This window comes from Streptomyces sp. NPDC005775, from assembly GCF_042871565.1.
GTDB lineage: Bacteria > Actinomycetota > Actinomycetes > Streptomycetales > Streptomycetaceae > Streptomyces.
Genome location: NZ_JBIAIU010000006.1, coordinates 389,314 through 438,155, shown reverse-complemented (window position 1 = coordinate 438,155; position 48,842 = coordinate 389,314). Strand labels below are relative to the sequence as shown.

Genomic DNA, 48,842 nt, shown 5'->3' with positions numbered 1-48,842 from the left:
CCCCGGCAACCGACCCGGCGCGCCCCACGTGCTTCTTCACGCACCCCGCCACCCTGTTTCGGGCGGGCGCCGGCGCGTGATCCCCCGCGGGGGGGGGGCGGGCCCCCCCCGCCCCCGCCCCGGCACCCCCGCCCCACACGCTCACGTAAGGAGAACCGCCACCCATGGCTTCATTCGACGTCAACGCCGCCCGCGCCCAGCGCATGGAGGCGCTCGGCCGCTCCTGGTCCTTCGACCTGGACGACGACACCTTCGAACTGCCCACCGAACTGGGCCGCTCCACCGCCAAGGCGCTCCGCTCCCTCGACGACAACGACGTCGACGGCCTGCTGAAACTGCTGCTGGGCGAGGAGCAGTTCGCGCGCTTCGAGCGGCACGACATCACCATGCAGGACATCGCCGCGATCCTGGAGGCGTACGGCAAGGAGACCGGGCTCGGCCTGGGGGAAGGCTGAGCCTCGACGCGTTCGCAGAAGAACACGCCGAGGCTCTGGAGGCCGACCTGCTACGGCACTTCGGCGTGGACCTGCTCGACTGGTATCGCGGCCGGCTGACCAGCCGCCGGCTCGCGGTGCTGGTCAAGCACATGCCACGCGACAGCGCCATCGCCCAGGAACTCCACGGCGACGGTGCGGAATGGACCGTCACGGACTATCTGCTGGCGGCCGCCGTGGACCATCTCGCCGCCGCCAACTGGATGTTCGCGTCGGTCAACACGGACGAGGACTCCGACCCGCCGGAACCGCCGGTACCGGTACCGCGGCCGGGTGAAGCCGAAGAACCATCGGAACCCGCAGTCGCGGACTCTCCTGCGCCGGAGACACTCCGCCCCGCCGAACTCATGCGGTTCTTCGCCTGAGGCCGGAAAGCGGGCGTCCGCGCCGACGCCCCGACCGTCAGAAGGAACTCAGCAGCCATGCGCCCACGGCGACCAGAGGCACGCCCACCAGAGCGCCGAGCAGGAGGGCCCTCTTCGTACCGGCGCTGTCCAGGGTTCGCTCGGTTTCCAGCAATGCGAGCCGCGGCTTCCGGGAGTCATAGATCAGGGGGTGGGACGAGCCCACCGGTGCGGGCGCGTACCTGGTCTGCAGAGTCACCCGCATCTGTTCGGCCCCGACCGCGTACTCCCAGACCACTCGCATCTCCCCGTCGTCCGGGACCCCGTGAGCGACGCAGACAGCCTCGGTCCTGACACCCCGCTTCCGCAGCTTTCGGATATCGGAGGACGAGTTGAACCCGGCTATCCCAAGGATGCAGAAGAACATACCGACGAACAGCAGAAGGAATCCCAGCAGATCCATGTAAACCGTCCTCGATCCCCAGGAGAAATGAGCCCCGCAAACATGACAGACCGCACAAATGACGCAATTTACGACAAGGTAGAGAGTGTCGGCAGCGACGTGAAGTCGCTGAAAACCTACGTGACCGAGGGGCACCCCAGCAAGACAGTCACCACCACCCACTTCGACACAAAGGTGGGTGAGCTCAAGAAGGCCATCGAAGGAGGCCCGAAGACCAACCCGAAATCCTTCAAGGATTCCTTGATCGAGTTCTTCGGAGCCAAAAGCCTCGTGGACTCCTTCAAAGAGAGCGGACTGGCACAGCTCGTACTCGCCACAGGCGCCACCGTCGCCCTCCTCTCGACTCTCGGCATCAAGCTGCTCGACACGGAAAAAGCGGTCAAGGCGCTGACGAGGGGCCTCACCGGCGGGCGGGAATTCAGCACGAACGACCGTGGCCGCATCCAGCTCGCGGTTCCGCAGGATCCGGCAGGGACCGCACCGGGGACCACCCCCGTCAACAACCTTCCTCAGGTCGCGCAGCTCGACGCCGCCAAGGAGGCCACGGAGCGCCTCAACACCGCCGTGCGCAGCCTCAACGCCGGCACCCGGAATCTCATGTCCCCGCGGCTCATGAACCAGTCGTCCACCGCGGCCGACCGACTCGCCGGTTCCCTCTCGTCGCTGACGAGCCGCGTGCGGCCGAGCGACCTGGATTCGCTCAGCCAGGCCACCGGGCGTCTCACCCACTCGATGCGGGACTTCGACCCGTCCAAGCTGCCTTCACCCCAGCGCATGCGGCAGGCGGCGAGCGCCGCCGATCGGCTCGGGCACTCCATGCAGGGGCTCGGAGGCCGCATCCGGGAACTTTCACAGGCCGCCTCCGGTGCCGCGTAGGGCGGCCCGCGGATATGACCGGACTTCGATCGGCGAAGAGGACTGCCTGCTTGTTCGCAAGCTGAATTCCCCGCACACCGAAGCCGCCCTTCCGCACGGCTTCCGGATTGGATGACGCATGTCCCTCGTAAGTTCTCTCAGCAGAGCGTCAACGTCGCTCAAAAGCTTCAAACAGAACGCCGACGGTGCCGCAAAGGCGGCAGGCGGCTTCCAGAGCAAGGCCCTTGCGAGCGACCGCGAACTCAAGAAGATCAAGAGCTCCGCGCAGGGCTCCGCCCGCGAACTCGCCAAGATCCAGCAGTCCGCCGACAAGGCCGAGCGCTCGATGTCCAAGGCCGGCAAGACCGGTCAGAAGAGCGGCACCCAGGTCGGCAAGTTCAAGTCCGGGGCCGACAAGGCGTCCAAGGGCATGAAGGGGCTCAACAAGTCGATGAAGGGAAACCTCGTCGGCCAGTTGCTCTCCCTGCTCGCCCCGCTGGTCGAGAAGGTGGTCGAGATGGCCGCCCGGTCGAAGACCATGCAGAAGGTCCTCAAGGTCGCCTTCGACGCGATCAAGAAGGTCATCAGCTCGGTCATGAAGGCCGTCGGGCCGATCATGAAGAAGGCCGGGGCGCTGATCAAGACGGTCTGGGACGGCATCAAGAAGGCGATCACCGTCGTCATCAAGGCCGTCGCCAAGGTCGTCACGACCTATTTCAACGCCTGGAAGAAGATCATCACGACGGTGATGAACGCCGTCAAGAAGGTGATCTCCAGCGTCTGGAACGGCATCAAGAAGATCATCTCGCCGGTCATCAACTGGATCCGTGACGTCATCCCCCAGGCCTTCAGCAAGGTCAAGGAGAAGCTGTCCAGCATCTGGGGCGGGTTGCAGGGCATCGCGAAACGGGCCTTCGACAAGATCACGGGGGCGGTGAAGGGCCCGATCAACTCCGTGATCCGGCTCATCAACTCCGCGATCGACAAGCTCAACCGCATCAAGGTCTCGATCCCCGGCTGGGTCCCCGGTGTCGGCGGCAAGACCTTCGGCATCAGCCTGCCGAAGATCCCGCAGCTGGCGGCCGGCGGCATCGTGGCCCCCCGCAACGGCGGTGTGCACGCCATCGTCGCCGAGGCCGGTGAGGCGGAGGCCGTGCTCCCGCTGTCCAAGCTGGACCGGCTGCTCCAGCACACCGCCCGCCGGGCCAGGGCCGACTCGGTCAACGCCACGGCCGGAGCGGTGTCCGGCTTCCAGATCGAGAACTACTACGAGGCGTCCACGGCCGACCTCCAGGAGACGGCCGCCGCCCTGCTGTTCCTGTCCAAGGCGCGCGGATGAGTACCGCGGCGATCCGTGCTGGTGCCGACCCGCTCGCGGGAGTGGCCGGAGCGCTTCGCTCCTTCCGTAGCCACCTCGGCACGACCGCACGGTCCGTACAGGCCGCCGCCCAGGGGCTCGGCCGGGCCGCCTCCGCCGCCGACCGGATCAAGGGCTCCGCCGCCTCCGCCGGCACCCAGCTCCGGCAGATCAAGACCAAGGCGGACGCGGCCGGGAAATCCCTCACCAAGGCGGGCCGCACCGCCGGCCGCACGGCGACCCAGCTCCGTACCGGCGGCAACAAGGCCCGCACCACCCTCGCGCCCCTCAACTCCATCACCACCGAGGCAGGCCTGTTCAGCACGGTCGTCGGCGTCCTGGGTGCGGGCTCCGGCACGGTGTCCAAGCTCATGGGCCTCTTCGGCGGCGCGGCCACCGTCGCCTCCGGGGCGATGACCGGCGTCAACGTCGCCATGCGCGCCAACCCGCTCGGGTTCGTCCTCGGCCTGGTGAGCCCGCTGGTCGGCTACCTCATCGAGTACGCGCTCAACTCGCAGACCGGCCAGAAGATCATGAAGCAGGTCTTCGACCAGGTCCTCAAGGTCTTCCAGACCATCGGCAAGTTCCTCGGCCCCGTCCTCAAGGTGTACGCCACCGTGATCTCGGCCTACTTCAAGGCCGCCTTCGCGGTCGTCACCGCGGTCCTGGCCGTCGTCGGCGCCCTGCTCTCCAAGGACTTCGGCGGCACCCGGTCCGCCGTCACCTCGGCCACCAACGCCGTGACCGGCCTCATCCGCCGCGCCTGGAGCGGGTTCCGCACGGTCATCCAGCCCGTCCTGGACTGGATCAGGAAGAAGATCCCCGGCATGTTCACCCGGGTCAAGGACGCCATGTCCGGGACCCTCGACGGCATCGGCCGCTTCGTCAGCACCGGCATGCAGGGCGTCATGGCAGCGGTCACCGGGCCGGTCAAGGCGCTGATCTCCTTCGCCAACTGGGTCATCGACGGCCTCAACAAGCTCAGCTTCAACTTCTTCGGCAAGAAGTTCGGGGTCGACCTGCCCAAGATCCCCCAGCTCGCCGAAGGCGGCGTCGTCCAGCCCGCGAGGTCACCGGGCGGCTCCGCCGTCCTGCCGCTGTCCGCGCTCAGCCGGCTGCGCCCCGCCGAAGCCGCGCCGCACTCCGGCGGCCCCACCGGCTCCACGGACCGCTCACGGCTGCGCGCGTACACCGCGACCGAGGGCAACGGCCCACTCGCCGTCGCCACCGACCTGCTGTTCCTGCACGGGGCGGCGGCATGAGCACCCACCCGCCCCACGACTGAAGCGAGGTGACGGCCCCTCATGGCCGAGACCACAACCACATATGCCCAGGAGACCGCACCCGGCTCACTGATCACCCGCGACGGGCAGATCCAGTGGGCCGGACTGCTGATGGGGCCCGGTACGCCGTACGAGATCGACCGCACCGGCCTCACCGGCTGGGACGACCTGCCGGTGCTGGACACCGGAGACATCGTCCGCCCCGACCAGCACGGCGCCTGGCCCGGCGCCCGCTGGGCGCAGCCCCGGCTCGTCGGGGCGTCCGTCTGGCTGCTGCCGCGCACGGCCGGAGAGGCCCTCGACGTCGTCTCCGCCTTCCGTGCCGCCACCGGCGCGGACGGCGGTGAACAGTGGCTGGCCGTGCGGCTGCACGGTGAGACGCTGGCCGTCCGGGCCCGGGTCAGCCGCCGTGTCGTACCGCAGGACCGGTCCTACGTGGTGCACGGCGCGGCCAGGACCAGCCTCCAGTGGACCGCCACCGACCCGCGCCGGTTCGGGGCCGTCCTCCGCGAGACCCAGGCCTCGCTCCCCCTCACCGAACCGGGCCTGGACTGGCCGGCCGAGCCCGGGGTCTCCGGGATGGGCCTCGCATGGCCTCTGGAGTGGGGGACGGCCGGTGCCGCCGGCACCTGCACCGCCGTGAACGGCGGCGCGGCTGCGGCCCACCCGGTGATCGAGTTCCGCGGCCCGCTCCGGCGCCCGACGCTGACCCGGCTCGCCGACGGGAGGCGGCTCCGGTACGACATCGTGCTGGGCCCCCAGGACGTACTCACGGTGGACACCGAATCCGGCACGGTGCTGCTCAACGCCACCGCCTCCCGGCTCTACACCGCCTCCCCCGTCTCCGTACCCGAGCAGCTGTTCCACCTGCCGCCGGGCACCACGGAGCTCGCTTTCCGCTCCGACGACACCACGCCCGACCCCCGGGCCTCCGTCACCCTGCGCTGGCGCGACGCGCACTGGTGATCCGCGCACGGCCCACGACCGACACCCCATCACTTCCCAGGAGGACCACATGCCCGTACGCAGCGCCTGGCTGATCAACCGCACCGAGACCGAGACCGGCCAGTCCCGGGCCGACACCCGCCTCGCCCCGGTCGGCACCATGACCCCCAACGGGGCACTGACCACCGCCGGCGGCGTGCTCCCGGGCTCCGCCGGCGGCGAGTACCTGATGTCAGGTCTCTACGTCTTCGGCGAGAGCACCGGAATGAGCGCCACCGTCGCACCGGGCCGCGCGGTGATCCAGGGCCAGGGCCCGGCCGGCGCCTACCCCGTCGTCCTCACCGACTACACCGAGGTGACCTTCGGCGACGGCGACGCCTCCAACCCGCGCATCGACCTGGTGGTCCTGCGCGTGTACGACACCCAGTTCGACGGCACCGGCCGTACGGAAGCCGTGCTGGAGATCGTCGTGGGCAAGGCCGAGGCCACCCCCGAGCCGCCGCTGCTTCCGGATGCCTCGCTCCCGCTCGCCCAGGTGCGGGTGCCGGCGGGCGCCTCGGTGGGTACCGGCGGCATCGCCTGGGCCGACGCCGTGTACGACATGCGGGTCTCGACCGTGGCCGTCGGCGGCATCCTCGCCGACTCCTGGAACCGCGAAACACCCGGCGGCTACCCGGGCCAGTACCGCGACACCTCCAGCACCCTGCAGCGCTGGGACGGCGCCCGCTGGGTGAGCTACCCCCGCCAGGCCGGCGGCGTCGCCCCGCAGGGCGCCCTCGCGGCGGGCGAGTACACCGGCCAGTACCGCGACGAGGCCGGACGGCTCCAGCGCTGGGACGGCACCGTGTGGCGGCCCGCCGTCCCGTCCTCCGCCTGGACGTACAACAACGACGGCGGCTACTGCGCCACCACCGCCTGGGTGGAGGCGGTCTCCGACACCACGGGCCCCACCATCACCGCCACCTTCACCGTGCCGGTGACGGGCGCGGTCCTGGTGACCGTGGGCTTCATGGGGAACACCGGGGTCGACGGCCAGTGGTGCCGGATGGGCGTCAACATCCGCAAGGGCGGAGCCCTGGTCCTCGGGGCGGACGAGGAGCGCGCGGCGACGGTCGGTTCCAAGGCCCTGACGTCGGTGTCCACCACCTTCCGCGTCACCGGGCTCCAGCCCGGTGCCGACTACACCGCGATCTCCGCCTACTGCTCGTCGGCGACCAGCAACCGGGGCTGGTTCGACAACCGTTTCATCCGCGTCGATCCGCTCGTGTGAGGCAGCCGATGACCGCATCCGTCACCACGCCCGTCTACCGGGCGCTCTTCTGCGACCTGCGCACCGACCGCCTTCTGGACGTGCTGCCGCTCACGGAGGCCAAGTTCGACGACTACATAGGCAAGCCCGGCTCGCTCACCGCCACCGTCCCCCTGCCCGGGGGCGCGCTCGCGGCCCGGGCGCGGGCCGCGCTCCAGCCCGGCCGCACCGCGGTCTGGCTGGAGCGCGACGGCGACATCTGGTGGGGCGGAATCCTGTGGACCTGCACACCGGTCTCCGACGAACAGGGCCGGCTGACCGTCCAGTTCCAGGCCGGCACCTTCGACTCCTACCTGGACCACCGCATCCTCGCCCACGACCTCGCGGGCACGGGAACGGACCAGTTCGACATCGCCCACACCCTGATCACGCACGCGCAGGAACAGCCCGGCGGCGACATCGGCATCAGCCCGGGCCACGACCGGTCCGGGGTGGTGCGGGACTACGCGTACGCCTACTCCGCGCTCACCCGCGTCAGGGAACTGCTCGACAACCTCGGCCGGCTGAGCGACGGGTTCGAGTGGCGCATCCACTGCTACCGGGACGCCGAGGGCCGCCGGGTCAAGCGCCTTCAGCTCGGCCACCCGCAGATCCGCACGGGGCACACGGACATCGTGCTGAGCCACCCCGGCCAGGTGCTCACCTACAACCTGCCGACGGACTCCACCGTGCAGGCGAACGTCTGGGTGGCCCGGGGTGACTCCGCCAACACCGACCAGTCCCAGGAGTCCCAGCCGCTCACCGCGAGCGAGACGTCCCCCGGTGACCTGGAGGCCGGCTGGCCCCGTCTGGAGCTCACCTCCGACCACAGCGGTGTCTCGGACGCGGCGACCCTGCGTTCGCTGGCCGCCGCCGAACTGGCCCGGCAGAACCGTCCCGAGGTCATTCCGGAACTGACCGTGCTGCTCGACGGGCGGATCACTCCGGCACTCCTCGGCGCCCGCATCCGGCTGCGGATCCACGACCTGTGGCACCACGAGGGCCTGGACGCCGCCTACCGGATCGTCGGCATCGCCGTCACCCCGCCGCAGCGCACCAAGGCCGAGACCGCCGTCCTCTATCTGGAAGGAGCCTGACCCGTGGCGATCATCCCCACCGACCTGCTCGACCGCATCCGCGCACTGGAACGCCAGGTCAGGGACCTGATGGGCAGCGCCAACACCACCCCGGCGCTGAACCAGATCATGGGTGGCGAGGTCGTCATCGGCGACCGGGGACGGCTGCGCGTACGCACCTCCGGCGACGAGGACCTGCTCTACCTGGGCCGGGTCCAGCCGGACCGCGGCGAGGACGTACCGCAGCAGGGCTTCGTCGTCCGCCGCGACGACGGCTCCCTGGCCCTGGCCGTCTGGACGGCGGCCCCGGACACCCTTCCCGTCCAGCCGGTACAGGTGTTCGACCGCCGGGGCAACGTGGTCGTCGCCGACGACGCCGCCCTCGGCGGTCTGGCCCGCCCCTACATCCCGTACCCGCTGCCCGGCCCGGCCGACGCGGCGCGCTGGGAGTCCACCGGGTCGACCGCCTGGACGACGCTCTACCGGGGCCCGGGCCTCGTCCAGCACCCCCGGCTGCACTGCGTGGTCGCCGCGGAGGGCAGTACGGGCGCCGAGGTGCGGCTGCTCGTCGACGGCGTCCCGCTGGGACCGGTGGGCGTGCCGGGCGACGGCCTGACCTTCACGGAGCGGCTGCCGGCCGCCTTCGGCGCCACCGTCTCCTTCGAGATCCAGGCGAAGGTCGCGGCCACCGGCGACACGCTGCGCTGCCGCCCGCTGGCGCTGTACGGCGTCCAGTCCTGAGACGGGCCCGGCCGCACGTCACTCGCCGGATCCGGTCCTGAGACGCCATCCGCCGGACGGCCACCCCATCAACCACCGAGGAGGGCACCCGAGTGCTGCCTGAAAACATCCCCACCGTCACCGTCACCGCCCGCTACATGACCCCCGACGGCCGCCCGATGAGCGGCACCGTCGAATTCCGGCCCCCGGCGCTCCTCACCCACGCCGAGGAGGACCTCTTCCTGGGCGGTCCGACCCGGGCCACGCTCGACGCGGAGGGCAGGGTCAGCGTCGTCCTGCCCGCCACCGACGCACCCGGCTGGAACCCCGCCGCATGGACGTACACCGTCACGGAGAAGCTCGCCGGGCTCGCCCGCGGCGGGCGCGTCTACCAGATCGCTCTGGCGGCCGCCGTCCCCGCCGTGGACCTCGCCGACATCGCCCCGGCCGATCCGGGCACCCCGCAGTACGTGGCGGTACCGGGGCCGCCGGGACCCGCCGGGGAGCTCGGCCCGGAGGGGCCGGCCGGGCCGGCCGGCGCGGTGCACTCCGTCAACGGCCACACCGAGGCCGACATCGTGCTGAGCCCGTCGGACGTCTCGGCCCTCGCCGCGGCGTCGGCGGGGGCACCCGGCGGCGTGGCCACCCTCGGCACCGACGGGCTGGTCCCGGCCGCCCAGCTCCCGGCCGGCGGCGGCGCCGTCGCCTCCGTCAACGGGCAGACCGGTGACGTCCTGCTGACCGCGAACGATCTGAGCGCGCTGACCCAGGCGGCGGGCGACGCCCGCTACCTGCCACTCGGCGGCGCCCCGGTCGCCTCGGTCAACGGCCTCACCGGCGCCGTCACCCTCGCCGCGTCGGACGTGGGCGCGGTGCCGGTGGGCGAAGGGGTCCTGCTCGCGGGTGCCCAGGAGATCGCGGGCGCCAAGACGTTCGTCACCCCGCCCTCCACGACGGCCGCCCCGTCCACCGCCGACCAGCTGACCCGTCGCGGCTACGTGGACACGGTGTCGGCGGCCGGCACCTGGACCCCGTCGTCGATGGGCTTCCGCGGCTGGGCGTTCGACCCGGCGGCCAGCTCCGCGAGCACACCGCAGTACTGCATCAACGGCTGGGTCTACCTCATCGGCGTCCCGTTGCACGCGCCCACGACCGTGAAGAACGTGGTGTTCTACATCCCGGGCTATGTCGGCGGCACGCTCAGCACGTCCTCGTACGCGGGCCTCTACACCAGCTCGGGCGCCCAGGTCGGGCTGACCGCCAACCTCACCACGCTGATCAAGAAGACCGAGGGCACGACCGTGGTCTGTCCGTTGACGACCCCGTACAGCGCGGTCGCGGGGAACTACTGGATCGGCCTCGTCGTCAACGGCCCCAACCCCAGCAACAGCGGCCCCGCCTTCCTGCGGGCGGCCAGCGTGGGCGAGGCCCCCGGCGGCAGCGCCCGGATGCCCGGCGCGTTCATCCGCCACGGCCGGCTGAGCACCACCGGCGTGACCTCGCTGCCCAACTCCTTCACCACCGACAAGGTGGTGGCCGACTCCAACGCCATCTGGGCGGCGCTCTCCTGACACGCCCTCGTGAAGGGGCCCCGCACCGGTGGTGCGGGGCCCCTTCACGTACGTACCCGAACGAAGGGACCACACGATCATGGCCACTCCCCTGACCGCGGACCAGTTGCTCGCCGCGTTGCACGCCGAAGGCGTCGACGTCGTCGAGTACGAAAGCTGGCGCACCCACAACCGCAACCACAAGGGCGCCTGGGGCCCGCTGAACGGCGTGATGATCCACCACACCGTCAGCAGCGGCACCGACGCCTCCGTGGAGCTCTGCTACAACGGCCACTCCGAGCTGCCGGGCCCCCTGTGCCACGGGGTCATCGACAAGGCCGGCACCGTCCACCTGGTCGGCAACGGCCGCGCCAACCACGCGGGCGGCGGCGATCCGGCCGTGCTCCAGCGGGTGATCGCGGAGGACTACGGCGACCGCCCGCCCACCCCGCACGAACACGAGGGCAGCGCCGGTTCCGTCGACGGCAACGCCCGCTTCTACGGGTTCGAGTGCGTCAACCTCGGCGACGGCGAGGACCCGTGGCCGGCCGCCCAGCTCGAGGCGATCGAACGCGTCTCGGCCGCCATCTGCCGCGCCCACGGCTGGACCGCCCGCAGCGTCATCGGCCACCTGGAATGGTCCGACTGGAAGGTCGATCCGCGCGGCTTCACCATGCCCTCGCTACGGGACCGCGTCGCCGCCCGCCTGAGCGGCCCGGCCGACGGCCAGGCCGCGGGCAGGCCGGCCGGCGGGACCGCCGCCCCCCGGTACCAGCCGTTCCCCGGCACCTCGTTCTTCACCGCCCGCACCAGCTCCTCCGTGATCACCGCGATGGGCCGCAGGCTCGTCGCCGAGGGCTGCTCGTCGTACGCCGTCGGACCGGGCCCCCGCTGGAGCGACGCCGACCGCCGCTCGTACGCCGCGTGGCAGCGCAAGCTCGGCTTCCGGGGCGGCGACGCCGACGGGGTGCCGGGCCGCACCTCCTGGAACGCCCTCAAGGTCCCGCACACGAAATGAGGAACCCGCGACCATGTCCGATGCCGCCCGCCGCACCACCCGCACCCTGGTCCAGACCGCCCTCTCCCTTGCCGTGCTCCTGCCCGCACTGGTCGACGCGTCCGGCCTCCCGGCGGCCCTGCCCCGGGTCGCCGGGGCCCTGGCCGTCGCGGGGGCGGTGACCCGGGTGATGGCCGTACCGGGGGTGCAGGCGCTGCTCCCCGCATGGCTGCGTACGGGGCCGCCGGGGGACGAGAACACAGGAGCCGCCCATGACCGAGACTGATCCGAACAACCCGGTCGCCGTCGCCCTGGAGCTGGAACGCCTGCGCGGCACGCTGGAGGCCGGCTTCGCACGCGCCGACGGCCAACTGGCGCTGCTGGTCCAGCGCAGCGACCAGACCGACAAACAACTGGCGGACCACGAGTCCCGCCTCGACGCGCTGGAACGTACCCGCTGGCCACTGGCGAGCGTCGGCGTCCTCACCGCGACCGCGGGCCTCGCCGTCGCCCTCTGGGGAACCATGCGCTGACCCGGTCCCCCGCGCGGGCACGCAGAAGGGCGCCCACCCCGTACAAGACGGGATGGGCGCCCTCTCACTCACTGCTACTGGTTGTACGGACCGTAGTCGTAGTCCTCCAGCGGAACGGCCTGGCCGGAGCCCGTGCCGAACGGCGAGTAATCGATGTCGTCGTAGCCGACGGCCGAGTACATCGCGGCCTTGGCCTCCTCGGTCGGCTCGACCCGGATGTTGCGGTAGCGGGACAGACCCGTACCGGCCGGGATGAGCTTACCGATGATGACGTTCTCCTTGAGGCCGATCAGGGAGTCGGACTTGGCGTTGATCGCCGCGTCCGTCAGGACCCTGGTCGTCTCCTGGAAGGAAGCCGCGGACAGCCACGACTCCGTCGCCAGCGAGGCCTTGGTGATACCCATCAGCTGCGGTCGGCCGGAGGCGGGGTGACCGCTCTCCTGGACCACACGACGGTTCTCGGTCTCGAACTTCGAACGCTCGACGAGCTCGCCCGGCAGCAGTTCCGCGTCGCCGGACTCGATGATCGTCACGCGGCGGAGCATCTGCCGGATGATGATCTCGATGTGCTTGTCGTGGATCGACACGCCCTGCGAGTTGTAGACCTTCTGGACTTCGCCGACCAGGTGGACCTGGACCGCGCGCTGACCGAGGATCCGCAGCACGTCGTGCGGGTTGGTGGCACCCACGGTGAGCTTCTGGCCCACCTCGACGTGGTCGCCCTCGCCCACCAGCAGACGGGCGCGCTTGGAGATCGGGAAGGGAATCTCGTCGCTGCCGTCGTCCGGCGTGACCACGAGCTTCTTGGTCTTCTCGGTCTCCTCGATCCGGACCCGGCCCGCGGACTCCGAGATCGGGGCGACACCCTTCGGCGTACGGGCTTCGAAGAGCTCGACGACTCGGGGCAGACCCTGGGTGATGTCGTCACCGGCCACACCACCGGTGTGGAAGGTACGCATCGTCAGCTGGGTACCGGGCTCACCGATGGACTGGGCGGCGATGATGCCGACCGCCTCACCGATGTCGACCAGCTTGCCGGTGGCGAGCGAGCGTCCGTAGCAGAAGGCACAGGTGCCGACCGCGGACTCACAGGTCAGGACCGAGCGGGTCTTGACCTCCTCGACGCCGGCGCCCACCAGGGCGTCGATCAGGACGTCACCGAGGTCGACGTTGGCAGGCGCGATGACCTTGCCGTCGACGACGACGTCCTCGGCGAGCATGCGAGCGTACACCGAGGTCTCGACGTCGTCCGTCTTGCGGAGCACGCCGTCGGCACCCTTGACCGCGATCTTCAGCTTGAGGCCGCGGTCGGTGCCGCAGTCCTCCTCGCGAATGATCACGTCCTGCGAGACGTCCACCAGACGACGGGTCAGGTAACCCGAGTCGGCGGTACGCAGGGCGGTGTCCGCCAGACCCTTACGGGCACCGTGCGTGGAGATGAAGTACTCCAGAACGGTGAGGCCCTCACGGAAGGACGCCTTGATGGGACGAGGGATCGTCTCGTTCTTGGCGTTGGACACCAGACCACGCATACCGGCGATCTGACGCATCTGCATCATGTTTCCTCGGGCACCCGAGTCAACCATCATGAAGATGGGGTTCGTCTTGGGGAAGTTCGCGTTCATCGCCTCGGCAACCTCGTTGGTCGCCTTGGTCCAGATCGCGATGAGCTCCTGCGTGCGCTCGTCCTTGGTGATCAGACCGCGCTCGTACTGCTTCTGGACCTTCTCGTCCTGGTCCTCGTAGCCCTTGACGATGGCCTTCTTGGCCTCGGGCACGACGATGTCCGCGACGGACACGGTGACGCCGGAACGGGTGGCCCAGTGGAAGCCCGCCGCCTTCAGGTTGTCGAGCGTCGCCGCCACGATGACCTTGGGGTAGCGCTCGGCGAGGTCGTTGACGATCTCGGAGAGCTGCTTCTTGCCGACCGAGTAGTCGACGAACGGGTAGTCCTCGGGCAGCAGCTCGTTGAAGAGCGCGCGACCCAGGGTCGTCCGCGTCCGGAAGGTGTCACCCGGCTGGTACTCGGGCTCGCCCTCCTCGGCGACCGGCGGCACCCAGCCACGCGGCGGGATGGTGCCCACCGGGAAGCGGATGTCGACGGGCGACTGGAGCGCCAGCTCGCCGGCGTCGAACGCCATGATCGCCTCGGCCGTGGAGCCGAACGCGCGGCCCTCGCCCTTGGTGTCACGGAGCTCGCCGTCGGTGGTCAGGAAGAACAGACCCAGCACCATGTCCTGCGTAGGCATGGTGACGGGACGACCGTCGGCCGGCTTCAGGATGTTGTTCGAGGACAGCATCAGGATGCGGGCCTCGGCCTGCGCCTCCGCGGAGAGCGGCAGGTGCACGGCCATCTGGTCACCGTCGAAGTCCGCGTTGAACGCGGTGCAGACGAGCGGGTGGATCTGGATGGCCTTGCCCTCGACCAGCTGCGGCTCGAAGGCCTGGATGCCGAGGCGGTGCAGCGTCGGCGCACGGTTCAGGAGAACCGGGTGCTCGGCGATGACCTCTTCCAGGACGTCGTACACGACCGTGCGGCCGCGCTCGACCATGCGCTTCGCCGACTTGATGTTCTGCGCGTGGTTCAGGTCCACCAGGCGCTTCATCACGAACGGCTTGAAGAGCTCCAGCGCCATGGCCTTCGGCAGACCGCACTGGTGAAGCTTGAGCTGCGGGCCGACGACGATCACGGAACGCGCGGAGTAGTCCACACGCTTACCGAGAAGGTTCTGACGGAATCGACCCTGCTTGCCCTTCAGCATGTCGCTGAGGGACTTGAGCGGGCGGTTACCGGGACCGGTGACCGGGCGACCGCGGCGGCCGTTGTCGAACAGCGCGTCGACGGCCTCCTGCAGCATCCGCTTCTCGTTGTTCACGATGATCTCGGGGGCACCGAGGTCAAGGAGACGCTTGAGGCGGTTGTTGCGGTTGATCACACGGCGGTACAGGTCGTTCAGGTCGGAGGTCGCGAAGCGGCCACCGTCCAGCTGCACCATCGGACGCAGGTCCGGCGGGATGACCGGCACGCAGTCGAGCACCATGCCCTTGGGCTTGTTGCTGGTCTGCAGGAACGCGGAGACGACCTTGAGGCGCTTGAGCGCACGGGTCTTCTTCTGGCCCTTGCCGGTACGGATGATCTCGCGGAGGCGCTCGGCCTCCTCGTCGAGGTCGAACGACTCCAGGCGCTTCTGCAGGGCGGCAGCGCCCATGCAGCCGTCGAAGTACGTGCCGAAGCGGTCACGCAGCTCGCGGTAGAGCAGCTCGTCGCCCTCGAGGTCCTGGACCTTGAGGTTCTTGAAGCGGCTCCACACCTCGTCGAGGCGGTCGATCTCGCGCTGCGCACGGTCGCGCAGCTGCTTCATCTCACGCTCGGCACCTTCGCGCACCTTGCGGCGCACGTCGGCCTTGGCGCCCTCGGCCTCGAGCTCGCCGAGGTCGGTCTCGAGCTTCTTGGCGCGGTTCTCGAGGTCCGAGTCGCGACGGTTCTCGACCTGCTGGCGCTCGACGGAGACGTGGGCCTCCAGCGACGGGAGGTCGCGGGTGCGGCGCTCCTCGTCGACGAACGTGATCATGTACGCGGCGAAGTAGATGACCTTCTCGAGGTCCTTCGGCGCGAGGTCCAGCAGGTAGCCCAGGCGCGACGGGACGCCCTTGAAGTACCAGATGTGGGTGACGGGAGCGGCAAGCTCGATGTGGCCCATGCGCTCACGACGCACCTTGGCGCGAGTCACCTCGACGCCACAGCGCTCACAGATGATGCCCTTGAAGCGGACACGCTTGTACTTGCCGCAGTAGCACTCCCAGTCCCGGGTCGGACCGAAGATCTTCTCGCAGAAGAGTCCGTCCTTTTCGGGCTTGAGCGTGCGGTAGTTGATGGTCTCCGGCTTCTTCACTTCGCCGTGGGACCAGGTCCGGATGTCGTCCGCGGTGGCAAGGCCGATCCGCAGCTCGTCGAAGAAGTTGACGTCGAGCACTTGTCGTCAATCCCTCTTTCGGGGGTTCGAGCCCCCTCGCTTCACGCGAGAAATCGGGGCACTTCAGCAATGGTCTGAACGGGTCCGGGGAGAGCCGGCCGGATCACAGGGATCCGGCCGGCCAACCCGTCAGACCTCTTCGACGCTGCTCGGCTCTCGCCGGGACAGGTCGATACCGAGCTCCTCCGCCGCGCGGAAGACGTCCTCGTCCGTGTCGCGCATCTCGATGGACATGCCGTCCGAGGACAGCACCTCCACGTTGAGGCAGAGCGACTGCATTTCCTTGATGAGCACCTTGAAGGACTCGGGAATGCCGGGCTCGGGGATGTTCTCGCCCTTGACGATGGCCTCGTAGACCTTCACGCGGCCGGTCACGTCGTCGGACTTGATCGTCAGCAGCTCCTGGAGGGCGTATGCGGCGCCATAAGCTTCAAGGGCCCACACCTCCATTTCACCGAAGCGCTGTCCACCGAACTGAGCCTTACCACCCAGCGGCTGCTGGGTGATCATGGAGTACGGACCCGTCGAACGAGCGTGCAGCTTGTCGTCGACGAGGTGGTGGAGCTTGAGGATGTACATGTAGCCGACCGAGACCGGCTCGGGGAACGGCTCACCGGAGCGCCCGTCGAACAGGTTGGCCTTGCCCGAGGGCTGGACCAGCCGGTCGCCGTCGCGGTTCGGGATCGTGGCCTGGAAGAGGCCGGTGATCTCGTCCTCGCGCGCACCGTCGAAGACCGGAGTCGCGACGTTGGTGCCGGGGGCGACCTGGTCGGCGCCGATGAACTGCAGGCGCTTGGCCCACTCGTCACCGAGGCCGGAGACGTCCCAGCCGCGGCTGGCGAGCCAGCCGAGGTGGATCTCCAGGACCTGTCCCGGGTTCATTCGGGACGGGACACCCAGCGGGTTGAGGATGATGTCGACCGGGGTGCCGTCCTCCAGGAACGGCATGTCCTCGATCGGGAGGATCTTCGAGATGACGCCCTTGTTGCCGTGACGGCCGGCGAGCTTGTCACCATCGGTGATCTTGCGCTTCTGCGCGACGTAGACGCGGACCAGCTGGTTCACGCCCGGCGGCAGCTCGTCGCCCTCTTCGCGGTCGAAGACGCGGACACCGATGATCTTGCCGATCTCACCGTGCGGCACCTTCAGCGAGGTGTCGCGCACTTCGCGCGCCTTCTCACCGAAGATCGCGCGGAGCAGGCGCTCCTCGGGGGTCAGCTCGGTCTCACCCTTGGGCGTGACCTTGCCGACGAGGATGTCACCGGCCGTGACCTCGGCACCGATCCGGATGATGCCGCGCTCGTCGAGGTCCGCGAGGACCTCTTCGGAGACGTTCGGGATGTCCCGGGTGATCTCCTCCGGACCGAGCTTGGTGTCACGGGCGTCGACCTCGTGCTCCTCGATGTGAATCGAGGAGAGGACGTCGTCCTGCACGAGGCGCTGCGACAGGATGATCGCGTCCTCGTAGTTGTGACCTTCCCAGGGCATGAACGCCACGAGCAGGTTCTTGCCGAGGGCCATCTCACCGTTCTCGGTGGCCGGTCCGTCGGCGAGTACCTGGTCGGCGACGATCCGGTCGCCCTCGGAGACGACGACCTTCTGGTTGACCGAGGTGCCCTGGTTGGAGCGCATGAACTTCGCGATGCGGTACGTGGTGTACGTGCCGTCATCGTTGGTCACGGTGATGTAGTCCGCGGAGACCTCCTGGACCACACCGTCCTTCTCGGCCTTCAGCACGTCACCGGCGTCGGTGGCGCAGCGGTACTCCATGCCGGTGCCCACGAGCGGGGCCTCCGACTTGATGAGCGGAACCGCCTGGCGCATCATGTTCGCGCCCATGAGGGCACGGTTGGCGTCGTCGTGCTCCAGGAACGGGATCATCGCGGTGGCGACGGACACCATCTGGCGCGGCGAGACGTCCATGTAGTCGACTTCGGTGCCGGGCACGTAGTCGACCTCTCCGCCACGACGGCGGACCAGGACGCGGGGCTCGGTGAAGCGCAGCTCGTCGGAGAGCGTCGCGTTCGCCTGGGCGATGACGTAACGGTCTTCCTCGTCGGCCGTGACGTAGTCGACCTCGTCGGTGACCTGGCCGTCGACGACCTTGCGGTACGGCGTTTCGATGAAGCCGAACGCGTTGACGCGGCCGTACGAGGCGAGCGAACCGATCAGGCCGATGTTCGGGCCTTCAGGGGTCTCGATCGGGCACATGCGTCCGTAGTGGGACGGGTGCACGTCACGGACCTCGAAGCCGGCCCGCTCACGGGAGAGACCACCCGGGCCAAGAGCCGACAGGCGGCGCTTGTGGGTGAGACCCGACAGCGGGTTGTTCTGGTCCATGAACTGCGACAGCTGGCTGGTGCCGAAGAACTCCTTGATGGAGGCGACGACCGGCCGGATGTTGATCAGGGTCTGCGGCGTGATGGCCTCGACGTCCTGAGTCGTCATGCGCTCACGCACGACGCGCTCCATCCGGGCCAGACCCGTACGGACCTGGTTCTGGATGAGCTCGCCGACGTTACGCAGACGACGGTTGCCGAAGTGGTCGATGTCGTCGGTCTCGACGACGATCTCCCGGCCGGACTCGCCGGTCGTCTCGGTCTCCCCGGCGTGCAGCTTCACCAGGTACTTGATGGTCGCGATGATGTCGTCGCTGGTGAGGACACCGGCGTCGAGCGGCTCTTCCGCGCCGAGCTTCTTGTTCACCTTGTAGCGGCCGACCTTCGCGAGGTCGTAGCGCTTCGGGTTGAAGTAGAGGTTCTCGAGCAGCGTCTGAGCAGCCTCGCGCGTCGGCGGCTCGCCCGGGCGCAGCTTGCGGTAGATGTCGAGCAGCGCGTCGTCCTGGCCCTGGGTGTGGTCCTTCTCCAGGGTGGCGCGCATGGACTCGTACTCGCCGAACTCCTCGAGGATCTGCTCGGTGGTCCAGCCGAGAGCCTTCAGGAGGACGGTGACGGACTGCTTGCGCTTGCGGTCGATGCGGACACCGACCATGTCGCGCTTGTCGATCTCCATCTCCAGCCAGGCACCCCGGGACGGGATGATCTTGGCGGAGAAGATGTCCTTGTCGGACGTCTTGTCGATCGAGGAGTCGAAGTAGACACCCGGCGAGCGGACCAGCTGCGACACGACGACACGCTCGGTGCCGTTGATGACGAAGGTGCCCTTGTTGGTCATGAGCGGGAAATCGCCCATGAAGACCGTCTGGGACTTGATCTCGCCGGTCTCGTTGTTGGTGAACTCGGCCGTGACGAAGAGCGGGGCGGCGAACGTGAAGTCGCGCTCCTTGCACTCGTCGATCGAGTTCTTGGGGGGCTCGAAGCGGTGGTCGCGGAACGTAAGCGACATCGACCCGGAGAAGTCCTCGATCGGTGAGATCTCCTCGAAGATCTCCTCCAGGCCGGACTTGGTGGGGACGTCTTGTCCACTGTCCAGAGCAGCCTCGACGCGAGCCTTCCAGGCGGCGTTGCCGAGGAGCCAGTCAAAGCTCTCGGTCTGCAGCGCGAGGAGGTTCGGAACCTCGAGGGGCTCCTTGATCTTTGCAAAAGAGATGCGCAGCGGGGCGGTGCTGGCACCGTTGTTCGTATTCGCGGTCGAGGCGTTGCGCGAGGCGGCCAAGAGGGGGTCCTTCCGAGGGCTCGGACTCACTACGCGCGTACCGGTCCCAAATTGGACAGGTGGACAGATATCCCAGATGAGGGATGACTGGTCCACGGTGCACAGGATGGGTATGCCCCTGGTGACGGGCAGGAGGCAGCTAACAGGCAGCGCAAAGGGTCAGTGTAGCCAAGCGGCACACTGATGTCCAGTCGGGGTTCTCAGAGACCCACGTTGCTCTCAACAGCTGTTCTCAACACCTATGTCTAGCCCTGCGCGAGCTGCGCTCTTCTTTACTGCCCTCTTCGTCATCGATCCATGCCTCGGATTCGGATCGATGTGACGACGCGCATCGAGAATTGCGCGCCTCGTGCGGTTCGTCAAGGCCCCCCAGCCCGTACGGGCCCCCGAGACCCGCGTCCCGCCGCCTCCCGGCGTCACCCGTGCCCCCACGAGAGGCGCACGGCGAAGATCACCATACTCGTCACCACGGGAAGAGCAAGGCACCTGCGGCGGGTACGCCGAAAGGCGACCACCCGTACGGGTGATCGCCTTTCGCGAAGTGACGCCCACGCCTCACGGCACGGGGGTCCAGAGAGTCAGAAGACTCGCTGGGTCACTTGACCTCGACGGAGGCGCCGGCGGCCTTGAGGGACTCGGCAGCCTTCTCGGCGGCCTCCTTGGCGACCTTCTCGACGACGGGCTTCGGGGCGCCGTCGACGAGGTCCTTGGCCTCCTTCAGGCCGAGGGAGGTCAGCTCACGCACGACCTTGATGACCTGGATCTTCTTGTCACCGGCGGCGGTGAGGATGACGTCGAACTCGTCCTGCTCGGCAGCGGCCTCGACCGGGGCGCCGGCGGCGGCGGGGGCAGCAGCGACGGCCGCGGCGGCGGTGACGTCGAACTTCTCCTCGAAGGCCTTGACGAACTCGGAGAGCTCGATGAGGGTGAGCTCCTCGAACTGAGCGAGCAGGTCTTCCTGGCTGAGCTTCGCCATGATGGCGTCCTTCCACTATTCGGCAGGTGCCGGATGTATATGACGGCGGGCGTACGTGGAGCCCGCTGGACCGCTGAGCGAAATTACTCGGCGGCCTCGGCGGGAGCCGGAGTACCGGCACCGCCCTGCTCTTCCCGCTTGGCACGAAGAGCTTCCGCGGTGCGGACGAACTTCGACGGCAGCGCCTGGAAGAGCTGCGCAGTCTGCGTCTGCTTGCCCTTCATGGCGCCGGCCAGCTTGGAGAGCAGAACCTCGCGGGACTCGAGGTCCGCGAGCTTCTTGATCTCATCGGCGGACAGCGCCTTACCGTCAAGGACACCGCCCTTGATGATGAGGTTGGGGTTGTCCTTGGCGAAGTCACGAAGACCCTTCGCCGACTCCACCGGGTCACCGGTGACGAAGGCAACCGCCGTCGGACCTGCGAACAGGTCGTCCAGCGTGTCGATCCCGGCCTCGTTGGCCGCGATCTTGGTCAGCGTGTTCTTCACCACGGCGTACTGGGCGTTCTCACCGAGCGAACGGCGCAGCTGCTTGAGCTGTGCCACGGTGAGGCCCCGGTACTCGGTCAGCACGGCGGCGTTCGAGCTGCGGAACTGGTCCGCGAGCTCGGCTACCGCTGCAGCCTTGTCGGGCCTTGCCATGAGCGTGGCCTCCTTCCGGGTGATGAGGACCGCTCAAAAGGGCCCGGAAAAGACGAAACGCCCCGGCGCAGGCGCCAGGGCGAAGCTCGACCGAACGAAGTCCGGGAGCTTTTCCACAGTCACCTGCGCAGGTCGTCCGTATTCAACGGATCCTTCGGTTGCCGTCACCCTTGCAGGCTCCAGCAACGACCAGCGGTCTTTGGCTTCTGCAGAAGAGTACGCGACCGGGGTCGCGCCGAGCAAATCCGTCCCGGTTCGGGCGGTCCGGAAGGTTTGAGCGACTCGTTTACGAGGCAGTACCGGCCGCACCCTGCTGCTGCTTCAGCAGCTCCTTGAACTCGACGGTCTCCCCCGCCGGCGGCCGCTCGACGGAGACCTTGGTGCCGTAGTCGCTGTAGAAGACCGTCGTGTTGAGCTCGCCCGTCTTCATCTGCCCGCGCTCGCTCTTCTTCACCAGCAGATCGTTCTCGTCGACCCAGAGGTCGACCGTCTCCGTGGTGATCCCGGCATCGTTGAGCTGCTTCTTGAGGGCGGCCAGCTGCTCGGCGTCGAGCTTCGACGACTTGGCGGTCAGCTCGGCGACGTCGACCGTGCCGGAGTAGTGCGTGGTGGCGACACCGCGTACCTGCTCCTCGCCGACCTCCTTCACGTCGCCGGAGGCCAGCAAGGACGCCACTCCCTGGTCGGGTGTGGTGTTCTGCATCTGGTCCTTCATCGCCGCGCCGGAGGCGCCCCCGAGCTCGGCGAGGTCGTCCCAGGAGTAGCTGATCCAGCGCTTGCCACCGGTCTGCTGGGCCAGGGCCGCGCCCATGTCCGCCGCGTACCCGTCCTTGAAGTAGCGGGCCTCCATCGTGCCGGTGCCGCCGGCCTTCTTCATGGTGTCGGCCATGGCGCCGCCGGTGTACGTGATCTCCATGGAGCCGCTGACGCCGTCGCTCCAGTCCAGCGCGCCGGACTGCTTCATGGACATGGCACTGCCCATGACCATGGTGCCCTCGACCTTCGCCGAGCTCGCCGCGCCGGTCTTCTTCTGCACGTCGAGCAGCGCGGCGATCGCGTCGGTCTTCACCACGCCGCTGCCGCCGCTCCCGTCCTTGGCCTTGCTCGTGCCGCCGTCGTCCGATCCGCCGCACGCTCCGACCGTCGTGAGCGCCGCCGCCACAGCCACGGCCACGCCCACGCGCCGTACGGTACTGGTCCTCATGTCCGTCTCCACCCCTCGCTCGGCTCCCGGTGCACCCCGCACGCCAACGCACGGCACCGACAGCCACTGGTACGTACATACGAGGACGGGCCCCGCACCTCGAAAGGTTGCGGGGCCCGTCAATGTCACACGTGACACGGCGGTCGTACGAGCGCGAAGGCTCAGACGGAGGCCGGGTCCTCCTCGACGAGGAGGTTACGGGTGCGGTTGGAGTCCAGCGGGATGCCGGGGCCCATCGTGGTGGCCAGCGTGGCCTTCTTGATGTAGCGGCCCTTGGCGGCGGACGGCTTCAGACGGAGGATCTCGTCCAGCGCCGCTGCGTAGTTCTCCACCAGCTTGGTCTCGTCGAACGAGGTCTTGCCGATGATGAAGTGCAGGTTCGAGTGCTTGTCGACGCGGAACTCGATCTTGCCGCCCTTGATGTCGTTGACAGCCTTCACGACGTCGGGGGTGACGGTGCCGGTCTTCGGGTTCGGCATCAGACCACGCGGACCGAGCACGCGGCCGAGGCGGCCGACCTTGCCCATGAGGTCCGGGGTCGCGACGACGGCGTCGAAGTCCAGACGGCCCTTCGCCACCTCGTCGATGAGCTCGTCGGCGCCGACGATGTCGGCGCCCGCGGCTTCCGCGGCCGCAGCACGGTCACCGGTCGCGAAGACCAGGACCCGGGCGGTCTTGCCGGTGCCGTGCGGGAGGTTCACGGTGCCACGGACCATCTGGTCGGCCTTGCGCGGGTCAACACCCAGGGCAAACGCGACCTCGACGGTGCTGTCGAACTTCGTGGAGGCGGTGTCCTTGGCGATACGGACGGCCTCGAGCGGGGCGTAGTTACGTGCCCGGTCGATCTTGGCGTCCGCAGCGCGGAGGTTCTTGCTGCGCTTCACTTCTACTCCTGTACGAGTTGCACCATGCGGCTGGCGCCGCGTGGCAGAGTGTGGAGTCGTGGTGCGGACCAGCGCTTGGCCCTACCACTCATGACTGGGGGCTGAATCAGCCTTCGACCGTGATGCCCATGGAACGGGCGGTGCCGGCGATGATCTTCGACGCGGCGTCGAGGTCATTGGCGTTCAGGTCGGGGAGCTTCGTCGTGGCGATCTCGCGGACCTGGGCGGCCGTCAGCTTGGCAACCTTGGTCTTGTGCGGCTCGCCGGAGCCCTTGTCCACACCCGCGGCCTTGAGGATCAGCTTGGCGGCCGGCGGAGTCTTGGTGATGAAGGTGAAGGAGCGGTCTTCGTAGACCGTGATCTCCACCGGCACGACCATGCCACGCTGCGACTCGGTCGCGGCGTTGTAGGCCTTGCAGAACTCCATGATGTTGACGCCGTGCTGGCCCAGTGCGGGGCCGACCGGCGGAGCCGGGTTGGCCGCACCGGCGTTGATCTGGAGCTTGATAAGCCCCGTGACCTTCTTCTTCTTGGGAGGCATGTGCTCTCTCCGGGTCCTAGTGAGAGTTTTCGCCGTCATCCGGTCATCCGGATGCAGGCATACCGCACAACGATAACGGGTATAGCTGCGCGACCAAAAACCGAGCAGGTCAGACCTGCTGTGACAGCTGGTCTGACCTGCTCGGTAGGCATGTGTCCAGAAGCTGGCGGGAAGCGCTAGTTCTTCTGGATCTGGTCGAAGCTGAGCTCGACCGGAGTCTCGCGGCCGAAGATCTCGACGAGACCCTTGACCTTCTTCGAATCGGCGTTGATCTCGTTGATCGTCGCCTGGAGCGTCGCGAACGGGCCGTCGGTGACGGTGACGGAGTCGCCCACCTCGAAGTCCAGCACCTGGACCTCGACCTTGCGGGACGGAGCCGGCTTGCCCTCGGCCTCGGCGGCCTCACGGGCGGCCTTCTCCTCGGCCTCCGGGGCGAGCATCTTGACGATCTCGTCCAGGGTCAGCGGGTACGGGTCGTAGGCGTTGCCCACGAAGCCGGTGACGCCGGGCGTGTTGCGGACGACGCCCCAGGACTCGTTCGTCAGGTCCATGCGCACCAGGACGTAACCCGGGAGCTTGTTCTGCCGGACGTTCTTGCGCTCGCCGTTCTTGATCTGGACGATTTCCTCCTCAGGCACCTCGGCCTGATAGACGAACTCCTCCACGTTCAGCGAAACGGCGCGCTGCTCCAGGTTGGCCTTCACACGCTTCTCGTAACCGGCGTACGTGTGGATGACGTACCACTCGCCCGGAAGGGTCCGGAGCTCCTCGCGCAGGGCGGTGACGGCGTCGACGGGCTCAGCGGCCGGCTCGGCCTCTTCCTCGTCGGCCTCGTCAGCGGCTTCCTCGGCCTCGGGGCTCTCGTCCTCGTCCTCGTCGTCACCGGCTTCGGCCTCGACGGCCTCGTCGGTTTCGGCGGACTCCTCGGTGTGCACGGCGGCCTGCTCGGCGGGCTCGCCCGCGGCGGCGTCGGCAGCTTCAGCCTGGTCCGGCTCCACAGCGTCCGCCGCCTCGACGATGTCGAGCTCGTCCTCGGCGGACTCGAAGGCGCCCGCCGTCGGCTCGACGGCGTCGTTCAGGTTCGGGTCAGACACGGTGGCTGCTTCTTCCTGGATACAAATGGGTGGAACATGCGAAAGGGGCGCCCATGAGGCGCCCTCCGCGGGATCAGCCGAAGACGTACTTGATGACCCGCTGGAATCCGAAGTCAATCACGGTAACGAGACCAATCATGACGACGACGAACACGATCACCACGGTGGTGTAGGTCGTCAGCTGGTTGCGGGTCGGCCAGACGACCTTGCGCAGCTCGGCCACGATCTGGCGGTAGAACAGCGCGAGACGGCCCAGAGGGCCCTTCTTGCCGCGCTTTCCGCCCTTCCGGGTCTTCTTCTTCGACTCGGGGACTTCGTCCTCGGCATCAGGCATGTCGATGGAGCCCACGGCGTCCGTCACGCTTCTCACCTGATTCCGGGTCATGGCCGTGCCGCGCCCGGTGGAGCCGCACGGCGGTGCATTGAAGTACGTACATGCGCACACATCCTGGCGAAGGAGTGTGTAGCAGGGCCGGAGGGACTTGAACCCCCAACCGCTGGTTTTGGAGACCAGTGCTCTACCAATTGAGCTACGACCCTTTGTGGTTTCCACCAACCTACCGCATGTCCCCGAATGCCTCGGGTGCAGGAACGGTGCGGCTGGTGAAGGCCAACGACAGGTGAGTGTACGTGCTCGGCGGCCCGGCGTCGAACAGATAGCTCCCGACCGTTCCTGTCCCATGCTGTGCGGTCGTCTGTCCGCATGCTGTCCGAGTGCTGTCCGGTCCCTGAAACCCCTGTGCCGACGGGGAATACGGTCTGGGAGCATGGGGGGCATGAGCGCTGCTACTTCTCCCTCCGAGCGCCGGGTCTCCGCCCGCATCGGTGCCATCTCCGAGTCCGCCACCCTCGCCGTCGACGCCAAGGCCAAGGCCCTCAAGGCCGCCGGCCGTCCGGTGATCGGCTTCGGTGCGGGCGAGCCCGACTTCCCCACCCCCGGCTACATCGTCGACGCCGCGGTCGAGGCCTGCCGCAACCCGAAGTACCACCGCTACACCCCCGCCGGCGGGCTTCCCGAGCTCAAGGCCGCCATCGCGGAGAAGACGCTGCGCGACTCCGGCTACGAGGTCGACGCCTCCCAGATCCTGGTGACCAACGGCGGCAAGCAGGCGATCTACGAGGCCTTCGCCGCCATCCTCGACCCGGGTGACGAGGTCATCGTCCCGGCGCCGTACTGGACCACCTACCCCGAGTCGATCCGCCTCGCCGGCGGTGTCCCGGTGGACGTCGTCGCCGACGAGACCACCGGTTACCGGGTCTCCGTGGAGCAGTTGGAGGCGGCGCGCACGGAGCGCACGAAGGTCGTCCTGTTCGTCTCCCCCTCGAACCCGACCGGTGCGGTCTACAGCGAGGCGGACGCCGAGGCGATCGGCAAGTGGGCCGTCGAGCACGGCCTGTGGGTGCTGACCGACGAGATCTACGAGCACCTGGTCTACGGCGACGCGACGTTCACCTCGCTGCCGGCGATCGTGCCCGAGCTGCGCGACAAGTGCATCGTGGTCAACGGCGTCGCCAAGACGTACGCGATGACCGGCTGGCGCGTGGGGTGGATCGTCGGCCCCAAGGACGTGGTGAAGGCGGCGACGAACCTGCAGTCGCACGCCACCTCCAACGTGTCCAACGTCGCCCAGATCGCCGCGCTCGCCGCCGTCTCCGGGAACCTGGACGCGGTCGCCGAGATGCGCACCGCCTTCGACCGGCGCCGGCAGACCATCGTGCGGATGCTCAACGAGATCGACGGCGTCCTGTGCCCGGAGCCGGAGGGCGCGTTCTACGCGTACCCGTCGGTGAAGGAGCTGCTCGGCAAGGAGATCCGCGGCAAGCGCCCGGCCACCTCGGTCGAGCTGGCGGCGCTGATCCTGGACGAGGCCGAGGTCGCGGTCGTACCGGGCGAGGCCTTCGGCACCCCCGGCTACCTGCGTCTCTCCTACGCGCTGGGTGACGACGACCTCGTCGAGGGCGTCTCGCGGCTCCAGAAGCTGCTGGGCGAGGCGAAGGCCTAGTACCGCCCGTTCCTTCCGCTTTTCGGTGGCGACCCCCGGCTCCGGCCGGGGGTCGCTTCTTTGTTCGCTCGTTCGTTCGAGGGGCAACTCGATGGGGAAACCGGCTACCGCCGCACCCCGTCCGTGCGGCAAGATCTTTGAATGGAGCGTGATGTACGGCTGTTGCCCAAGGCCCACCTGCACCTGCATTTCACCGGGTCGATGCGGCCCACGACGCTGCTCGAACTCGCCGACAAGTACGGCGTGCGGCTGCCCGAGGCGCTGACCGGCGGCGAGCCCCCCAGCCTGCGGGCGACGGACGAGCGCGGCTGGTTCCGCTTCCAGCGGCTCTACGACATCGCCCGGTCCTGTCTGCGGACCGCCGACGACATCCAGCGGCTGGTACGCGAGGCCGCCGAGGAGGATGTGGCGGACGGCTCCGGCTGGCTGGAGATCCAGGTCGACCCCACCTCGTACGCACCCTTGCTGGGCGGACTGATCCCGGCGATCGAGATCATCCTGGACGCGGTGGACGGCGCGTCGCGCGCGACCGGCCTGCCGATCCGGGTGGTGATCGCGGCCAACCGGATGAAGCATCCGCTGGACGCCAGGACGCTGGCACGGCTCGCGGTGCGGTACGCGGACCGGGGCGTCGTCGGGTTCGGGCTCTCCAACGACGAGCGGCGCGGCATGGCCCGTGACTTCGACCGGGCCTTCGCCATCGCCCGGGAGGGCGGCCTGCTGGCGGCCCCGCACGGCGGTGAGCTGTCGGGCCCCTCCAGCGTCCGCGACTGCCTGGACGACCTCGACGCGGCACGGGTCGGGCACGGGGTGCGGGCCGCCGAGGACCCGCGGCTGCTGCGGAGGCTGGCGGAGCGCGGGGTGACCTGCGAGGTGTGCCCGGCGTCGAACGTGGCGCTCGGCGTCTACGAGAAGCCGTCCGACGTACCCCTGCGCACTCTGTTCGAGGCCGGGGTGCCGATGGCGCTCGGCGCGGACGACCCGCTGCTCTTCGGCTCCCGGCTGGCCGCCCAGTACGACCTCGTGCGCCGCCATCACGCGTTCACCGACGAGGAACTGGCCGAGCTGGCGCGGCAGTCGGTACGGGGGTCGGCGGCGCCCGACGGCGTGCGGGCGGAGCTCCTGGCGGGCGTCGACGACTGGCTGGCCAAGCCCGCGGGCTGAGGCGTTACCCCGTGAGCCCGGTCAGCAGTGCCCGGGCGATCGAGGCGGCGAAGTCGTCGAGGGACTGGGGAGGCCCGCCTGCCCCCGTCGCGTCGTAGGCGAAGGCCCGCTGGGCGCAGGCTCCCAGCAGCAGGGAGGCGGCGGCGTACGTGTCGCTGTCGGCCCTCACCCGGCCCGCGGCCTGTTCGGCGCGCAGATAGGCGTCCACGCCGCGAATAGGCATGTGGGGGCCGGTTCCCAGCTCGCGCATCGCGGCGTCGTGGCGTTCCTTGAGCCGCGGCTCGGCGTAGAGGGACGCGGCGATCGGGAAGCTCTGCTCGTAGAAGAGGGCGGCCTCGCGGGCGATATCGGTGAGATTGCGCTCCACCGTCCGTTCCCCCTGCCGCGGGTCGGCGATCAGGCGCTTCAGGATGCCGTCGACCTTGGGCAGCCGCTCCTTGAGGACCGCCACGAAGAGCTCTTCCTTGCTGCTGAAGTGCTTGTACAGCGCGGCTTCCGAGCAGCCCGCGGCCCTGGCGATCTCCTTGGTGGTGGCGCGGGCCAGCCCGATGGTGAGCATCAGCCGGTGGGCGGCGTCGAGGATGCGGGCGCGGGTCGGCTTCTGCTCCATGTGCACTCCAACGAAGCTTGACGCATGGGTGAGTATCCGCTCACTCTAGAGGTGAGTGAATACTTACCCACCTTGGGAGGGTGTGCCATGAAGCTCACAGTGTTCGGCGCGACAGGCGGCATCGGGCAGGAGATCGTCCGCCAGGCGGTGGCGGCGGGGCACGAGGTGACGGCGGTGGTCCGCGATCCGGCGCGGCTGCCGGTGCCGCTCTCCGGCCTCACGGTCCACACCGCGGCCCGGATCGATGATCCGGAGGTACTGCGTGAGGCGGTCGCCGGCCGCGACGCGGTCCTCTCCGGCCTGGGCGCGAAGGGCCGGAAGCCCGACGGGGTCGCCGAACGGCTGACCCGTAGCGTCCTGACGGCCATGGAGGCGGAGGGGACACGGCGGCTGCTCGTGGTGAGCGCGGCCCCGGTCGCCCCGAAGCCCGCGGACGACCCCTTGCTCGACCGGATGATGCGCTCGGCGATCGGCGCGATCCTGAAGGAGGTCTACGCGGACCTCGCCGCCATGGAGGCCGCGTTGGCGGCCTCGGCCACGGACTGGACGTCGGTGCGTCCCCCGAAGCTCACGAACGGTCCGCTGACCGGCGTCTACCGGACGGTCGTCGGCTCCAATCCGCGCAGCGGGCGGTCCATCTCCCGGGCCGACGTGGCGCACGCGATGCTGGCGCTGACCGACGACCCGGCGACGGTGAAGCAGGGGGTGGGCGTGGCGTACTGAGGGGGCGCCCGTACGGCTCGCGCTACAGGCACACGCCGACGGTCACCGGTTCGTTGACGAGCGTGACGCCGAATGCCGTGTGCACCCCGGTGACGACCTCGCGCGCCAGGGCCAGCAGGTCCTCGGTGCTCGCCGCGCCCCGGTTGGTGAGGGCGAGGGTGTGTTTGGTGGAGATACGGGCCGGCCCGGAGCCGTATCCCTTGGTGAATCCGGCCCGGTCGATGAGCCAGGCCGCCGAGGTCTTGGTGCGTCCCTCGCCCGCGGGGAAGGCGGGGGGCGTGACGTCCGGTCCGAGGTGCTCCGCCACGCGGGCGAGGAAGGCCTCGAACTGTGCGGGGTCCAGGATCGGGTTGGTGAAGAAGGAGCCGGCAGACCAGGTGTCGTGGTCTGCCGGGTCGAGGACCATGCCCTTGCCGGCGCGGAGCCGGAGCACGGTTTCGCGGGCGGCCGCGGCGGGAACGCGTTCACCCTCCTCGACACCCATGGCGCGGGCCGTTTCGGGGTACTTGAGGGGCGCGGACAGACCGCCCGCCTCTTCCAGCCCGAAGCGGACGCGCAGCACCACGAACCGGTCGGGCTCGGCCTTGAAGCGACTGTGCCGGTACGCGAAGGCGCACTCGGAGTTCGGGATGGTGACCGTTTCCCGGGTGTGCCGGTCGTAGGCGACGACCTCCGTGATGGTGGACGACACCTCCTGCCCGTACGCGCCGACGTTCTGGATCGGCGTCGCCCCCGCCGAGCCGGGGATGCCGGCCAGGCATTCGAGGCCCGCCAGTCCGGCCTCCACGCTGCGGGTGACGGCGTCCGTCCAGACCTCTCCGGCGGCCAGTTCGAGCGCCGCACCGTCCAGCACGAACCCCTTGGTCGCGATGCGCAGCGCGGTGCCGTCGAAGCCCTTGTCGCCGATGACCAGGTTGCTGCCGCCGCCGATGATCAGGAGTGGGGTGCCGCTGTCGTCGGCCTCGCGCACGGCCTCGACCACTTCGGCGTCGGTCGTCGCGGTCAGGAGGCGGGTGGCGGGGCCGCCGAGCCGGAAGGTGGTCAGGGGGGCGAGGGGCGCGTCGTGGAGTTCCTGCACGGGGACAAGAGTACGGTCCGCGCCCCCGCCGTCAGGGCGGGGCCGCGGACCGCATCCGCGTGACATCGCTCAGGCGGCCACGGAGACCCGCGGCTCCTGCTGTTCCGGAGCGGACTCCGGGACCGGAGCGTGGCGGCGGCCCGGGATCAGCAGGGCCACGAGGGCGGCGAGTGCCACCACACCCGCGCCGATCCAGACGGCCGGCACGGTCCCGTCCGTGAAGAACCGCGGGGAGCCGAGGCCACCCTGCGCGGAGAAGACGGTGGCGAGCACGGCGACCCCGAGAGCTCCGCCGACCTCGCGCAGGGCGTTGTTGGCGCCGGAGGCGATGCCCTGCTCGGAGGGGCGGACGCTGGACATCACGAGGCTGGCGGCGGGTGCGAAGTACATGGCCATGCCGATGCCGCTGACGATCAGGGCGGGAAGCTGGGCGGTGTAGGAGACATCGGGCGCGAGGACCATGGCGAACAGGCCGAGACCGGCTGCCTGGAGCGCGAGCCCCGCCACGACGATCGGACGGCCCCCGAAGCGGTCGGCGAGTATGCCGGCGACCGGGGCCACCAGCATCGGCATACCGGTCCAGGGCAGCATCCGCAGTCCGGCCTCCGTGGGCGAGTAGCCCAGGGCGCCCTGGAGGAACTGGCTGAGCAGGAAGATCGATCCGAACATCCCGAGGAACATCAGCATGCCGGCGATGTTGATCCCGAAGAACGCCCGGTTCCGGAAGAGCCGCATGGGGAGGATCGGCTTCTTGGCGCGGAAGCCGTGGTGGACGAAGCCGCCGATGAGCGCGGCGCCGGCGATGAGGGAGGTCAGGACGGTCGGGCTGGTCCAGCCCTCGGCATTGGCGTTGACCAGCCCGTAGACGATTCCGAAGAGACCGCCGCTGACCAGGAGGGTGCCGGGGACGTCGAGCCGGGCATCGGGGGCGGAGGACTCGGACAGGCGCATCCGGGCGAGCGGCAGCAGGACCAGTCCGATCGGGACGTTCAGCCAGAAGATCCACTGCCAGGAGATGTGTTCGGTGAGGCTGCCTCCGATCAGCGGCCCGCTCGCCACCGCGAGTCCGGTGACGGCACTGAAGATGCCGAGCGCCGTCCCGCGGCGGGCGGGCTCCACGGCGGCCGTGAGCAGGGTGAGGGTCAGCGGCATCATGATCGCCGCGCCGACGCCCTGGACCGCGCGGAAGGCGATCAGCTCGTTGATCCCGGGCGAGAGGGCGGCCGCGGCGGAGGCGCCGGTGAAGACGGAGAGGCCGATGAGGAAGAGCCGACGGCGGCCGAACCGGTCACCGAGGGCGGCGCCGAACATCAGGAGCACGGCGAAGGTGAGCGTGTAGGCGTTCACCGTCCATTCGAGCTCTTCCAGCTCCCCGCCGAGACTCTCGCGAATGGACGGCAGGGCGGTGGTGACGACGAGGTTGTCGAGGGCCGCCATGAAGCCGGCGACGCTGGTGATGCCGAGGGCCCATGCCGCTCCGGTGCGGCCTGTCCTGTGCTGGTTCACTGCTCCCCCTACGGGTTAGTTATTGATGACTAACTTTCTTGGGCAGAAAACCGGGCCGAGCCCGGGGCGGTGCTGGTCGAGGTGGTGCCGGCCAGAGAGGTGCTGGTCGAGGTGGCGCCGGTCAGACGGGTGGCCTGGCCGATTCGTAGAGGCCGCCCCAGAGCCGGTGATCCGCCGGGTACCCGAGCGCGGTCAGGGTGTTGGCGAGCATGCCGTACGCGAGGAACGTGGTCGCCTCGCCGGGGCCTCCCCCGAGCGTGTGGTCGATGTCGTCGAACAACCGCAGCCAGCCGGCTCGTAGCGACTCGCCGAACTCGTGGTCCCCGGCCGCCTCCGCCGCCGCGACGGCCGCGTACGTCTGCATCTGCATCAGCAGCCGGTCGGGGTCATGGAGGATCAGGCGCTGGTAGGCGGCAGCCATGGCGTGCAGCGCGTCATCGCCCTCGAGCCCCTCGGCCGCGTCCGCGAAGACCTGGCGGGTGTCCGCCAGGCACCGCTCCGCGGCGGCCAGGAACATGGCCTGCTTGTTCGAGAAGAGGCGGAAGAGGTACGGCTGCGAGACGCCCACCCGCTTGGCGATCGCCTCGGTGGACGTGGCGCTGTACCCGCCGCGGGCGAACTCGGTGATCGCCGCACGGATGACGCTCTCGCGCCGCTCGTCTGCACTCATCCTTGCCATGCCCGTAAGTTAGTACTCAATCACTAACTTAGTCAACCGGGGCGCCCCACTCGAATACGTAAGGGGCACGGCCCGAAGGACCGCGCCCCTTACACAACTCCTCGCGGCGTCAGCCGAGCTGCACCACGGCGCGGGACATGCCCAGCACCTTCTTGCCATCACTCATCGCCGTCAGGTCGACCCGCACCCGCTTGTCGTCCAGCAGGGCGGCCACCTTGCCGCTGACCTCGATCAGCGCGCCCTTGTCGTCGTTGGGCACGACGACCGGCTTGGTGAACCGCACCCCGTACTCGACGACCGAGCCCGGGTCGCCGGCCCAGTCCGTGACCACACGGATCGCCTCGGCCATGGTGAACATGCCGTGGGCGATCACGTCCTCGAGACCGACCTCGCGCGCGAACTTCTCGTTCCAGTGGATCGGGTTGAAGTCGCCCGAGGCTCCCGCGTACTGCACCAGCATCGCGCGGGTGACCGGGAAGGACTGCGGCGGCAGCTCCGTACCGACCTCGACCGAGTCGTAACTCACCTTCGCCGTCATCACGCCTCCTCGGCGCCGCGCGCCACCAGCTTCGTCCACGCCGTCACGACCAGCTCGCCGGACTCGTCGTGGACCTCGCCACGGACGTCCACGATGTCGTTCCCCGCCATGGACTTGACCGCCTCGATCGTCGAGGTGACCGTCAGCCGGTCCCCCGCCCGTACCGGACGCACGTAGGCGAACTTCTGGTCACCGTGCACCACCCGGCTGTAGTCCAGACCCAGCTGCGGGTCACGCACCACCTGCCCGGCGGCCTTGAAAGTGATCGAGAACACGAACGTCGGCGGCGCGATCACATCGCTGTGACCGAGCGCCCCGGCCGCTTCGCGGTCGACGTACGCCGGATTGGCGTCACCCACCGCCTCGGCGAACTCTCGGATCTTCTCCCGGCCGACCTCGTACGCCGGGGTGGGCGGATAGGTCCGCCCCACGAAGGACTGGTCGAGCGCCATGAGCTCGCAACCTCCTGATGGAAAGACGAAGGGGCCGCAGTGCAGCTGCGGCCCGCTACAACGACACGAGGCCGCCCCCAATGGGGACGGCCTCGTGTACGAGCCTGATTCAGCGCGTTTCGCGGTGCGCAGTGTGCGAGTTGCAGCGCGGGCAATGCTTCTTCATCTCAAGTCGGTCCGGGTTGTTACGCCGGTTCTTCTTGGTGATGTAGTTCCGCTCCTTGCACTCCACGCAGGCCAGCGTGATCTTCGGGCGGACGTCGGTGGCAGCCACGTGAGTGCTCCTTGGACGGACGATGGACGGATGAACGCAAAAAAAAGAGTAGCCGATCGGAGGACCGACCCCACAATCGGCTACTGTTAGTAGCGGTGACCGGACTTGAACCGGTGACACAGCGATTATGAGCCGCTTGCTCTACCGACTGAGCTACACCGCTTTGATGACTGAGTCCCCCCGCCGAAGCGGGGTTTCCCGATCACCAGAGCCCCAATGCGGAATCGAACCGCAGACCTTCTCCTTACCATGGAGACGCTCTACCGACTGAGCTATTGGGGCGAGCGATGAAGACATTACACGGTTGGTCGCCGATCGCCCAAATCCGTTTCGAAGCCCCATCCCGAGCCCTTGATCAGCACCGCTCCGGACCCCCGCCCCGCACCTCTCCGGGCCCTTGATCAGCCACTCCTCCCTCCCCGGCCCCGCACGTGAACCCGAGTCCCCCGCGCACCACGGGACCGCGCCGGTACGACTATTTCGCTCCTCCTCGAACCGGGCCGGGCGCACCCCTAGGCTCGTCTCACTCTGCGTGATCTTGTCCCCCTCCCAGGAGCCGTCATGTCCGACAGCCAGCCGCGGCAGCCGGACGACCACGCGGCCGGCGCCACGGGCAGCCCGGAGAGTTCCGCGCTGACGCTCTGCGGCGCCCGTCTCGCCGATGGCCGCATCGTGGACGTACGGCTCGGCGGCAGCCGCATCGAGGCCGTCGGCACCGCCGGAAGCCTCGTCGCCCCCGGCGCCCGCGTGGACCTGCGCGGCCATCTGCTGCTCCCCGCCCCCGCCGAACCGCACGCCCACAGCGACACCGCGCTCACCGCCGACGACGCCGGATCCGGACCGCCCGGGCCCGCCTCGCAGCACCCCGACGATGTCCAGCGGCGGGCCACCGAGGCGGCGTTGCTGCAACTGGGCCACGGCGCGACCGCGCTGCGCTCCCATGTGCGCATCGGCGACGTACAGGGCCTCGGCGCCCTGGAAGCTGTTCTGCAGGCCCGCCGCTCGCTGCGCGGGCTCGCCGATCTGACCGCGGTGGCCGTCCCCCGGCTGCTCACCGGCGTCGCGGGCTCCGGCAACCTGGCGATGCTCCGCGACGCGCTGAAGATGGGAGCCGGCGCGGTCGGCGGCCGCCCCGACCTGGACCCGGACCCCGCGGGGTACGTGGAGGCCGTCCTGGAGGTCGCCGCCGAGCACGGCTGCCCCGTCGACCTGCACACGGACAGTGAGGATCCAGCCCGGCTGGCGCGGTTCGCGGCGATGGCGGGCGGGATGCGGCAAGGGGTCTCCATCGGGCCCTGCGCCGGCCTCTCCCGGCTTCCCGACGAGGTTGCCGCCCGCGCCGCCGACCAGCTCGCCGCAGCCGGTGTGACGGTCGTCTGCCTCCCCCAGGGCGGCTGCGGCGGGGCCGAGCGCCGGGGCGTCGCCCCCGTACGGCTGCTGCGCGCGGCCGGGGTGCGGGTCGCGGCGGGCAGCGGGGCGCTGCGCGACCTCGACAACCCGGTGGGCCGCGGCGACCCGCTGGAGGCCGCCTTCCTGCTGGCCTCACAGAGCGGGCTCCGGGCCGAGCACGCCTACCAGGCCGTCTCCACGGAGGCCAGACGCGCCATGGGGCTGCCCGAGGTGCGGGTGGAGGCGGGCTTCCCCGCCGAGCTGCTCGCCGTGCGCGGGGAGCGACTGGCGGGGGTGCTGTCGCTGGCGTACAGCCGCATCGTGGTGCACCGCGGCCGGGTGGTCGCCCGGACCAGCGCGGTGCGCGAGTACTGCGACTCCGAGACGGACGGCTCGTTCGGACTGCCGCGTCAGGGGAGACCGGATTCCGGGTCGGGCGGCGGGCCTTGAGCACAGCGGCGCTCCGCGGCGTACCGTCGACCTCATGCGCATTGTCATCGCAGGTGGACATGGTCAGATCGCGCTGCGGCTGGAGCGGTTGCTCGCTGCGCGCGGAGACGAGGCTGCGGGCATCATCCGCAACCCGCAGCAGAGCGAGGACCTCCGCGCCGTGGGCGCCGAACCCGTGGTCCTGGACCTCGAGTCGGCCACCGTGGAGGAGACCGCCGAGGTGCTGAGAGGCGCCGACGCGGCGGTCTTCGCGGCCGGCGCGGGTCCCAACAGCGGCACGGACCGCAAGGACACCGTGGACCGGGGCGCCGCGGTGCTCTTCGCGGACGCGGCGGAGCGGGCGGGGGTGCGGCGTTACGTCGTGGTGTCGTCCATGGGCGCCGACCCGGACCACCCCGGCGACGAGGTGTTCGACGCCTACCTGCGGGCCAAGGGGGCGGCGGACGCGTACGTGCGCTCCCGCACGGCCCTCGACTGGACCATCCTGCGTCCCGGGATGCTGACCAACGACGCGGGCAAGGGACTGGTCCTGCTTGCCGCGTCGACCGGGCGCGGGCCGGTACCGCGCGACGATGTGGCGGCGGTGATCGTGGAGTTGCTGGACACCCCGGCGACGGCGGGCCTGACGCTGGAACTGATCTCGGGCAACGTCCCGGTGTCGGTCGCGGTGAAGGACGTCGCGGGAAACTGACCCCGCTGCCGCGTCACCGTCCGCCCCGGCCGGTCCCCGGTCCGCTGCGGTTCATTCCGGCCGGGCCCGCTCCGCTCGGGTCAGTCCCCGGTAGCGGGCCGGACGGTGACGCCGTGCCGCTCCAGCAGGGCCGCGGTGACCCCGTCGCCCTCGCGCAGCCGGCCGGCGAACGTACCGTCATAGACGGTGCCACGCCCGCAGGAAGGGCTGCGCGCCATCAGCAGCGCCTCGGTGCAGCCCGCCCCGCGCGCGGCCTCCAGCGCCCGCCCCGCGCCGTCCAGGAACGCCTCGGTCACATCGCACCCGGTGTCGTCCACGACACGGGCCCGGCCGTCCAGCACATCGTGCCCGTCGCCGCCGACGATCTCGGCGGGACGGCGGGGCGTGGGCAGTCCCGCGGCGACCTCCGGGCAGAAGGCGACGGGCCGTCGCCCGGCAAGGGCGGCGGTCATCTCCTTCGACGCCTTGCCGCGCCCGTCGAACCGGCAGGGAACACCCCGCAGACATGCGCTGACCAGTACGGATTCCACGCCCACACCCTTCGTCGCGGCCCAGCGTCGCACAACAGAGAAGGCCCCCGTCCGAAGGACGGGGGCCTTGCTATGTGGCGGCGCCAGGGTTCGAACCTGGGTAGGCTGAGCCGGCAGATTTACAGTGGGCTCAGCTCAGTTCCTGTGAGCTGTGGTTTCTCCACTTTCAGGCGCTTGTGGGGGACGCCTGGGGGAAGCGTTTTGCACTCATGTCAGCACCTTTGCCACCAGCCGCGGTAATCAGCCTCCTCGTACAGGACGCGTCACAGCCCTGCACCACCTGGACCGACAACCCTTTGCGGATGACGGGCTTGGCCACAACTTGGTCACCGATCGGCAACTGCCACGCGAAGGTGGGCATCTTCCGACAAGCTCGCCACCATGTCAGCCCCAACTCAACACGATGAAGTGCGCACGGTGTACCTCCGCTGCCGACTCGGCAAGAGCGAGCTCAACCGCCTTTTCAACCAAGCGGCGGAGGGCATCTCCGCCAACTCAGTGGTCGTCTCTACTCAACGAGACAGCAGCCGCTATAGCGCAAACAGCTTGGCCGACCTCGTCGACCACGTCCGCAGCTCCAACGCAAGCGGGGACCTGGATGCATGGGGCAACCTCGCATTCGAAGCAGACGACGGCACGGGCGCCAGGAAGATCACGATCAAAGCGGACACCGAGCGGGTCGAGGTACAGGTGTCGGGGCACGACGCCACCTGGGTGCACGGCCAAGGTGCTCGTATCGAGCTCCTCCTCAAAGGGGCCGACGGGCGGATAGCAGGCGACCCGGCGGTCAGGGAGGCACGGAAACGCAGCTTCCTCATCGCAGTCCTGTCATTCATTGCGAGTGCTACGGCAATCTTTGTGGGTATTCCCTTTCAGAAAGAGCAATACCCGCTAGTGGAATTTCCGCTACTTTGGATCCAGCTTGGAACAATGGCGGCTCTTCTAGGCTTGTTCGCAGTTTCCTCAAAGATTATCAAAAGGGCCAACCGCGCAGTGCTCGCACCCACGACTGAAGTGTCGCACGGCTCCTGGTGGAGTCGAGCCTCAAGCGCCGACAAGATCGCCCTCTCCGCGCTGGTTTTCACGGTCGGCTCCTTCATCATCGCTGCCGCCACTCTCGGTAAAGACTTTATGAAGTAGATAGCCGCGCGAGAGCGGTAACAGACGGGCAGCATCCGAAGCTACGGAGGACAGTAATCTAGGTCGAGACCCCCCTCGGAGCCTCCTCCATGCCCTCCGGCACCCCCACCTTCCACCTACACACCGCGGAACGGTCGTACGGCGCACCTACCACGCCGGAGATTGAGCGCCCCCGCCGCACCAAGCCCCATAGCAGTGGGCTCGGTGCCCGCCTCAGGCCCTGGGGGGCCACCACCTCGACGGCAAGACTCAATACACCCGCAGGGCGTTCGAAACGAGTCGACTCGTGAAACCCGCGCCGCATAGCCGCTCGAACGCCACCACTACGTCTGCTGGAACCAACTGACTGATAATGAATCCTTGTTTCGGATATTCCAACAGGCGCTGAAGAGCGCCGACAAGCATGGCGAATACGAATTGAGCATCTCCCATCGTGTCGATGTAAGCATCGAATGTAATCGGCGTCGACGCACTAATAATCTCGACCTCGGGCCACAGCTTGCGCGCAGTCGCGTAGGCCCGCCGTTCCTCGTACGGCTTACTAATCAGCATCACCGACGCGACGTCCACGCCAGCCTCTTCGAGCAGGAGCCTTGAGAAGCGGATGTTCTCGCCGGTGTTACGGGCCTTGGGCTCCACGAGTACCGCAAAGTCCGGAACCTCCAGTTCAAGTGCACGTTCGCGGTAGTGCACCGCCTCTCCGCGGGGCATTCGACCCTTGGTGGTAGGGCTCGTGGCTCCGGTGAAGACAATGAGCGGTGCCATGCCCCGTTTGTAAAGGTCCGCCGCGGTGTCGGCCACGCTCAGATCGTGGCTGCCCAGGCCGATCGCCACTGAGCACGGCCGCAGCTCGTGGTGCATCTGGTGGTAGTCCCACAACACTCGTGCGTCCGCCCAAGACTGCTCCGAAATCACTGCTCCACCTTTCCGGCCTGCGCCGAGTCGGGCACCTTGAAGTCGTACTCCCACGCGAAGCGGGACGCCGCGTGGACGCCGATCGCGAACTCCACCACCGTGCCATCGGCCGTGAACGTGGTGCGGTGCAGCTCGACTACCCATTCGCCGGCGGCCAGCTGCAGGAGCTTCGCCTCGTCCGACGTGGGGACGCGCGCGAAGAGTTGCTCCTTCATGTGGTCGATTTCGTAGCCGGCGTCATACAGGACGCGGAAGCCCCCGCCGCGGCCGGCGGGGCCCGGTGTGGGGTCGACGATGCGCGTGCCCTCGACGTGCTCGGGACGGTAGTAGCTGGTCAGGGTGTGCGTCGGCTGGTCGCCCTCCTTCACCAGCCGGGCTCGCGCGTAGACGTCCGCACCGGCTGGCAGGCCATGCGCCTCCGCAACGGCCGGCGGAGCTTCGACGAGGGAGACCGTCTGCGTCTGATCTCCCCGGCGGTAGGCCCGGTCTGTGGCAACCCGGTCAGCGATGAACGCCACCTGGTCGCCGTCGCGCCACTTCGCCTTGTCGTACCGGGCAACGCCGAGCCGCTTCAGCGGTGTCTGCCGACGCACGACCGTCCCGTGCCCACGCGATGACGCGACCAGCCCTTCGGCCTCCAGCGCCTTGTACGCCGCGTGAACCGTGGACTTAGAGCCCTCGCCAGCCTCGACAAGCTCTCTGATGTGCGGCAACTGCTGGCCAGGGACGTACTCGCCCGACCTGATCCGAGCAGCCAGCGCGTCGGCGAGCTCTCGCCATTTCGGTGCCATTCCAGCCTCCTTTCGACCCGCCCAGTCAAACACAGTCCCAGGACTGTTGACAGTCCTGGGACTGTGGGTGCATTGTCTCACTAGCGGTCACGCAGTCCCAGGACTACAAGCCTCGGGAGTTTGTTCTGCGTGCCTGCTCGCACCGCCCGGAGGGCTCCGTGAAACGGGTTCTAAGGAAGCGGCCGTTCATTGAGAACTGAACAGCGTGCCAAGGATCGCCGCCTCTCCTGTGCCTCAAGCAGGCGGCAGCGCCGGACACCACCCCGTGTGCTCAACCGCATTACTCGACCACTTCGCAGTGCCCATGACCGCTGCGGCCGGTTGCCTCCTCCGCCCGTCCGGCCCTCATCTCAGGGCTGTACGGGCGGGGCTGAGGGGAACCGGATGGCCCGGAACCACGAGCGGCACCCCGGGGGCAACCGGGGTGCCGCGAGACAGGCACCTATGTAGGAGGCACCTGTGATCAGCAGTCTGACAGAGCAGGAACGCGAAGCACTCTCCAAGAAGGTCAGCGAAGCCAACCGCCGTTCCACCGGCGGGTCCGGTCGCTGAGCATGCACCGCCCCGAATCACGGCGTGAGGCTGCCGGATCGAATCTGGCCCGGGGCACTCGCCGCCAGCTCTGGCGGCCGGGCCGGCCACATGACGTGGCAGCCCATCCCTGAACGGCGCGCGGCCCCGGTGGTTGGACACCGGGGCCGCTGTTTTGGGCCGTCCATCGACTAAGGAGAAAACGACCCATGAAGACCATCGTTGCTGGTCGCGAGCCTGTTACCGCGACCGAGTTCATCGAGCTGGCTCTGGGGATCGACCTGGAGCTGTTCACCGGTTCGGCCACGGAGTCCGCGATGGAGCGGACCGCGCGGCTGGACGTCGCCCACGAGGTCCTCGCGGACCTCCGCGAGAGCGACCCGGAGACCGCGGCCTACGCCGCGAGCCTGCTGCGGACGCTCCCGCTGAAGACGCCGAACTGCCGGCGCCCGCGCCGTACGGTCCGCCGTCCGGCCGCGCGGGGTGTCAGCGCCGGTTCGGCGGTGGCCGCATGAAGGAGCACACCGCGCAGATGTCCATCCGCGGCGGCCGGTGGTGCCTGTACGTGGCGCTGATGAATGCCCCGGGCTCGCAGTGGCCTGACCACTACTTCGGCCGGTCGGCCCAGGTGCCCACGGTGGCCGAGCGTTCACGTGCGCTTGCCGCACTCGGGTTTGTGTTCGCGGGGGACGCCGAGTGGGAGTGGACGGAGTACAGCGAGACGCCGGACGACGACACGTCGCAGGTGCGGTTGCTGGCCTCAGTTCGGGTGCGTTCACGAGACGGGGGCGCGCCGTGAACAGTGTTCAGATCCGTTCAGCGGAAAGGGCGTTGTCCGTTGGCACGTGGCTGATCGTGGGCGGGGCGATGCTCTTCTCCATCCTCACGGTCACGCCCCTCATGGAGAAGCACACGCCCGAGGGGTGGAAGTGGACCGCGCCGATTCTGCCTCTGGTGGTGGACGCCGCAGTCGTCATCGTCGTCCGCCTCGATGCCGTACTGGCCCGTCTCGGTGGGCACGGTGGCCGGTGGCCGATCGCGCTGCGGTGGATGACCGGCTGCATGACCCTGGCCCTGAACGTGGCCGACTCCGCACTGAGGAAAGAGCTGGTCGGAGTGGCCGTCCACGCGGTCGCGCCGCTCCTGCTCATCGTCACCGCGGAGACCGGTCTCGCCTACCGGCAGGCCATCACCGCCGCCCTGACCGCACAGGAAGCCCGGCAGAAAGCCGAGCACGCCGAGCGCGAGCACGCCGCCCTGGAGCGCCGTGAGGCGGCCGAGCGGCGGGCCCGTGAGGAGCGCGAGCACGCCGCCCAGTTGGTGCGTGAGCAGCGTGAGCACGAAGCGCTTCTGGCCCGTGAACAGACAGCGCGGGAGGAGGCGGCGCGGCGTGAGGAGCGTGAGCGGGGCGAGGCCCGGGAGCGTGCCGAGCGGGAGGTTCGTGAACGCCGTGAACGCGAGCGTGAACAGCAGCAGGTAGAGCGTGAACGCCTCGAACGAGAGGCTTCCCAGCGCCGTGCTGCTGAGCTTCGAGAGCGCGAGCAGCGTGAACGCCGTGAAGAGGTCGAGCGGCAGGAGCGGGCTGAGCGTGAACGGACCGCACTCCTAGCGGCCGGCCCCGCTACGGAGAAGCAGGAAGAGGAGCTGGCCCGGGCCACGGCCCGCGCTGCGTTCGAAGCCGGGCTGTCGGTGCGGGCCGCGGCCGAGTTGACCGGCTGGTCGGTCGGCTGGATCTCCAGCCGCTACCAGGAACTGCGCGACAACTCGGCAACCCGGACGCTTGAGGGCGCGCACCAGTGAGCGTCCTACCGGTCTACCGGTGGCGCCTCGCACCGCCCGGCTACGCAACAGTCCGCCAGCTCCGAGCTCAAGGGCTGCGGCCGGGCGGGCAGGACGTTGCCGCTGTGCTGGAGCGCCCGCGAAAGCGACGGGGCCCGCTGGTCGCCTACCTCTACCGCATCGACCTGGCCAAGCCGGTGCGGCCGATGACCCCGGCCCGGTGGGCGGCGCTCACCAAGGCGAACGCCGCCCAGCAGGTCTGCCCGAACTGCCACCAGGACGCCGGATACCGCATTCCGACCTCGCTCGGCATGTGCGTGACCTGCGCCTATCCCGAAGAACAGTGCGCCGCCTGAAAGTTCGCAGGGCCCGGCCCTCACCACCACAGATCCGGCCGGGCCCCTAACTCCGCGAAGGAGTGCACTCAGCATGGCCGACACCACCATCACCCCGGTAGTGGCCCCCGAGGCCGCACCGCACACCCCGCCCCCGGCATCCGAGGCCAAGCCCGCGCGAGGCGCCCCCGGGGCGGAGCACACCCCGGGCGGCTGGCCGGTCGTCCCGCTCGCGGTGACCGGCACCAACGCCACCACTTCCCTCCTAGCAGCCGCTGCATTGGTCGGAGGCCCGGCCGCTCTGGCGGTCGCCGCCACCGGCGCCGTTGTGCTCGGCACGGCCGCAGCGGCCCGCAAGCACCGCGACAAGAAGAAGCCCCGCAAGGCCACCGGTCGCACGTCCCGTGCCGGGGCCGGTACGGGATCGGCCGGCCAGACCTCCGGCCGGAGCGGATCCAGCCGGAGCGGATCCGGTCGGGTGCCGGGCCAGAGCCGTAACGGGCACGTCAGCACCAGCAAGAGTGCAGGTCGCGGCCAGGAGAAGTCCGGCCGCGGCGCCGCCGGTTCGCTACTCAGCTCCAGCAAGTCGAGCCGTCCGAAGATCAGCCCGAAGAGCAGCCTGGACACCCTCCGTAAGACGTCGGCCAAGCACGCTTCCGCCGGGGCTGCCCCGGGGAAGCCGCCGGGCCGTGTGGGGCAGGTCAAGGCGCTGCGGGAGTCGGCGCGCACCTCGCCCTCGTCTCGGTCGGGTTGCCGGTCCGAGACCACCGGGGCGCGTCGCTCTCTGGCCGATGCCCGACGGGGTGCCAAGACCGCGGCCCGGTCCGCGTCCATGGCGCGTAAGGGGCCGATCGGCCAGTCCGTGAGCAAGGCCGCAGGCCGGGTCGGTGCGGCCAAGGGCAGAGCGATCGAGCGCAACCGCCAGGCCCGCGACCAACGGGCCGCCGGGACGGTCGCCGCCCGGCGTGACGACGTGCGTAAGGCCCCGGCCCGAAAGAAGGCCCGCAAGGCCCTTCGGCGTTCCGCCGCCCGGTTCCACGGGCGGCGCCTGTTTGCCGCTCTGCTCGCCGGGGCCCTCGGACTCATCGGGATGGTCTCCACCCCGTTGGGCCGGAAGCTCGGTTGGGCCTGGCTCCAGTACCCCGGGCGCCGCCTGTACGCCCGGATGACCCACGCCGCCGAGGAACAGCGCAACGGCAGGGACGACGCCATATGCGCCGCCCTGCAGCAGGACGAGGCCGCCGCCGACCAGGCGGCGGCAGAGAACACAGAACAGATCAGCGATACGGCCGAGCGCCCCGAGGGGCTGACGCCGGCGGCACCCACCACCACCCCGGATGAGGGAGAGAACGTGTCTGGTTTCCGGTTCGAGGAGTACGCCGCGGAGATGGAAGCCGCGGCCGGTCAGTACGACCCCGAGAGCGCCATGGAGATCCTGGCCATGGTCGAGGGGCTCCCGGCCGCGCTCACGAGCGTGGCGAATGTGATGCGGGTCCTGGCCGAGCGGGCCGACAGCGAGTTTCCGCTGGAGAAGGAAGTCGCGGACGGCTTCAACGACATCTTCGGCGCCGTCATGTCCGCGGTCGCGGTCGCCGAGGACATGGGCCCGTTGTTCCGCCAGTCGCACGAGCAGGACATCGCCCGCCACGAGGACCCGCGCAACGGGTCCGAGGCCGAGAAGGGATGGAACGTCTGAGATGACCGCCACCACACAGGCCAGCACCGGGCCGGTGTGGGACTGGGCTGCCGGTCACGGACCCGTGACCGGCGCTCTGTCCGCCACCACCGGCGCCCTTGCAGTTGCCACCACCGGGGCCGCCACCGGCATGCCGCCCGGCTGGGCCCTGACTGTTGGTGCGGCCGGCGCGATCGGCCACACCATCAGCAGCCTGCGCGAACGCCTCTCCGCCCGCACCATCGCGATGCGCTCCGCCTCCTGGCTGGTCGGCGCGGGTTGGACCACCTGGGCCATGACCACCGGGCCCCTCACCTGGGCAGCCCTCGGATCCCTGGCCACGATCGGCGTCGGGATCGGGGCTACCGCCCGCTCCACCCTGCTCTACGAGGAGGCGCGGGAGCTGGAGGCCATCGCCGCCGATGAACGCCAGGTCAGCCGTGAGCTGTCCGCCGAGCGCCGGGCGATCGCTGCGGAGTGGGTTGATCGAGTGCAGCGGGTCTGCAACATCACGCTGCGGGTCCTCGCGGTGGAGATCTGGCCCACCGGCACCGGCTTCACGATCGACGCCGAACTCCCCGCCGGCGGAACCACCTACGACCGGATCGCCCAGCACTCCGCAGCGCTGTCGGCCGATGCCCGGCTGCCGCACGGCTGCACCGCAGTTGCCTCGCAGGGCATCCACCAGGGCCGGGTCCTCATCGACGTGACCACGGTCAACGTGCTCTTCGAAGAGCGCACCTACCCCTCGGACTACAGCCCGTTGTCGATCTACACCGGGATCCCGTGGGGGTATCGCACCAACGCCGAAAAGATCTGCGTGTTCCTGCGCGAGCAGTGCGCCCTGGTCGTCGGCCCCACCGGGTCCGGCAAGACCAACATGGTGCACGTCATCCTCGCCGGGTTCGCCCGCACCACCGACGTCCTTACCTGGGTGATTGACCTGAACGCCGGATCCGTCGGCCTGCCCTGGGCCCGCCCCGCACTCGACGCCAACGGGGCCCCGATCGAGGGAGTGCGGCCGGGCGTTGACTGGCTTGCCTCTACGCACGAAGAGGCCGCGCGGATGCTCGATGCCGCTCTGGCGATCGGCATGCGCCGCAAGGTCGCCTACCAGGACCTGATGGCCGAGCGGAACACCGACCAGCTCCCCATCAGCGCGAAGATCCCCCAGATCATGCTGGTCGTCGACGAGGGCGCAGAGATCCTGACCAGCACCGACCGGGCTATGAAGGACCTCGCCAAGAAGATCCTCGAAGTGATCCGCATGCTCCGCGCCATGGGTATCCGCACCGTCCTCACCGCGCTGGGTGCCACAGGGTCTGTGCTCGGAAACCTGATGATCCGCCGCGAGGCCAAGGCCCGGGTCTGCCTCACCGGCGGGGAAGTCGAAGGGATGGACCTGAGCAAGGTCTTCCCCGGCTCCCGGGGACTCCGCCCGGACCAGGCCCCGTACAAGGGTGCCGGGTTCATGGGAACGCCGGAGTCGGCTGCGGCGCTGTTCAAGAACTGGCGGATCCTGCCCAACCAGATCCGCGACATCGTCCTGGCCACCTCCGACATGCACCCCACCCTGGACGCCATTTCAGCCCAGGCTGGGGGCGACGACTATGCGAAGCGGTGGGCACCGGATCGCACCGAGTGGATGCGGGACACCGACCACGCTCCGGCCGCCGCCGGAGCAGGCGAGCAGCCCAGCGCCGGCGGACTGAATCTGTCCGCGCTGCGGACCGGCCAGGAGTCGCCGGAAGAGGCGTTGGCCCGGAAGTTCCGGGAGCAGATCGACGCCGAGTTCGGCACCGCCCCCGATCCTCAGCCCGGGGCGGAGCGTCCGGCCGGAACGGGGCTGAACCTGTCCGCGCTGCGTCCGGAGAACAACGCCGCCCGCCAAGCCGCGCTCCAGGTCCTGATGGCGGCCGGCGCCGAAGGCACCGGGGCCTCCGCGATCGCCCGCGCCCTGGCCGACGAGCACGGCACGACCCGGCAGACGGTTGCCGGGTGGCTCAAGGAATGGGCCGAGAGCGGCGAAGCGGTACGCGTCGGAGAGGGCACCAAAACCCGCTACGTCCACCACCGGTACGCGTCCGACCGCCCCGCCGAGGACTGAGCCTCAGCCGGGTCGGCTACTCCCAGCCCATGTTGCGGGCCACCATCTCCCGGGCCCGTTCCAGGTCAGCGGACGTGGATTCCAGAGCCCACTCGTCCAGCCGTGCCAATAGGTCGGTCAGCGCCTGCTTCTCCGCACGGTGGCTGACCGGGAGCTTGTCGAAGTCCAGCTCCATCAACCAGTGGAAGAGCACGACCACGTCGGCCTGCCAGAGAGAGAACTCGGCATGGGAGTCAAGGTCCATTCGGCCGGTCGCGTCGTCGTTCATCCCTCGACGATACGGCCGGAGAGAAGGCCCGTGACCGCGCCCCGCCCTCGCTTGTCGCCTGCGCCCCAGAAAGGGCCCTGGACGGGTCTGTGAGGGTCGAAAACGGCTTGTGACCTGCAAGGCGACAAGCGACAAGACAAGACAAGCAACAAGACACACGACAAGCCGGACGACAAGCACCACGACAAGTCGCAGGGGACCACACCTTGACGTTCAAGGGTGGTCCCCCGTGCTGCTGAAGGAGCCCGTCGTGCATGAGACCGCGTACGAGATCACCACCCTCACCCCCCAGCAGCCCACCGCACACCCCGCGATGCTGCCGCATGAGATCCCGCCCGGAGTGCAGATGGTCACCCTGCCGGGCGGCATCCGCACCCTCGCCTACACCCCGCAGCAGGCGCCGCCCGCTCCGCCGGTTCCGGTGGCGCAGCCGATCCCGGTATGGGCCAAGACCACCGCGCTCCTGACACCGACCATCGGCGGAGGCGTCGCCGCCGCCGGTATCGGACTCTCCTACGCAGCCCCGGGACTGATCGCCATGAGTGAAGCCCTCTGGGCCGCCGTCACCCTCATCGCCGCCGCAGCCATCGGCGTCCCCCTCCTGCTTCGCCTCGGCCGTACCGCGACGGGCGCTGGCCGGAGTACTACGCACATCACGCAGAACATCACCGCGTCCGGGATGTTCGGCAAGGCCAACGGCACCATCAACCACCGCTAACCCGAGAGCAGGAGCCCATGCCCAATCTGAAGCCGTACGCGGACCACGTGTCCGACGCTATCGCCCGCCTCGCCGGGATGCGGACCGTGCGCTGCTCGGTGCCCGGCTGCACCCTGCGGATCCGCCACCGCGCCGTCACCCCGGACGAGGCCCATTGGCTGGCCGCTCTCGCCCACGACCACACCCGCCACGGCAACCGGAAGTAGCTACGCCGAGGGCGGCCCCCTCTCACGCCAATGAACCGGGGCCGCCCTCGTCCAGCCATCCTCATCAGAGAACTGGAGACATCCAGCATGACCCATGACCGCACCACCACGCTGCTCGATGCAGCGTTACGAGCCGCTGACCGCGGCTGGTACGTCCATCCCCTGCGCCCCGGCGGCAAAGCCCCTGCGCTGCACGGCGAAGACCGCTGCACCCACGCGGGCGCTTGCTCGGCCGGTCACCTGAAGTGGGAGCAGCGCGCGACCCTGGACGCCGACCGCATCCGCGGCGCGTGGGCAGTGCGGCCGTTCAACGTCGGAATCGCGCCGGGCCCCTCGGGGCTGGTCGTCGTCGACCTCGACATGCCCAAGCCTGAAGACGATGCGGACACACCTTCCGGTGTGGATTCCTTCAAGGCGCTCTGCGAGCGCGCCGGCCAGGCCGCCCCCACCACCTACCGGGTGCGGACTCCCAGTGGTGGAGCACACCTGTACTTCACCGCTCCTACCTCGGCCCAACTCCCGAGCAGCAAGGGGAAGCTGGCCAAGCGAATCGATACCCGGGCCTGGGGCGGCAACGTCGTCGCCCCAGGAAGCATCGTCAACGGCGAGGCGTACGAGGTCACGGACGCTGCCCCCGTCGCCGACCTTCCCGTTTGGCTGCTGGCCGCTCTCGCCCCCGCCCCGCAGCCGGTGCAGCCGGTGCGCATTCACGTGTCTCGGTACGGGAACCGGGCCGCCGAAGTCGCCCTGCAGCGCGAGACCACGGCCGTTGCCAGCGCGCCGGAAGGCGACCGCAACACGCAGCTGCTCAAGAGCGCCCGCGCGGTGGGTCGGTTCGTCGCATGGGGCGACCTCCCCCGGCATGAGGTGGAGCAGGCTTTTCAGGTCGCGGGTGAGTCGGCCGGACTGCCGGCTGCCGAGTGCCGCTCCACCCTGCGCAGCGCCCTCAACTGGTCCATCCGGACCTGTCGGCCGCGCGAGACCACCGCATGAGCCCCCAGCAACGGCGGCACCTGAAAAGCCGTCCCGCCACGACCACCGGCCCCCGCATCGCCGAACCGGCCCCCGGCGCATCCGGCAGTGGTGCGGCGAAGGTCGTCGCCGAAGGCGTCCGCATTGCTGTTCGCCCTGACCAGCACGCCCGAGACGGCCGCTACCCCATCGCGTGGCTCACGATCAGCGCGCCCCGCGGCGCGATCCCGACCGTGACCAGCGTCTGCGAATGCGGCCGCAACCTCTTCGCCGCCGGACAGCGTAAGGCCCTGGCCCTGATCACCAACCACGCCGACCACAAATCCCGCTGCCCGCTCCGCACCGACCAGGAAGGCGCCGCCGCATGAACGCCACACCTCCCGCCCCGCCCCTCGACGGCGCGGCCCTGCTCAACGAGGTGGAAGCCTTCCACCGCCGGTTCAACGTCTTCCCCACCGAGGCCGCCTACGTCGCCGTCACCTTG

Annotated in this window: 51 protein-coding genes and 3 tRNA genes (1 of these 54 running past the window's edge); 30 read left to right on the top strand and 24 right to left on the bottom strand. The window is 69.2% G+C overall.

Annotated elements, in window-relative coordinates; all coding sequences use genetic code 11:
- Positions 1-164 precede the first annotated feature (164 nt).
- On the top strand, positions 165-455 hold the full coding sequence (locus tag ACFYPA_RS17655; RefSeq protein WP_328895788.1) for a hypothetical protein: 291 nt from the start codon (positions 165-167) through the stop codon (positions 453-455).
- Positions 456-520: 65 nt separating this feature from the next.
- Positions 521-859, top strand: coding sequence for a hypothetical protein (locus ACFYPA_RS17650; RefSeq protein ID WP_359313770.1), 339 nt, complete (start codon positions 521-523; stop codon positions 857-859).
- A 37-nt stretch (positions 860-896) separates the two neighbouring features.
- On the opposite strand, the gene ACFYPA_RS17645 is transcribed toward ACFYPA_RS17650, so the two are convergent.
- Positions 897-1,301, bottom strand: a complete 405-nt coding sequence (locus ACFYPA_RS17645) for a DUF3592 domain-containing protein (protein ID WP_359313773.1) — start codon at positions 1,299-1,301, stop codon at positions 897-899.
- A 42-nt stretch (positions 1,302-1,343) separates the two neighbouring features.
- Here ACFYPA_RS17645 and ACFYPA_RS17640 point away from each other — a divergent pair, with 42 nt between their 5' ends.
- From ACFYPA_RS17640 to ACFYPA_RS17590, 11 genes are all read left to right on the top strand, one after another.
- Positions 1,344-2,177 (top strand): hypothetical protein, encoded by an 834-nt coding sequence (locus ACFYPA_RS17640; RefSeq protein WP_359313775.1) that lies wholly within the window; start codon positions 1,344-1,346, stop codon positions 2,175-2,177.
- A 118-nt stretch (positions 2,178-2,295) separates the two neighbouring features.
- Positions 2,296-3,495: a phage tail protein gene (locus ACFYPA_RS17635; RefSeq protein ID WP_359313778.1), complete on the top strand. Its 1,200-nt coding sequence runs from the start codon at positions 2,296-2,298 to the stop codon at positions 3,493-3,495.
- Positions 3,492-4,775, top strand: a complete 1,284-nt coding sequence (locus ACFYPA_RS17630; RefSeq protein ID WP_359313781.1) for a tape-measure protein — start codon at positions 3,492-3,494, stop codon at positions 4,773-4,775. Before ACFYPA_RS17635 ends, ACFYPA_RS17630 begins: the two co-directional genes overlap by 4 nt.
- Positions 4,776-4,817: 42 nt before the next feature.
- Positions 4,818-5,762, top strand: a complete 945-nt coding sequence (locus tag ACFYPA_RS17625) for a phage distal tail protein (protein WP_359078309.1) — start codon at positions 4,818-4,820, stop codon at positions 5,760-5,762.
- A gap of 49 nt (positions 5,763-5,811) precedes the next feature.
- Positions 5,812-7,011: a hypothetical protein gene (locus tag ACFYPA_RS17620; RefSeq protein WP_359313784.1), complete on the top strand. Its 1,200-nt coding sequence runs from the start codon at positions 5,812-5,814 to the stop codon at positions 7,009-7,011.
- A gap of 8 nt (positions 7,012-7,019) precedes the next feature.
- Positions 7,020-8,126, top strand: coding sequence for a hypothetical protein (locus ACFYPA_RS17615; protein ID WP_359078306.1), 1,107 nt, complete (start codon positions 7,020-7,022; stop codon positions 8,124-8,126).
- 3 nt (positions 8,127-8,129) lie between these two features.
- Entirely contained in the window at positions 8,130-8,846 is a 717-nt protein-coding gene (locus tag ACFYPA_RS17610; RefSeq protein WP_359313786.1) for a hypothetical protein, read from the top strand.
- A gap of 92 nt (positions 8,847-8,938) precedes the next feature.
- A complete protein-coding gene (locus ACFYPA_RS17605; protein WP_389132602.1) occupies positions 8,939-10,396 on the top strand; it encodes a phage tail protein in 1,458 nt (485 codons plus the stop codon).
- Between the two features lie 79 nt (positions 10,397-10,475).
- Positions 10,476-11,393 carry a peptidoglycan-binding protein gene (locus ACFYPA_RS17600; RefSeq protein ID WP_359313791.1) on the top strand — a complete coding sequence of 306 codons (918 nt, stop codon included), beginning with the start codon at positions 10,476-10,478 and terminating at the stop codon, positions 11,391-11,393.
- A 13-nt stretch (positions 11,394-11,406) separates the two neighbouring features.
- Positions 11,407-11,658: a hypothetical protein gene (locus tag ACFYPA_RS17595; RefSeq protein ID WP_359353209.1), complete on the top strand. Its 252-nt coding sequence runs from the start codon at positions 11,407-11,409 to the stop codon at positions 11,656-11,658.
- Positions 11,645-11,905: a hypothetical protein gene (locus ACFYPA_RS17590; protein ID WP_359078296.1), complete on the top strand. Its 261-nt coding sequence runs from the start codon at positions 11,645-11,647 to the stop codon at positions 11,903-11,905. The genes ACFYPA_RS17595 and ACFYPA_RS17590 overlap by 14 nt, the downstream gene beginning before the upstream one ends.
- A gap of 74 nt (positions 11,906-11,979) precedes the next feature.
- On the opposite strand, the gene ACFYPA_RS17585 is transcribed toward ACFYPA_RS17590, so the two are convergent.
- From ACFYPA_RS17585 to ACFYPA_RS17540, 10 genes are all read right to left on the bottom strand, one after another.
- Entirely contained in the window at positions 11,980-15,879 is a 3,900-nt protein-coding gene (locus ACFYPA_RS17585; protein ID WP_359313793.1) for a DNA-directed RNA polymerase subunit beta', read from the bottom strand.
- A 129-nt stretch (positions 15,880-16,008) separates the two neighbouring features.
- Positions 16,009-19,494, bottom strand: coding sequence for a DNA-directed RNA polymerase subunit beta (rpoB, locus tag ACFYPA_RS17580; RefSeq protein WP_359078292.1), 3,486 nt, complete (start codon positions 19,492-19,494; stop codon positions 16,009-16,011).
- 595 nt (positions 19,495-20,089) lie between these two features.
- Positions 20,090-20,470 carry a 50S ribosomal protein L7/L12 gene (gene rplL, locus ACFYPA_RS17575; protein WP_359078290.1) on the bottom strand — a complete coding sequence of 127 codons (381 nt, stop codon included), beginning with the start codon at positions 20,468-20,470 and terminating at the stop codon, positions 20,090-20,092.
- Between the two features lie 83 nt (positions 20,471-20,553).
- Positions 20,554-21,111, bottom strand: a complete 558-nt coding sequence (gene rplJ / locus ACFYPA_RS17570) for a 50S ribosomal protein L10 (RefSeq protein ID WP_359078289.1) — start codon at positions 21,109-21,111, stop codon at positions 20,554-20,556.
- A 286-nt stretch (positions 21,112-21,397) separates the two neighbouring features.
- The gene (locus ACFYPA_RS17565; protein WP_359078287.1) at positions 21,398-22,315 is read right to left on the bottom strand and encodes an LppX_LprAFG lipoprotein; all 918 of its coding nucleotides are present in this window, start codon (positions 22,313-22,315) and stop codon (positions 21,398-21,400) included.
- A 161-nt stretch (positions 22,316-22,476) separates the two neighbouring features.
- Complete coding sequence (gene rplA / locus ACFYPA_RS17560) at positions 22,477-23,199, bottom strand: 50S ribosomal protein L1 (protein WP_123461041.1); 723 nt, start codon at positions 23,197-23,199, stop codon at positions 22,477-22,479.
- Positions 23,200-23,305: 106 nt separating this feature from the next.
- Positions 23,306-23,740 (bottom strand): 50S ribosomal protein L11, encoded by a 435-nt coding sequence (rplK, locus tag ACFYPA_RS17555; RefSeq protein WP_010058817.1) that lies wholly within the window; start codon positions 23,738-23,740, stop codon positions 23,306-23,308.
- Between the two features lie 176 nt (positions 23,741-23,916).
- Positions 23,917-24,834 (bottom strand): transcription termination/antitermination protein NusG, encoded by a 918-nt coding sequence (gene nusG, locus ACFYPA_RS17550; protein WP_359313796.1) that lies wholly within the window; start codon positions 24,832-24,834, stop codon positions 23,917-23,919.
- Between the two features lie 73 nt (positions 24,835-24,907).
- Positions 24,908-25,195, bottom strand: coding sequence for a preprotein translocase subunit SecE (gene secE, locus ACFYPA_RS17545; RefSeq protein ID WP_219567765.1), 288 nt, complete (start codon positions 25,193-25,195; stop codon positions 24,908-24,910).
- 106 nt (positions 25,196-25,301) lie between these two features.
- Positions 25,302-25,374: transfer RNA gene (locus ACFYPA_RS17540), tRNA-Trp, on the bottom strand.
- Between the two features lie 236 nt (positions 25,375-25,610).
- On the opposite strand from ACFYPA_RS17540, the gene ACFYPA_RS17535 reads away from it, so the two are divergent.
- Both ACFYPA_RS17535 and ACFYPA_RS17530 read left to right on the top strand, forming a co-directional pair.
- Entirely contained in the window at positions 25,611-26,837 is a 1,227-nt protein-coding gene (locus ACFYPA_RS17535) for a pyridoxal phosphate-dependent aminotransferase (RefSeq protein WP_359313799.1), read from the top strand.
- 141 nt (positions 26,838-26,978) lie between these two features.
- Positions 26,979-28,001: an adenosine deaminase gene (locus ACFYPA_RS17530; protein ID WP_359078281.1), complete on the top strand. Its 1,023-nt coding sequence runs from the start codon at positions 26,979-26,981 to the stop codon at positions 27,999-28,001.
- A gap of 4 nt (positions 28,002-28,005) precedes the next feature.
- Here the strand turns inward: ACFYPA_RS17530 and ACFYPA_RS17525 are convergent, their stop codons facing one another.
- A complete protein-coding gene (locus tag ACFYPA_RS17525; protein ID WP_359313801.1) occupies positions 28,006-28,611 on the bottom strand; it encodes a helix-turn-helix domain-containing protein in 606 nt (201 codons plus the stop codon).
- Positions 28,612-28,698: 87 nt separating this feature from the next.
- Here ACFYPA_RS17525 and ACFYPA_RS17520 point away from each other — a divergent pair, with 87 nt between their 5' ends.
- Positions 28,699-29,334 (top strand): NAD(P)H-binding protein, encoded by a 636-nt coding sequence (locus ACFYPA_RS17520; protein ID WP_359313804.1) that lies wholly within the window; start codon positions 28,699-28,701, stop codon positions 29,332-29,334.
- 22 nt (positions 29,335-29,356) lie between these two features.
- On the opposite strand, the gene ACFYPA_RS17515 is transcribed toward ACFYPA_RS17520, so the two are convergent.
- The 8 genes from ACFYPA_RS17515 to ACFYPA_RS17480 form a co-directional block, all read right to left on the bottom strand.
- Entirely contained in the window at positions 29,357-30,412 is a 1,056-nt protein-coding gene (locus ACFYPA_RS17515; protein WP_359313806.1) for a UDP-N-acetylmuramate dehydrogenase, read from the bottom strand.
- Positions 30,413-30,481: 69 nt separating this feature from the next.
- A complete protein-coding gene (locus tag ACFYPA_RS17510; RefSeq protein WP_359078273.1) occupies positions 30,482-31,918 on the bottom strand; it encodes an MFS transporter in 1,437 nt (478 codons plus the stop codon).
- A gap of 121 nt (positions 31,919-32,039) precedes the next feature.
- On the bottom strand, positions 32,040-32,588 hold the full coding sequence (locus ACFYPA_RS17505) for a helix-turn-helix domain-containing protein (protein ID WP_359078909.1): 549 nt from the start codon (positions 32,586-32,588) through the stop codon (positions 32,040-32,042).
- A 118-nt stretch (positions 32,589-32,706) separates the two neighbouring features.
- Entirely contained in the window at positions 32,707-33,135 is a 429-nt protein-coding gene (locus ACFYPA_RS17500) for a MaoC family dehydratase (RefSeq protein WP_359313809.1), read from the bottom strand.
- Entirely contained in the window at positions 33,135-33,587 is a 453-nt protein-coding gene (locus ACFYPA_RS17495) for a MaoC family dehydratase N-terminal domain-containing protein (protein WP_359313811.1), read from the bottom strand. Before ACFYPA_RS17495 ends, ACFYPA_RS17500 begins: the two co-directional genes overlap by 1 nt.
- 109 nt (positions 33,588-33,696) lie before the next feature.
- The gene (gene rpmG, locus ACFYPA_RS17490; RefSeq protein ID WP_003956487.1) at positions 33,697-33,861 is read right to left on the bottom strand and encodes a 50S ribosomal protein L33; all 165 of its coding nucleotides are present in this window, start codon (positions 33,859-33,861) and stop codon (positions 33,697-33,699) included.
- 90 nt (positions 33,862-33,951) lie between these two features.
- A tRNA-Met gene (locus ACFYPA_RS17485) sits at positions 33,952-34,024 on the bottom strand.
- A gap of 46 nt (positions 34,025-34,070) precedes the next feature.
- Positions 34,071-34,143 (bottom strand) — tRNA-Thr (locus ACFYPA_RS17480).
- Between the two features lie 279 nt (positions 34,144-34,422).
- Between ACFYPA_RS17480 and ACFYPA_RS17475 the strand changes: the two genes are divergently transcribed.
- The gene (locus ACFYPA_RS17475) at positions 34,423-35,700 is read left to right on the top strand and encodes an amidohydrolase family protein (RefSeq protein WP_359313813.1); all 1,278 of its coding nucleotides are present in this window, start codon (positions 34,423-34,425) and stop codon (positions 35,698-35,700) included.
- 34 nt (positions 35,701-35,734) lie between these two features.
- Entirely contained in the window at positions 35,735-36,391 is a 657-nt protein-coding gene (locus tag ACFYPA_RS17470) for an SDR family oxidoreductase (RefSeq protein ID WP_359078266.1), read from the top strand.
- 80 nt (positions 36,392-36,471) lie between these two features.
- Here the strand turns inward: ACFYPA_RS17470 and ACFYPA_RS17465 are convergent, their stop codons facing one another.
- A complete protein-coding gene (locus ACFYPA_RS17465; protein ID WP_359313816.1) occupies positions 36,472-36,921 on the bottom strand; it encodes a DUF523 domain-containing protein in 450 nt (149 codons plus the stop codon).
- Between the two features lie 381 nt (positions 36,922-37,302).
- Between ACFYPA_RS17465 and ACFYPA_RS17460 the strand changes: the two genes are divergently transcribed.
- Positions 37,303-38,061 carry a hypothetical protein gene (locus ACFYPA_RS17460; RefSeq protein WP_359313818.1) on the top strand — a complete coding sequence of 253 codons (759 nt, stop codon included), beginning with the start codon at positions 37,303-37,305 and terminating at the stop codon, positions 38,059-38,061.
- Positions 38,062-38,310: 249 nt separating this feature from the next.
- Here ACFYPA_RS17460 and ACFYPA_RS17455 read toward each other — a convergent pair whose 3' ends face one another.
- Together ACFYPA_RS17455 and ACFYPA_RS17450 are read right to left on the bottom strand one after the other, a co-directional pair.
- The gene (locus tag ACFYPA_RS17455) at positions 38,311-38,976 is read right to left on the bottom strand and encodes a YdcF family protein (protein ID WP_359313820.1); all 666 of its coding nucleotides are present in this window, start codon (positions 38,974-38,976) and stop codon (positions 38,311-38,313) included.
- Entirely contained in the window at positions 38,973-39,767 is a 795-nt protein-coding gene (locus tag ACFYPA_RS17450; protein WP_359313823.1) for a GntR family transcriptional regulator, read from the bottom strand. Before ACFYPA_RS17450 ends, ACFYPA_RS17455 begins: the two co-directional genes overlap by 4 nt.
- A gap of 740 nt (positions 39,768-40,507) precedes the next feature.
- Here ACFYPA_RS17450 and ACFYPA_RS17445 point away from each other — a divergent pair.
- The 6 genes from ACFYPA_RS17445 to ACFYPA_RS17420 all read left to right on the top strand — a co-directional run bounded on the left by ACFYPA_RS17445 (position 40,508) and on the right by ACFYPA_RS17420 (position 46,194).
- A complete protein-coding gene (locus tag ACFYPA_RS17445; protein ID WP_359313826.1) occupies positions 40,508-40,813 on the top strand; it encodes a hypothetical protein in 306 nt (101 codons plus the stop codon).
- The gene (locus ACFYPA_RS17440; RefSeq protein WP_359313829.1) at positions 40,810-41,097 is read left to right on the top strand and encodes a DUF6303 family protein; all 288 of its coding nucleotides are present in this window, start codon (positions 40,810-40,812) and stop codon (positions 41,095-41,097) included. Before ACFYPA_RS17445 ends, ACFYPA_RS17440 begins: the two co-directional genes overlap by 4 nt.
- Positions 41,094-42,098, top strand: coding sequence for a DUF2637 domain-containing protein (locus tag ACFYPA_RS17435; RefSeq protein WP_359313832.1), 1,005 nt, complete (start codon positions 41,094-41,096; stop codon positions 42,096-42,098). Before ACFYPA_RS17440 ends, ACFYPA_RS17435 begins: the two co-directional genes overlap by 4 nt.
- Positions 42,095-42,433, top strand: a complete 339-nt coding sequence (locus ACFYPA_RS17430) for an RRQRL motif-containing zinc-binding protein (protein WP_359313835.1) — start codon at positions 42,095-42,097, stop codon at positions 42,431-42,433. The genes ACFYPA_RS17435 and ACFYPA_RS17430 overlap by 4 nt, the downstream gene beginning before the upstream one ends.
- A gap of 73 nt (positions 42,434-42,506) precedes the next feature.
- The gene (locus tag ACFYPA_RS17425; RefSeq protein WP_359313837.1) at positions 42,507-44,108 is read left to right on the top strand and encodes a hypothetical protein; all 1,602 of its coding nucleotides are present in this window, start codon (positions 42,507-42,509) and stop codon (positions 44,106-44,108) included.
- A gap of 1 nt (position 44,109) precedes the next feature.
- A complete protein-coding gene (locus tag ACFYPA_RS17420; RefSeq protein ID WP_359313840.1) occupies positions 44,110-46,194 on the top strand; it encodes a hypothetical protein in 2,085 nt (694 codons plus the stop codon).
- Positions 46,195-46,210: 16 nt separating this feature from the next.
- Here the strand turns inward: ACFYPA_RS17420 and ACFYPA_RS17415 are convergent, their stop codons facing one another.
- Positions 46,211-46,462, bottom strand: a complete 252-nt coding sequence (locus ACFYPA_RS17415; protein WP_359313842.1) for a hypothetical protein — start codon at positions 46,460-46,462, stop codon at positions 46,211-46,213.
- Between the two features lie 250 nt (positions 46,463-46,712).
- On the opposite strand from ACFYPA_RS17415, the gene ACFYPA_RS17410 reads away from it, so the two are divergent.
- The 5 genes from ACFYPA_RS17410 to ACFYPA_RS17390 form a co-directional block, all read left to right on the top strand.
- Positions 46,713-47,180, top strand: a complete 468-nt coding sequence (locus ACFYPA_RS17410) for a hypothetical protein (protein WP_359313845.1) — start codon at positions 46,713-46,715, stop codon at positions 47,178-47,180.
- A gap of 17 nt (positions 47,181-47,197) precedes the next feature.
- Positions 47,198-47,386: a hypothetical protein gene (locus ACFYPA_RS17405; protein WP_359313848.1), complete on the top strand. Its 189-nt coding sequence runs from the start codon at positions 47,198-47,200 to the stop codon at positions 47,384-47,386.
- 87 nt (positions 47,387-47,473) lie between these two features.
- The gene (locus tag ACFYPA_RS17400; protein WP_359313850.1) at positions 47,474-48,379 is read left to right on the top strand and encodes a bifunctional DNA primase/polymerase; all 906 of its coding nucleotides are present in this window, start codon (positions 47,474-47,476) and stop codon (positions 48,377-48,379) included.
- A complete protein-coding gene (locus ACFYPA_RS17395; protein ID WP_359313853.1) occupies positions 48,376-48,726 on the top strand; it encodes a hypothetical protein in 351 nt (116 codons plus the stop codon). Before ACFYPA_RS17400 ends, ACFYPA_RS17395 begins: the two co-directional genes overlap by 4 nt.
- A protein-coding gene (locus ACFYPA_RS17390) for a DUF3631 domain-containing protein (protein ID WP_359313855.1) crosses the window boundary here: on the top strand, positions 48,723-48,842 show its 5' portion. The gene runs 1,128 nt beyond the window's last position; the window shows 120 of its 1,248 coding nt (coding positions 1-120); its start codon is at positions 48,723-48,725; its stop codon lies beyond the right edge, outside the window. Before ACFYPA_RS17395 ends, ACFYPA_RS17390 begins: the two co-directional genes overlap by 4 nt.

Bases quoted from the DNA above. Each gene is read 5' to 3' on its own strand.
- ACFYPA_RS17655 (WP_328895788.1), top strand. From the start codon at position 165: ATGGCTTCATTCGACGTCAACGCCGCCCGCGCCCAGCGCATGGAGGCG.
- ACFYPA_RS17645 (WP_359313773.1), bottom strand. From the start codon at position 1,301: ATGGATCTGCTGGGATTCCTTCTGCTGTTCGTCGGTATGTTCTTCTGC.
- ACFYPA_RS17640 (WP_359313775.1), top strand. From the start codon at position 1,344: ATGACAGACCGCACAAATGACGCAATTTACGACAAGGTAGAGAGTGTC.
- ACFYPA_RS17635 (WP_359313778.1), top strand. From the start codon at position 2,296: ATGTCCCTCGTAAGTTCTCTCAGCAGAGCGTCAACGTCGCTCAAAAGC.
- ACFYPA_RS17630 (WP_359313781.1), top strand. From the start codon at position 3,492: ATGAGTACCGCGGCGATCCGTGCTGGTGCCGACCCGCTCGCGGGAGTG.
- ACFYPA_RS17625 (WP_359078309.1), top strand. From the start codon at position 4,818: ATGGCCGAGACCACAACCACATATGCCCAGGAGACCGCACCCGGCTCA.
- ACFYPA_RS17620 (WP_359313784.1), top strand. From the start codon at position 5,812: ATGCCCGTACGCAGCGCCTGGCTGATCAACCGCACCGAGACCGAGACC.
- ACFYPA_RS17615 (WP_359078306.1), top strand. From the start codon at position 7,020: ATGACCGCATCCGTCACCACGCCCGTCTACCGGGCGCTCTTCTGCGAC.
- ACFYPA_RS17600 (WP_359313791.1), top strand. From the start codon at position 10,476: ATGGCCACTCCCCTGACCGCGGACCAGTTGCTCGCCGCGTTGCACGCC.
- ACFYPA_RS17595 (WP_359353209.1), top strand. From the start codon at position 11,407: ATGTCCGATGCCGCCCGCCGCACCACCCGCACCCTGGTCCAGACCGCC.
- ACFYPA_RS17590 (WP_359078296.1), top strand. From the start codon at position 11,645: ATGACCGAGACTGATCCGAACAACCCGGTCGCCGTCGCCCTGGAGCTG.
- rplL (WP_359078290.1), bottom strand. From the start codon at position 20,470: ATGGCGAAGCTCAGCCAGGAAGACCTGCTCGCTCAGTTCGAGGAGCTC.
- rplJ (WP_359078289.1), bottom strand. From the start codon at position 21,111: ATGGCAAGGCCCGACAAGGCTGCAGCGGTAGCCGAGCTCGCGGACCAG.
- ACFYPA_RS17565 (WP_359078287.1), bottom strand. From the start codon at position 22,315: ATGAGGACCAGTACCGTACGGCGCGTGGGCGTGGCCGTGGCTGTGGCG.
- rplK (WP_010058817.1), bottom strand. From the start codon at position 23,740: ATGCCTCCCAAGAAGAAGAAGGTCACGGGGCTTATCAAGCTCCAGATC.
- ACFYPA_RS17535 (WP_359313799.1), top strand. From the start codon at position 25,611: ATGAGCGCTGCTACTTCTCCCTCCGAGCGCCGGGTCTCCGCCCGCATC.
- ACFYPA_RS17530 (WP_359078281.1), top strand. From the start codon at position 26,979: ATGGAGCGTGATGTACGGCTGTTGCCCAAGGCCCACCTGCACCTGCAT.
- ACFYPA_RS17525 (WP_359313801.1), bottom strand. From the start codon at position 28,611: ATGGAGCAGAAGCCGACCCGCGCCCGCATCCTCGACGCCGCCCACCGG.
- ACFYPA_RS17520 (WP_359313804.1), top strand. From the start codon at position 28,699: ATGAAGCTCACAGTGTTCGGCGCGACAGGCGGCATCGGGCAGGAGATC.
- ACFYPA_RS17505 (WP_359078909.1), bottom strand. From the start codon at position 32,588: ATGAGTGCAGACGAGCGGCGCGAGAGCGTCATCCGTGCGGCGATCACC.
- ACFYPA_RS17500 (WP_359313809.1), bottom strand. From the start codon at position 33,135: ATGACGGCGAAGGTGAGTTACGACTCGGTCGAGGTCGGTACGGAGCTG.
- ACFYPA_RS17495 (WP_359313811.1), bottom strand. From the start codon at position 33,587: ATGGCGCTCGACCAGTCCTTCGTGGGGCGGACCTATCCGCCCACCCCG.
- ACFYPA_RS17475 (WP_359313813.1), top strand. From the start codon at position 34,423: ATGTCCGACAGCCAGCCGCGGCAGCCGGACGACCACGCGGCCGGCGCC.
- ACFYPA_RS17470 (WP_359078266.1), top strand. From the start codon at position 35,735: ATGCGCATTGTCATCGCAGGTGGACATGGTCAGATCGCGCTGCGGCTG.
- ACFYPA_RS17460 (WP_359313818.1), top strand. From the start codon at position 37,303: ATGTCAGCCCCAACTCAACACGATGAAGTGCGCACGGTGTACCTCCGC.
- ACFYPA_RS17450 (WP_359313823.1), bottom strand. From the start codon at position 39,767: ATGGCACCGAAATGGCGAGAGCTCGCCGACGCGCTGGCTGCTCGGATC.
- ACFYPA_RS17445 (WP_359313826.1), top strand. From the start codon at position 40,508: ATGAAGACCATCGTTGCTGGTCGCGAGCCTGTTACCGCGACCGAGTTC.
- ACFYPA_RS17440 (WP_359313829.1), top strand. From the start codon at position 40,810: ATGAAGGAGCACACCGCGCAGATGTCCATCCGCGGCGGCCGGTGGTGC.
- ACFYPA_RS17425 (WP_359313837.1), top strand. From the start codon at position 42,507: ATGGCCGACACCACCATCACCCCGGTAGTGGCCCCCGAGGCCGCACCG.
- ACFYPA_RS17420 (WP_359313840.1), top strand. From the start codon at position 44,110: ATGACCGCCACCACACAGGCCAGCACCGGGCCGGTGTGGGACTGGGCT.
- ACFYPA_RS17415 (WP_359313842.1), bottom strand. From the start codon at position 46,462: ATGAACGACGACGCGACCGGCCGAATGGACCTTGACTCCCATGCCGAG.
- ACFYPA_RS17405 (WP_359313848.1), top strand. From the start codon at position 47,198: ATGCCCAATCTGAAGCCGTACGCGGACCACGTGTCCGACGCTATCGCC.
- ACFYPA_RS17400 (WP_359313850.1), top strand. From the start codon at position 47,474: ATGACCCATGACCGCACCACCACGCTGCTCGATGCAGCGTTACGAGCC.
- ACFYPA_RS17395 (WP_359313853.1), top strand. From the start codon at position 48,376: ATGAGCCCCCAGCAACGGCGGCACCTGAAAAGCCGTCCCGCCACGACC.